This is a genomic window from Vibrio sp. 1562 (assembly GCF_033340155.1).
Classification (GTDB): Bacteria; Pseudomonadota; Gammaproteobacteria; order Enterobacterales; family Vibrionaceae; genus Vibrio; species Vibrio alginolyticus.
In genome coordinates this window covers 106139-163809 of record NZ_JAWOVY010000007.1, presented here as the reverse complement: position 1 = coordinate 163809, position 57671 = coordinate 106139, and the positions used below count along the sequence as shown (strand labels likewise).

The following is a 57671-nucleotide window of genomic DNA, read 5'->3' as shown; positions in this document are numbered from 1 at the left end:
GTACAGCAACGCGAGGAGGACGACCCAAGTGTTCTTCAGCTAATGCACTGCCCATTACAGCAAATTGGAACAAGCTATCAGCATCGCACGATACATTCGCCCCCAGATCCAGCATCCAAGTACGCTTTCCGGTAATCGTCGGTAAAGCGGAAACTAAAGCAGGACGTTCAATGCCAGGAAGTAACTTAAGAATGAAACGCGATAGTGCCATTAATGCACCGGTGTTGCCACCACTAACACAAGCATCCGCTTTCTGCTCAGAAACCAAATCGATAGCCATACGCATAGAACTATTTTGGCTATTACGTAACGCCAATGAAGGTTTTTCTGAGTTCGAGATAACTTTCTCGCTGTGAAGAATAGTCAAGCGGGAACTGGTCGAGGTACCGAGTTGAGATAATTGAGACGTGATCAGAGATTGATCACCAATAAGAATCACTTTTAGCTCTGGGAAATGAGACAGTGCCTGCACGGCGGCAGGCACTGTTACGCGTGGACCGAAATCCCCGCCCATTGCATCAAGTGCAACGGTAATACTTTGCAAAGGTTCAACCTTACTTGTTGATAACCTTTTGACCACGGTAGTAACCTTCAGCAGTTACGTTGTGGCGTAGGTGAGTTTCACCAGAAGTCGCGTCTACAGATAGAGCAGCTGTAGTTAGCGCATCGTGTGAACGACGCATACCGCGCTTAGAACGAGTTTTACGGTTTTTCTGTACGGCCATTGACCCTACTCCTATACTATTGGGTTAAAAACCTGAAGAAGAATCGGCTACCACACCTATTACTTTTTCAGACTTTTCAAAACGTCGAATGGATTCGGTTTTTCTTCCTCAATTTCTTCAGGAATCTCACCAAAAACCATGTTATTTGAATCAACGCTACAATCCGCTTCATCGTGCATCGCAATTTGAGGTAATGCTAAGATGAACTCGTCTTCAACAAGTTGTATGAGGTCTAATTCACCATATTCATTTAGATCTACCAAATCATAAATTTCTGGTGCTTCCTGTTCTGTTTTCTCACCGTAGTAAGGAGTAGAAAGGAATTCAACTTCGCACTCATGTGCGAATACCTCATTACAACGCTGACACTCTAAATCGACTTCGATGTTAGCTTTACCAGAGATAACAACGAGTCGCTGTTCATCCATCCCAAATGACAATGAGACTTCTGCGTCGCGTTTTACGCCTTCAGTTGTTTCCACTAAGCGCTTGAAAAGACTAGCTTGGATGATGCCATCGTAATCCAATCGTTTCTGTGCAGCTTTAGCTGGGTCAACCGTTCGCGGTATTTTTACCTTTTGCATAGGGCGCGAATATTATCTTCCAAATCAAAATTAGTCAAAGAAAAAGGCAAAAAAGTTGTACTTTTTTACGCTTAACATACAGAGCATTAGCCAGAATCATTTTTGATCGATTATCCTATTGGAAATGCTCCCACGAATTGTAATTCAAAATGAAAAATTACCAACTGGTTTTAGCCTCAACTTCCCCTTTTCGTAAACAACTGCTTGAAAAGCTCTCACTACCATTCGTTTGTTTACCACCTGATTGCGATGAAACACCTTTTGACCAAGAAACGCCAACTGAACTTGTGCAGAGACTGGCCCAAGAGAAAGCAATATCTTGCCAGACGGATAAAGCAAGTTTAGTTATCGGCAGTGACCAAGTTTGTGTCATTAATGGTGAAATCGTTGGCAAGCCTTTAAATAGAGATAACGCGATAAATCAACTTTTGGCTCAAAGTGGAAAAGTCATCACTTTCTATACTGGTCTTGCGGTACATAACACCGTGACAAACCATACAGAAGTCGGCTTTGATTCTTTCGAGGTGCACTTTAGAGATTTAACGCTTGAACAAATCGAACGCTACGTCGACAGGGAAGAACCTTTTTACTGCGCAGGCAGCTTTAAAAGCGAAGGCATGGGAATTTGCTTGTTTACGAAATTAGTCGGTAAAGACCCGAACACACTTGTCGGACTACCATTGATTGATTTGATTGATATGTTGAATTTTCAAGGACTCGATGTCCTTTAACCCAAATACGATAAAAGGGAGCCACGGGCTCCCTTTTGCATCCGCGAGGAAAACATGGTTACGCGTTTCTTAAACCCGCCAACACTTTTTCTAGTTTCGGTTCCATCGGTGCGTTGATTTCCATCCACTCATCATTTGATGGGTGTTGGAACTTGATGTTTGCCGCGTGTAGGAACAAACGATCTAAACCAACTTGACCTGTGTAAGCATCAAAGCGACGATCACCGTAGCGATCATCCCAAGCGATTGGGTGACCAGTGTATTGCGTATGAACTCGTATTTGGTGAGTTCGACCAGTAATCGGACTCGCCTGAATCAATGTAGCTTGTTCGAACTTTTCCAAAATCTTAAAACGCGTTTCTGACGGCTTACCATTAGGGTTAACACGAACAATACTGTTCACTTCGTTTTTGAGCAGTGGCGCGTTCACAACCTTACAACTGCTTTTCCATTGCCCCATGACAAGAGCTAAGTAAAACTTCTTTACTGTCTTTTCACGAAACTGGGCTTGCAAGTGACGAAGTGCAGAACGCTTTTTAGCAACCAGCAAAATCCCTGAAGTATCACGGTCAATACGATGCACAAGTTCAAGAAAGCGAGCTTGAGGACGCAGAGCCCTAAGCGCTTCAATCGCACCAAACTTTAAACCACTGCCACCATGCACAGCGGTGCCAGATGGTTTGTTTAGAATCAACATATGGTCATCTTCGAAGATAATCATATTTTCCAACTCAGCGACTTTGTTAAGTTTCGTACTTGGTGCGACATCGTCATCTTTTTTCTCGACGGTCACCGGTGGAATACGAACGAGATCGCCTGCTTTTAACTTGTACTCTGCTTTTATACGCTTTTTATTTACGCGCACTTCGCCCTTACGCACAATTCGGTAAATCATGCTTTTAGGAATGTCTTTTAATTGGTTGCGCAAAAAATTATCAATGCGCTGACCCGCCATATCTTCGTCGATGTCGACGAACTGGACTTTTGTTCTTATTTCGTTCATGGGCGGTATTGTAAACTCAATTTCGTGCGACTTCACATTATTCTTGTCGTAAAAGAAACACTCGGTGGCACATACTGGTCTAAATTTCGCCAAGCTTTTGTTTAAATTATTAAAACTCTCAATCAAGTTCTCAATTTGTTTTCTGTCTTGAACAGTTTGCACATCTCAATTGCTTATGAAACAGCCAGTTATAAAATAGAAATTTTGAGTTTAGCGGCAAATTTTCTATCGTTTGCGTGAAAGCAGATTGCTGATAGCCACGCGCACTGCTATAGTTCACAGCTGCTAAGGAAGGTTTGGTTACATTTTATTCATTACCAATCATTTATCCTCAAGCAATGTGAGTAGATCGTTGAAGGTCGAGTGCAGCATTGGCGTGAGACACATCGAATTCAACACTCTTGCCACCCTACTCCTCGCATATTCACGTTGAGTACCTACCGCCCAAATAGCGGGTCACAAGTCTACGTTTCCAACAGAAACCACAAGAGGCTTGTGATGACTGAAGTGCCCGAGAGCATCCCCTTCCAGCCGGGAGGCTGCAAAATACAAGCCATGGGATCAGGCACCGTGAAAGAGCGAAAAAACAGTGGCAAGTCGACAAGAAAGATATAAAAGAAAAGACAACGAGAATTTTCAATGAAAAGAATGTTAATTAACGCAACTCAAAAAGAAGAGTTGCGTGTCGCTCTGGTTGATGGCCAGCGACTTTTCGATCTTGATATCGAGAGTCCAGGTCATGAATCTAAAAAAGCGAATATCTACAAAGGACGTATCACACGTATCGAACCAAGCTTAGAAGCCGCATTTGTTGATTACGGCGCCGAGCGTCACGGTTTCCTCCCTCTCAAAGAAATTGCCCGCGAATATTTCCCTGAAGGTTACACCTACCAAGGTCGTCCAAGCATCAAAGAAGTGCTAACGGAAGGCCAAGAAGTTATCGTTCAAGTGGAAAAAGAAGAACGTGGAAGCAAGGGCGCAGCTCTTACTACTTTCATTTCTCTTGCTGGTAGTTACCTTGTTCTGATGCCTAACAACCCTCGTGCTGGCGGTATTTCTCGTCGAATCGAAGGTGACGAGCGTACTCAACTAAAAGCCGCATTAAGTACTTTGGAACTGCCTCAGGGCATGGGCCTAATCGTACGTACTGCTGGCGTTGGCAAGAGTGCTGAAGAGCTTGAGTGGGATTTGAATGTACTACTTAACCACTGGGGTGCAATCAAAGGTGCAGCGGACTCTAACCCTGCTCCATTCTTAATCCACCAAGAAAGTAACGTTATCGTTCGTGCAATCCGTGACTATTTGCGTCGTGATATTGGCGAAATCTTAATTGATAGCAACACCATCTACGAACGTGCAAAAGAGCACATTCAATTGGTGCGCCCTGATTTCCTTAACCGCGTTAAGAAATATGAAGGCGAAGTTCCACTATTCAGCCACTACCAAATCGAAAGCCAAATTGAATCGGCTTTCCAACGTGAAGTGCGTCTGCCATCTGGTGGTTCTATTGTTATTGACCCGACTGAAGCACTAACGTCTATCGATATCAACTCTGCTCGTGCAACCAAGGGCGGCGATATTGAAGAAACAGCTCTAAACACGAACCTAGAAGCAGCCGACGAAATTGCTCGCCAATTACGTCTACGTGACTTGGGTGGCTTAGTGGTTATCGACTTTATCGATATGACCCCAGTTCGTCACCAACGAGAAGTAGAAAACCGTCTACGTGAAGCCGTTCGTCTTGATCGCGCTCGTGTACAAATCGGTCGTATTTCTCGCTTTGGTTTGTTGGAGATGTCACGCCAGCGCTTGAGCCCTTCTCTTGCAGAAGCAAGCCATCACATCTGTCCTCGCTGTAGCGGAACTGGTGTCGTTCGCGACAACGAATCTCTAGCACTTTCTGTACTTCGTTTAATTGAAGAGGAAGCGCTAAAAGACAACACAGCACAAGTACTTGCAGTCGTACCTGTGCCAATCGCCTCTTACTTACTGAACGAAAAACGTCGTTCAGTAAACCATATCGAACGCATTCAAGAAGTGAAAATTACGGTTGTTCCTAACTCTGATATGGAAACACCGCACTTTGAAGTTATCCGTGTTCGTGAAGGCGAAGAGTTCGATCTGATTTCTTACTTACTTCCTAAGAAACTGGAAGCAATGAAAGAAGCAGAAGGTAAAGAGCCAGCGGAAGTTGACGTAAAACCAAAACGAATTGAAGAGCCAGTTCTTAAAGGCTTTGCTGCTCCGTCTCAAACCGCACCTGCACCAGCAGCTAAACCAGCTCCTGAGGCGAAGAAGAAAGAACAAAACGTTGAACAAGAAGAGAAACCTGGATTGTTCAGCCGTCTGTTTAAAGCACTTGGTAGCTTCCTATTCGGTGGTTCTGAAGAAACAAAAGAAGAACAGAAACCTCAGGAAGAGAAAAAACCAAATCGCGATAATCGACGTAACAAACGTGATCGCAACGATCGTCGTCGCAATAACAACCAGCGTGATAATCGTGATAACCGCGACAATCGCGATAACCGACGTCGTCGTAAGCCTCGTGATGAGCAGGCTAATGAGCAAAACGAAGCTCAACAACAAACAAATAAACCGCAAAACCGTAACCAAAAGCGTAAACCTAAAGCTCAACAGGCAGATAAAGCCCAAGAGCAGAAAGCAAACGCAAAAGTAGCGGAAAAAGGTCTGCAGCTAGCAGCGGAAGCTCGTACTGAAACAAAACCAGAAGAGAGCAAACCGAAGCAGCAAAATGCGAAAGCAGAAAAAGTGAAAGAGCGCCGCCAACGTCGCAAATTGAACAAGTCTGTACGCGTTAAGGACCAAGAAGCTATTGAGAAGAAAGCCGAAGAAACAGCGGTTAAGACTCAAGAAACGGTTGAAGCTAAAGTTGAAAAGCCAACAGAAGCAGCGGTAGAGGCACAGCAAGACAACAAGCAAGCAGAATCTAAGCAACGTCGTAATCGTCGTTCGCCACGTCACCTGCGTGCAAGCGGCCAGCGTCGTCGCCGTGGCCGTGATCGCCGCCCTAACCCGTTCCGCCTACGTAAGGGAGGTGTCGCTTCTCCTGAAATGGCTATGGGTAAAGTAATGCCACGTTACATTCCGAAACCAGCACCTAAGAAGGAAGAGCGAGTTAAGGAAGAAGCTGTAGCAGCAGTACCTACAATCCAAGGTGGCTTTGCGTGTCCAGAAATGGCAATGGGTAAAGTGATTATTCGTCGCGAGCAACCTGTCGTAACAGATGCGCCAGTTGTTGAACACAAGGTTCAAGAAACCGTTGAAGCGAAAGTGGAAGCTCCAGTAGTAGAAGCACCTGTTGTTGAAACAGTAATCGCAGAAAAAGCTGAATCGGCAGTAGTAGAAACAGCATCGGTAGAGCCTATCGTTGAAACTCCTGTAACTGAACATGCTGAACCGGTTGATGCCATTGTAGAAACGGCACCTACTGAAGAGCCTATCGTTGAAGCAGCAAAAGAGATTGTAGCCGAAGCGCCAGTAGATAAACCAGAGCCTAAAGTCGAAGCCATTAAAGTTGCTGCTAAGCTAAACGCTAGCGCACCGATGACGAAAGCACCTGGCCCTCAAGAGCTACGCGAAATCACGGTTGCAGCAGCGCCGTTCAAAACCGAACGTTACCAAGCTAAAGGTGCAGGTAGCCAAGTGGCTAAAAACCGTGCATCGGCAGAGATGACAAAGCCTAACTTTAACTAGGCTAAATCATTACGTTCAACTGCTTAACGGCATAAATAAATTAAAGGCTACCATCTGGTAGCCTTTTTTATCTTCATATTTGCCCAATAAATTGTTCATATAAATACCAATTCGTGATCACATTTGTACGCCATTATTCGTATCATTCTTGAACTTAATCACACTTTTCGGTAGCATGCGCCGACTCAAGTTTTCGACACCATTCTGATGCTGCTCTTTTAATACTACGGTTTACACTGCAATGTTTGATTAAAAATCAACCTTCCAGTGGCTTGTGCAAATACGAATATGTGTCGGGTTTAACTCATTGCAAAGAGAACTTAAAAACAAACATGTTCGAATTTCCCCAATTTTCTAAGCACTCCGTAAAAAATGATGTGCTATCAGGCTTAACCGTTGCGCTAGCATTGGTTCCTGAAGCTGTCGCATTTGCGTTCGTCGCAGGCGTAGATCCGATGGTCGGTCTTTACGCTGCATTCATCGTTGGTCTTATTACTTCCATTTTCGGTGGTCGTCCTGGCATGATTTCTGGTGCAACAGGTGCCATGGCAGTCGTAATGGTTTCGCTTGTCGCGACTCACGGTGTCCAGTACCTATTCGCAGCCATCATGCTCGCTGGTATTCTTCAAATTGCCGCTGGTATGTTTAAATTGGGTAAGTTCATCCGTATCGTACCTCACCCTGTGATGATCGGTTTTGTGAACGGTCTGGCTATTGTTATCTTCCTAGCTCAGTTGGGTCAGTTTAAAGCGCCAGACATCAACGGCATGCTTACTTGGCTACCACAAGACCAGATGCTGCTAATGCTTGGTTTGGTTGCGCTGACTATGGCAATCATTCACTTTCTACCAAAAATCACAACAGCTGTACCCTCTTCACTTGTTGCGATCGTAACGGTGACGGCTTTAGTGGTTGGCTTGGATCTGGAAACTCGCACTGTTGTTGACTTCCTGCGTACAATGTCTGGTGATGAAGCTGCAACACTCGCAGGTTCACTACCAACCTTCTCTATTCCTGCGGTACCATTTACACTAGAGACACTACAAATCATTCTTCCATACGCGATCATTCTCGCGGCCATTGGTCTAATTGAATCTCTACTAACACTGACAGTTTTAGATGAGATGACGAATACTCGTGGTCAATCTAACCGCGAATGTATCGGTCAAGGTATGGCAAACATGACGTGTTCTGTGTTTGGCGCAATGGGTGGTTGTGCGATGATTGGTCAGTCGATGATCAACGTAAACTCAGGTGGTCGCGGCCGTCTATCTGGTATCGTTGCGGCTATCGCTCTATTGATGTTTATCTTATTCGCTTCTTCGCTAATTGAAATGATCCCACTCGCTGCTCTGGTTGGTGTGATGTTCATGGTTGTCATTGGTACATTCGAATGGGCAACATTTAAGCTAGCACGCCGCGTACCGAAGCAAGACTTCTTCGTTATTGTTCTTGTGACCGTTGTTACTGTTCTTACTGACCTTGCTGTTGCCGTAGCGGTTGGTGTTATCGTTTCTGCATTAATGTTTGCATGGCAACACGCTAAGCACATCTATGCCGACACGTGCTTAAACGAGGAAGGTTCAAAAGAGTACAAGATTCACGGCCCTATTTTCTTTGGCTCTGCGGCTAACTTCCTGGAGTTGTTTAACGCGCCTGAAGATCCAAAAGATGTGATTGTCGATTTTGCAGACTCTCGCGTGACAGATCACTCTGCAATTGAAGCCATTGAAACACTGGCTGAGCGTTACAATGCTCAAGGTAAAACGCTGCACCTTCGTCACCTAAGCCCAGATTGTCGTAAACTTTTGGACAAAGCTGGCAGCTTGGTTGAAATTAACGTGAAGGAAGACCCAAGCTACAAAGTCGCAACCGACATACTAGCGGGTTAACACGAATAAAAAGGGATGAGCTGAGCTCATCCCTTTTTCTATTGTCTTCAAGCACGGCGATTATAGCTTCTTCAAAATTGCGTCTGATGCCTCTTCGATTAAATCAAGCACCAGTTCAAAGCCATCTTCCCCACCATAATATGGGTCCGGGACTTCGTCGTAACCTGACTCAGAATGACTTAAAAATAACGATACTTTGTGTCGATACTTCAACGGACAAATATCCAATAAATCGGCCAAATTTGCTTTATCTGCGGCTAATATAAGGTCAAACTTTTCAAAGTCATCAATGGTGACTTGGCGCGCTTGCATTCCTTTAAAAGAATAACCTCGCTGCTTTCCTGCTGCCATCGCTCTTGAATCCGGTCGGTTTCCTGCGTGGTAGCCAATTGTACCTGCCGAATCAACCTCTACTTCAACGCCTAGCTTTTGAGCTTTCGTTCTTAACACTGCCTCTCCAGTTGGTGACCGACAAATGTTTCCCATACAAACAACAAGTATTTTCTTCATTTTATTCCCTGAATTATCGGTGGTTTTTCTTCACGATATGTTGGTCTATCATAGCGAGATAAATCAATGAACCCAAATTAGCTTGGGCACAGCACGAAAAGGAATTGAGGAAGTATTATGTCTATCGAAGAAAATAAAGAAGCACGCCATAAAGCTCGCCAACAAAAAGTCAAAGAACAGGTAGACGCAAAAATCGCTGCTGCTCAAGAGGAAAAAGGTCTGCTACTGATCATTACCGGAAATGGTAAAGGTAAATCGACATCAGGATTCGGTACGATCGCACGCGCAGTGGGTCATGGTTTGAATTGTGCTGTCGCGCAGTTTATTAAAGGTACTTGGGACAACGGTGAGCGCAACCTACTTGAGAAACTCGGCGTTGAATTCCAAGTAATGGCGACCGGCTTTACATGGGAAACTCAAAACAAAGCCGCTGATACCGAAGCAGCGCAAGGCGTATGGCAAGAATGTAAACGCATGCTGCAAGACGACTCTATCGATGTCATCTTGTTTGACGAGCTAACTTATATGGTGAGCTACGGCTACATCGACTTAGACGAAGTGGTCGAAGCGCTGAGCAACCGACCTAAAATGCAGTCGGTTATTATTACTGGGCGTGGCGCACATCGAACCCTGATTGAAATGGCCGATACCGTTTCTGAAGTGAAAAATGTAAAGCACGCATTTGAATCTGGCGTAAAAGCCCTCAAAGGCGTCGATTGGTAACACTCGCAGAGTAATTTAAAAAGGGTTGGCAAAATGCCAACCCTTTTGGTTTTCACGCACGGTTAGTTGAAAAGATTCTTCAATAAACCATCGACCGCATCTTTGGTTTTCTCGTCTTTGATTTTGTCCGTTAGCTTCTCCACGCCACGATCGATTTCTTTTTGAGCTTTCTGCTTCAGAACATCATCGAATACGAGCTTGAATTTAGGTTCTGCCCACTTACCAGACACATTGATTGGAATCGTGATGTCTTTCAGCTCATCTATATCTTTACCGCCCTGGCCTTCTAGGCTGCCTACAACTGACGTGCTGATAGTAAAGTCGACTGTTTCATTGATGTAGTTTGCGGTACCTTTACCACGAACACGTAACAATGGAGACTGAGCTTGCATATTATCCGTTGATACTACACCTTTGTTGAGTTTCAATGTCGCCGTCATCGCACTGAAGTCTGTTTTCTTAGCTTCATTGGTGCCTTCAACTTTTTGCCCTTTAAATTTCGCATAGTTTTCACGAATCAACTGAGCAACGTTGATGCCATTCACCGCACCGTCAGCAAAATTGATAACAACCGTACCAGATAGATTCTTCTTGATACCGGTAGGCGTTAGACTCTTACCTGTAACATTCACATCAATGTTACCTGTCCCTTCAAGTTTGTCGTTCTCAGCAACGTCTATAAGTAGCGGTTGAACTTTCACGCCTTTGATTGACTTTTTAACGCTGTAAGTCGCTGGTGATTGGCGTGCATCTAACTTCGCTGTCGCTGAGATTGAGCCTTGGTACAACTTCGAACTAAATGATGTAAGCTCAAACACGCCACGATTTACAGTGAAGCTCGTTTTTACCGCTTCCATCTTCGCATTTGCCGCTTTGAATTTGTCGATGGTAATGTCACCCTTTACATCTAACGCTTTCAACGCAGACAAATCAGGCTCAACCTCAGGTCCGGCAGGAGCACTCTCGCCACCAGAAGCAGGCTTATTACCTTCGGCAGCTTGCTTATCTAACCCTAAGAACTCATCAAGATCGATATTGGGGCTATGGAGAGCAAAGCGTACTTTAGGAATATCACCGAGTGTCACATCTGCCTTACCATCTAGGGCGATAGCATTCGCTGTTAACTTCTCTAGAACAAAACTCAGATGGTTTTTCGTTAGGTCGAAAGACAGATCAGACACCATGTCGACTTTCATCGGGGACTGAGGTAAAGCATCACCCTCAAAAGTCGATTTAAGAGTTAACTTATCCAACTGTACTTTGCTGATAGCCTTGTCCACGCTAAGTTGACCAGCACCCTGCATATCTAACTTCATACCACCAGCGTCACCCTTAATGGCATAAGTCAGGTTATTTACTTTATCGAATTCAAACGTGTCTAAACCGATCGTTGCCGATTCAATTTTATTGGCAGGGTCAGAGTATGTCGCATCAAAGTTGATGTTCTTTAGCGCGTAGTTTGCCAAACCTTTTTCTAGCTTAAAGTCTGCCTGACCTTTCGCGGTGAACTTTTGGTCGTTCATTTCGCCCTTCACGCCAAAATCAGCCGTTGTCCAGTTGTCAAAAGCGAATTCGGAAAGGTTTAATGAAATATCATAAAGTTTGGTGTAACTACCGGCTTGCTTATCCTGCATTTCTAATGAACCGTTAGAAACCGTAACGCCAGCAAGATTAATACTCCAATCAGAACCAGAAGTTTTCGTTTCACCATTTTGCGTAGGCGCAGCATTGCTCTCTTGTTCTGCTTGTTGTGTTTGGGCTTTCGTCAATGCATCAATATTCTTGCTGCCATCTTTCTTGGTTTCAATGTAGAACTCAGCACCATCAAGCGTGACGTTTCCAATTTCAAGCTGTTGACTAAAAAGTGGCATAACAGAGATGTCTACACCAACGGTATCAACTTTGAATAAATTGGGTTTACTAAAGCCTTGTGGGTTTCGCAATTCTGTATGTCCCAACTCAAAGCCAATCGATGGGAAAAATTGCCAACTGATATCCCCTTCAATCACCAACTCTAATCCCGTTTGCTTTTGCGCTTGCTCAACAATAAGGGGTTTAAACTGATTCGGATTGACGAAGATGGTTAACGCTAAAATTGCGACCAAAATGACCACAATCGGTATTGCTAGAATTAAGAGCAGTTTCTTCATTTGTTTTTCCTTGCTCGAGTGTTTTTACAATTATAAGCGCAGACTCCATTTACCGCTGACAGTTCCACAAAAGCGTGAAAAGTGTCTGGTTTTAACCTGCAACTGACTAATTTAAAAACAAAAAAAGAAGTGGCACTTAAGGTGCCACTTCTTCTCTTAAAAATAAAGCGATATAGCCGTCTATAGGCTTAAGCTTTCAAAAGTCTTGCAATGTGAGCTTTTAATACATCAATTGCGATACGGTTTTTACCACCGCGAGGAACAATAATGTCCGCATATTGCTTAGAAGGTTCGATAAACTGCATGAACATCGGACGTACTGTTTGTTGGTATTGCTTAAGAACAGACTCCATAGTTCGGCCTCGTTCTTCCACATCACGCTTAACACGGCGAAGCAAGCAAATATCTAACGGTGTGTCCATAAATACTGTCGCATGCATCAAATCACGAAGACGAGGGTCTGTAAGAAGAAGGATACCTTCTAGAATGATCACCTTTTTAGGTGTCATTGTGGTGGTGTTAATTGTTCTTGTGTGCTCAGTGTAGCTGTACTCAGGCACTTCTACTGCTTCACCACGTACCAATTTTTCTAGGTGCTCACACAGTAGGTCGTGGTCCAACGCACTCGGGTGATCGTAGTTCGTCTTTACTCGCTCTTCCATGCTTAGGTGGCTTTGGTCGTTGTAGTAGCAATCTTCCGTGATGACACCGATTTGATGATCGCCTACTTTCGCGCGAAGCTCATTATAAATAGTGCTCGCGATCAGACTTTTTCCAGAAGCAGAAGCGCCAGCAATACCTACGATGACGCATTGATTATTATCAGACATTAGTTTGCACCCGATGATGATTTCTAGTCACATAAAAAGATAAACTGCCTGATTATAGGGAGTTCACCCCATAGTTACTAGTTGGAATTAGGGTTTAGTCATAAGTTTCTGCCTGCTCAGAGGATTAACCTCCGAGCAAACGTTAAAATGTGCAATTATCAACCAACAGGCATAGTAAACTTAGTTCACCATTGTAAAGCTAATCGCATCTGGTTTTGCTTTGCCTTGCCAAAACATCGTGCTACATACGCGATCGGCAAGTTGCTTATAATACCCTGCATGCTCACTTTCTGGGCGTCTTGCTACCGTTGGCACGCCAGCGTCAATATCTTCTCTCATAGAGATATGAAGCGGAATTTGTCCTAACAATGCTAAGCCAAATTCTTGCGACATTTTTTCAGCTCCGCCCATACCAAAAATATGCTCTTTCGCGCCACATTGACTACAAATGTGATAACTCATGTTTTCCACAACACCAATAACCGGGACATGGACTTTGTTAAACATTGCCGCTCCCTTCCTTGCATCGGCAAGGGCTAAATCTTGCGGTGTTGTGACTAACACGCTACCTGTTACCGGAATTTGTTGTGACAGCGTCAATTGAATATCCCCCGTACCTGGCGGCATATCAATCACCAAATAATCCAAATCTGGCCAATCTGTTTCAGTTAATAACTGCGACAACGCTTTTGAAGCCATTGGACCGCGCCATATCGCCGCTTCTGATTTATCCACCAAATAACCGATAGAATGAGTATAGATGCCGTGAGCAAAAATGGGTTCCATCCACTTGCCATCACGAACTTCTGGTTTAGCATCTTCTTGCCCCAACATCATAGGTACAGACGGACCATAGATATCTGCATCCAACAATCCCACTTTCGCCCCAGATTGAGCAATTGCCAACGCTAAGTTAACTGCGGTAGTAGATTTACCAACGCCACCTTTCGCAGAACTGACGGCAATGATGTTCTTAACACCCTTAACCGAGTTAGCCACTTGAGTTTCTAAAGCTTTAACTCCAAGGCGAATATTAAATGGGAATTCAGATACTTTACCCGAGGCTTGCTGCTGTTTGATCCAGTCATGCAGTACGGTTTGAAGCTCATTACTTGCGAATGGCAACGTTATATCAATAGAACCCTGTGTCGTAATCGAAATTGCGCCATGAATATCTGCCCAGTTTTCCACCAACTGTGGATGTTGGAATTGGTTAAACAAGTGACAAAAATCTTGTTTTGAAGTGAACTGATGCATAAGCCCTCCTTTTAGATGTCATGCTACCACCGTCCAGGCTCAACCAGAACCCCAAAAAAACTAAGGCATTCCGCAGTTTGACACCTTGGAGTTAGTCAGTTCATGGGGTAGTATTATCCATCAAAATTTATTTATACCTATCAAGAAAAGCGAATATTAAGTATGGCAAACGATCCAAAAAACTTTCCGTCAAGGAAAATGCTGGTAACTTGTGCCCTTCCGTACGCTAACGGTTCGATCCACCTTGGTCATATGCTTGAGCATATCCAAGCGGACATTTGGGTTCGTTACCAACGCCTACGCGGCAACACTGTAAACTTCATCTGTGCTGACGATGCTCACGGCACGCCAATCATGCTTAAAGCGCAACAGATGGGTATTACTCCTGAAGAAATGATTGCCGCAGTTAGCGAAGAGCACCAAAAAGACTTCGCTGGATTTGATATCAGCTTTGATAACTACCACAGCACACACTCAGATGAGAACCGTGAGCTAGCGTCACACATTTATCTTGAGTTGAAGAAAAATGGCTTTATCTCTAGCCGCACTATCTCTCAGCTGTTCGATCCAGAAAAAGAGATGTTCTTACCGGACCGTTTCGTAAAAGGTACCTGTCCAAAATGTAAGTCTGAAGACCAGTACGGTGACAACTGTGACAACTGTGGTGAGACTTACAGCCCAACAGAACTGATCAATCCTAAATCTGCGGTTTCTGGTGCGACGCCAGTAATGAAAGATTCAGAGCACTTCTTCTTCGACCTGCCTCAGTTTGAAAGCATGCTAAAAGAGTGGACTCGCTCTGGCTCGCTACAAGCTGAAACAGCGAACAAAATGCAAGAATGGTTCGAATCTGGTTTGCAGCAATGGGATATCTCACGTGATGCACCATACTTTGGCTTCGAGATCCCTGGTGAGAAGAACAAATTCTTCTACGTATGGCTAGACGCGCCTATCGGCTACATGGGCTCTTTCAAAAATCTATGTGACAAGCGCGACGACCTAGATTTCGACGAGTATTGGAAAAAAGACAGCTCAGCAGAGCTGTACCACTTCATCGGTAAAGACATCGTTTACTTCCACAGCCTATTTTGGCCAGCAATGCTAGAAGGTTCTGGCTTCCGCAAGCCTAACAACGTATTCGTACACGGTTACGTAACCGTAAACGGCGCGAAAATGTCGAAGTCTAAAGGTACGTTCGTAAAAGCAAGCACTTACCTAGAGCACCTAGACCCTGAGTGTCTACGTTACTACTACGCTGCGAAGCTAAACAGCCGTATCGATGATCTAGATCTTAACCTTGAAGACTTCACTCAGCGCGTAAACGCTGACGTTGTTAACAAGATCGTTAACCTGGCATCTCGTAACGCAGGTTTCATCGCGAAACGTTTTGAAGGCAAACTGTCTGACAACTTTGCAGAGCCTGAACTTTACAACGAATTTGTTGCTGCTGCTGACCGTATCGCTGAGCTTTACGAAACGCGTGAGTTTGGTCGTGCAATCCGTGAAATCACGGCATTGGCAGACAAAGCTAACCAATACGTTGATGAAAAAGCACCGTGGGTTGTAGCAAAAGAAGAAGGCAAAGATCAGGAACTACAAGACATCTGTTCTGTCGGTATCAACCTGTTCCGCGTACTGATGACTTACCTGAAACCAGTAATGCCATCGCTAGCTGCGCGTACTGAAGCGTTTCTAAACCAAGAGCTAACTTGGGAAAACATCGCTGCTCCACTAACAGGCCACGAGATCACTAAGTTCAAAGCACTGTTCAACCGTATCGATCCGAAGAATGTTGAAGCGATGATCGAAGCGTCTAAAGAAGATGCGGCGGCAGAAATGGCGGCGAAAGAGAAAGCTGAAGCGGAAAAGAACAAGGCTAGCCAAACCGAGCTAGACAAAGAACCAATCGCTGAAGAGATTGAGTTCGATGCTTTTGCCGCAGTAGATATGCGTATCGCTCGCATCATCTCTTGTGAAGAAGTACCAAAAGCCAACAAACTGCTTAAGTTCCAATTGGACATCGGTGGTGAAACTCGTCAGGTATTCTCTGGCATCAAGTCAGCTTACAAACCTGAAGAGCTAGAAGGCAAGCTAACAGTAATGGTAGCAAACCTAAAACCTCGTAAGATGAAGTTTGGTATGTCTGAAGGTATGATCCTAGCGGCAGGCCCTGGTGGTAGCGACCTGTGGATCCTTGAGCCACACGAAGGCGCTCAACCAGGGATGCGTGTAATGTAAGTTGTAGCTTTACAATCAAATTTAAAAAGTCCTCGCCAGTTCAGCGGGGACTTTTTTGACTGAATTCACACTTTTGGGGAATTTGTGCACCAAACTTGTACAGCACCTCTCCCATCACAATCCTAAATTACTGTTTTAATAGAATTTAATTAGTGGCATCAAAACTGCAATCTTCCTTGCTAGGTCCAAACACTAACAAGGAGTTGGTTATGTTTGTTTTGATTTCCACATTATTATCTATCGCTATTTTAGCCGGAATATATCACTTATCTTCTAAACGAGAGCAGCAACACGCGCGTAAATATCAGCTGTTAACATTATTGCGAGATGTTGTTCATCTGCTGAGACGCCATCGAGCTGCGACGCACTACTCACTTCAATTTCAACAAAATAACGAACAAGAATTAGAAGTCCTTCATAACGATCTCACCAACAAGCTTCATCTTTTAGTCGAAACCTCACGGTTTGAAAACAAACCCATGTATCGCGTATTACAGATTAAAGTAGGGAAACTACTTGAACAATGGAATGACCATAGTGTTGCAAGAAACCAGATGGAGCATGGTAAGTTAATTCGTCATTGCTTGTTTTTGATGGATGAAGTAACCATCGCATGGCTAGCGGTTGAACAAAGAGATGACTTGCATAATGAGTATCACATGAACTGGCAAAACATTATGGATAGCTTGGAGACCCTGACTCAGTTACGAATCAGCATTCAAGATTTAGGAGAGCAAGGCGGAAATGAACGTTTCAAAAATTATGCATCGGTCATGATGCGTAAGCTAAACCAACTAGCGGTTATCGCTCCACTTAGCATTACCTCTCCTGTTTCCACGCGCTCAATACAGACGCTAAATGAATACGTGACAGAGAGTCATGTCGACTTAACAGAAGCAGAGCTTTATGGCGTCACATCGGACTTGTCATTGACCATCTTCAATACTTACGACCATGTCCTTTCAGATGTCGTAGAGTCATTATATCTACCGTTACCCAGACTCTCGCTAGCAGGATAAACGTTCCATGCCTTATTATTGGTGCTTGGTCCGTCGCCGACTTATAAATAAAAACAAAAAAACCGCAGGCCTAAGGCACTGCGGTTTTCGCTTATCCAACTTGTCAGCGCTTAACTGTCGTCTTCCGTGAAGTTCGTTGGTAATTGCTTTTTCATTTCGTTCCAGATCAACGCACTTTCCATACCATAATGACGAATCACTACTGGTAGTTGTTCACGCTGGCCACTTTCACAAGTTTCGAGCAATTGATGGTAAAACTTCAGAGCTAGCTCACGAGAAGCTGGATTTGAGAAGTAGTAGCTACCGACACGATCGTAAAGCTTCTTCAAACCATTAAAGATCAAACCGTAAATTTGATTTCCTGAATGGAATGCTAGGCGCTGGAAAAGCATATAATCGTAAAAGTTGAACGTTTTAGCAATCAAGATTTCTTGACGCTTCGCTTCATCTTTCTCGTTATCTTCTTTCACATTCTGCAGAACTTTTTCAGCATACGGCGAAGAAGCGATGAATTCGTCCCAGGAAGCCGCATTCATTAAAGCTTCACAAGATTCGATTACGTTCTTAATTGTACGCTCAGAGCTCTCTTTGTTCGCTTTAAATGCATAGCGCATAAAGATAGGACTGATGTTAGTACGTGCCGCAAGCAGATCTTCTACAATGTTTGTCGCATTATCAACGTCTAGCGTCATTAAAGTATCCAAAATATGCAGGCCAGAGGTCTCCATAAATTGGTTAACTTTCGTAGGTTTGCCGTGCTGGATAGTCAACCATCCGTCACGGGCTAGTCGTTGAAGAACCTCTCTTAAAGTCGTTCGAGTAACACCAATCAGTTCGGACAGCTCGCGCTCAGCAGGTAAAATTGAGCCTGGAGGAAAACGGCCGTTCCAAATGCTCTCGATAATATATTTTTCTGCGAATCCCGCAGGGCTTTTCGCCTTTATGACCATTCTACTTTTTATCCAATATTGATTTCTGAGGGTCGATACTACTCATCATACCACTACTTAGCGGTTTGAGAAAATTTACGATCAATAGTGGAAATGACTCCATAACATAGAGTTAATACTCTATATTTTGTGTCAATTTAAGAGGCTCTAACATGCGAGCGAAAGCAGTAAAATATGAATTTTCATTTAATTAAACAGCTCACAAATCTCGGAGAAATAAAGACAACCGTGTCACATTTTTATATTCAAAATATGAAAAATTACTTTGTATATCACAGTTAATATTCTTTCTTAATTTGCCTTTTCTCGTCACTGACCGTCATTTAAAATCCAAGAGGATTTTTTTAAGACTTTCATGGTATAGTAACGCCGTTTTGATCGCGTTATTACATTTAAAAAGTCATTTTAGTCGGTAGCATCACGTTTTGTTATTGACTAATAAATGCCTGAGTGTAGAGTTTGCGGTCGAAAGTGAGCGGTGCTTGAGTTCAGGGGAAGTAACTTGGCAAGACTACAATAAACAAAGGATTGTTGTTTTACTAAGTTATTGTTTTTAAAGACTAGTTAATAAGTCTAACAAACAGATACTTAAGCACTATTGTAGTGTCTATTCATAATTTTGTTATAAAGAGAATTATCATGCCGATATCGCTCGGAAACGCTTTTATCAAGAACTTCCTTGGTAAAGCGCCTGATTGGTACAAAGTTGCCATTATAGCCTTCTTAATAATTAACCCGATTGTATTCTTCCTAATAAACCCATTTGTAGCTGGATGGTTGTTGGTCGCTGAATTTATTTTCACGCTAGCAATGGCATTAAAATGCTACCCATTACAACCTGGCGGTTTACTTGCTATTGAAGCCATTGCTATCGGCATGACTAGCCCTGCGCAAGTTAAGCACGAATTAGTAGCAAATATCGAAGTACTGCTACTTCTGGTATTTATGGTTGCGGGCATCTACTTCATGAAGCAGCTATTGCTGTTCATTTTTACCAAAATTTTACTTGGCATTCGCTCTAAAACCCTACTATCACTCGCGTTCTGCTTTGCTGCGGCATTTTTGTCTGCATTTTTGGATGCCTTGACGGTTATCGCCGTTGTTATCAGCGTGGCGATCGGCTTTTACTCTATCTATCACAAAGTAGCGTCTGGTAACCCTATCGGTGACCATGACCATACACAAGATGACACGATCACTGAACTAACGCGTGATGACTTAGAAAACTATCGTGCCTTTTTGCGCTCTTTGTTGATGCATGCTGGTGTAGGTACTGCCTTAGGTGGCGTAACCACGATGGTTGGTGAACCTCAAAACTTAATTATTGCAGACCAAGCGGGTTGGTTATTTGGTGAATTCCTAATCCGTATGTCTCCAGTGACACTACCTGTATTTTTCTGTGGTCTCGTCACTTGTGCTTTAGTTGAAAAGCTTAAAGTGTTTGGCTACGGCGCAAAGCTTCCTAACAACGTTCGTCAGATCCTCGTCGATTTTGACCGTGAAGAGCGTAAAACGCGAACAAATCAAGATGTCGCAAAACTCTGGGTTCAAGGTCTTATTGCGGTTTGGTTGATCGTTGCACTCGCTTTGCACTTAGCGGCTGTCGGCTTAATTGGCCTTTCTGTGATCATTTTAGCGACCGCATTTACTGGTGTCATTGAAGAGCACTCCATGGGGAAAGCGTTTGAAGAGGCCCTGCCCTTCACTGCACTGCTTGCAGTATTTTTCTCGATCGTTGCCGTAATCATTGACCAAGAGCTGTTTAAACCAGTCATCGATGCGGTGCTTGCCGTTGAAGATAAAGGTACTCAGCTAGCTCTGTTCTATGTGGCGAATGGCTTATTATCTATGGTGTCGGATAACGTGTTCGTTGGTACGGTTTACATCAATGAAGTAAAAACTGCACTCATTGAGGGTCTCATTACTCGTGATCAGTTCGACTTACTGGCGGTGGCAATCAATACTGGTACTAACCTGCCTTCTGTTGCAACGCCAAACGGTCAAGCGGCATTCCTATTCTTACTCACATCGGCTCTCGCTCCATTAATTCGTCTGTCTTACGGTCGAATGGTTATCATGGCGCTGCCTTACACCGTCGTTCTTGCGATTGTCGGTCTGATGGGAATCATGTTCTTCCTAGAGCCTGCAACAGCTTCTTTCTACGAAGCTGGTTGGATTTTACCTCATAGTGGTGATCTGACTCCCGTAGTATCCGGTGGTCACTAAAATTTGAGTTGATTAGGAAACTTATCCACGATAAAAAGCTCTGAGTATTCAGAGCTTTTTCTATTTCAGACAGGAACAAAAACGTGACTATTTTAAATTCACTTAACCAGTTTTCAAAGGGACGTTTATCGTGGCTACTGCTTCTGCTATTTGTCGTTTTCTTTGAAGCATGTGCCCTCTATTTTCAGCACGTCATGATGCTTGCACCATGTGTCATGTGTATTTATGAAAGAGTCGCGATGATGGGAGTGGGCGTCGCTGCAATGGTTGGTATATTGGCACCCAAGAACCCAATTTTCCGCTGGCTAGGTTTGATAGGCTGGGGATTAAGTGCTTACAAGGGTTTGTTACTTGCGATGCAGCACGTTGACTACCAGTTTAATCCATCACCATTCGCGACTTGCGATTTATTCGTCACATTCCCTAGCTGGGCTCCGCTCAATCAGTGGGTTCCTTGGATGTTTGAAGCATATGGTGATTGCTCTAAGGTTGTGTGGCAGCTCCTTGATTTATCAATGCCACAATGGTTAGTAGTAATTTTTGCAGGCAATTTAATCGCTTTGGCATTAATTGTAATTGCACAATTCTTCCCTGCAAAACGCGTTAATCCAATTCGTTAATCCTACTAACGCGTAAAAATTAACAAAAAGCCGACCATCTGGTCGGCTTTTTGTTAAGTGGATAGCGCGGCGATTCGCTTTAGCCGCGTGATTGACCACAGCACTGCTTGAATTTTTTTCCGCTCTCACAAGGACAGGGATCATTGCGCCCGATACCTTTGAATGGGTTTAGGCTTTGAGCTTTATTTCCTACCATCAACTCATCCGCGCCCAGCGCGACTTCACCGACCATTAAATCAAGCTGGTCGACTAAATCTGTCAGGGCCGGTGGCGTTTCAATACCTGCGTCGCGCATCTGTTGCTGCGTTGCTGGCTCATCAATAGCCAGCATCAAAGTGGTCAGTAATGCTTGCAGCATACGCTGTAATCCATCATTGAGCTCAACGTCCTGCCACTGTTCTTCAATCATTGGCCAAACAGACATAAAGCCTTCGGCAAAATCAGCAAGTTGTTCAGGTTCTTTGCCTGTTAGCTCTAGCACGGAATATTCGTTTCGTTGAATTCGGTTATGCTGCTTGTGAATTTGCTCTTCCACAGCTGGTTGAATCGCTTTGAATCCCTCACCTAATAGCGGCTCTAACCACTTTTCAGGAGCGAGTGGTTTTGTCGTCAGATTCGCAGCTAACACTGCGCCTTCGATAAATAGGCAAGATTCATCGACGTGAACTTCACCTTTTTCAATCAATGTGTATTGCATGACATCTGGTTTCCCATAAATTTGGCGGCATTATACCTCAGAGCTCAAAAGCACGTAACCTAACGTTGTGTGTTTGACAGCACTGGGCGCTTCGACTCTTTTAATGACAAACTTAACTTACATCGCTACAATCGCCCTCTTTTTTACCACCAAACTGTATTAGGCAAGCTATGCGAGTTGTACTAGGCCCAATGGAAGGCGTTTTAGATCATTTGATGCGCCAAATCCTGACCGAGATAAACGACTATGACCTGTGTGTTACGGAGTTTGTTCGCGTAATCGACCAGCTATTACCCGATCATGTATTTCACCGTTTATGCCCGGAGCTGTTGCAAGGTTCTCAGACTGCATCTGGTGTGCCAGTACATGTGCAATTGTTGGGACAAGAACCAAACTGGATGGCTGAGAACGCAATTAAAGCGGCAAATCTTGGCGCCAGAGGTATTGATATAAACTTTGGTTGCCCAGCCAAAATGGTCAACAAAAGTAAAGGTGGAGCAGCGCTACTCCAACATCCAGAGCTCATTCACCGTGTTGTTAAAGCTTGTCGAGAAGCCGTTCCAGAAGCCATTCCCGTAACTGCAAAAATTCGTCTTGGCTGGGAGAACCCTGAAGATTGCTTTGAAATTGTCGATGCCATTCAGTCTGCTGGCGCAAATGAATTGACCGTACACGCACGTACTAAACAAGGTGGTTATAAAGCTTCTGAGATAAAATGGGATTACATCAACCGAATTCGCGAACGTTTCGATATCCCACTGATAGCGAATGGTGAAATTTGGAATTATGAAGACGGTCAACGTTGCATTGAAACGACTGGCGTTAACTCTTTGATGGTGTGCCGAGGCGCTTTCAATATCCCTAACTTAGGCAATATGGTAAAACATAACCACCAGCCAATGTCATGGCCCGAGGTGGTTGAGTTGCTTATCTATTATTCCAAGTTTGAGATGAAAGGCGATAAAGGCTTGTATTACCCAAACCGCGTAAAACAATGGTTCTCTTACTTACGTCAGGCTTATCCTGAAGCAAAAGACCTATTTAGAGAAATCAGAACGTTCAACAAAGCCGCACCAATTGTTGAGCATATTCAACGCTACCGCGATGACTTAAACTCTCAGGTTGCATAACTCCCGAACACAAAAAAGGACGAATATCTCGTCCTTTTTTGTATCTAAATCCTAGTAACAGATCTTATTTTTGCCGGTACTTTTGGCTTGATATAACTTTTCATCCGCCGCTTTAAACAATTCATCAAAGTTTTCTACTCGGCTCTCTTTACTAAACACCACACCGCCAGAGATCGTAAAGCCTTCTTTCGTTACGCGTGTCGAGCGCTCATCTATGGCCTTTTTTACTCTGTCTAAAATGAGTTTAATGCCCTCTGAATCTTCGTCATAAATCGCTAAAACGAACTCTTCGCCACCAAACCTTGAGGCAACATCGGTATGGCGAATATTTTCACGTATACATTTTGCAACAAGCTGAATTGCAGAGTCACCGACATCATGACCATAGGTGTCGTTGATCTTCTTGAAGTTATCAATATCGAACACTGCTAAAGCAACCTGTTTTTTTGTCATCTTATTACGCCACACGGTTTGCATACCTCGACGATTCAATAAACTGGTCATTGGGTCTCTTGCTGCCAGTTCTTTAAAGTAACGTCGCTCGCTATGCATATTCACATAGAACAAGACGACGGTACTCAGCACGTAAATAAATAGTGCGACAATAAGGCTGTATTTTTCAAAAACCGCTAGGTTCTTAGCTTCATCCCAAAGGTTGTACTCGTAGTACATGCTGTGATTCGCACTCAATCGCTCTAATTCGACTGGTTTGATTCGTGTACTGTTTGAAGGAATGGATTGTAAATTGGAAACCAAATGAAACTGACCAACAAGACCTAGCGACGAAGCCATGAGCGTATTGATGTCAAAATCAATAGACAAAACACCTTGGTGTTCTCCTTTCTCATAGACGGGTACCGTCATACTAATGACTTGACCTTCCATCGAGTCCAACACTGGCCCTGGTCCAGCCAAGGTAATGTTCACTTTATCTTGCGCGGTTTTTTGCCAAAAAGGTCGGGCTTTTAGCGTTGACAAAAGTTCTCTCGTGAAATTTTTTGCGTAGGTATCGGGTGAGGAGATAACGTAACCGCGTTTGTCAATGTAATGGATTCCAACAATGTGCGATTCAATATCGTGCAGAAATGACAAGGACGGCGCAAAACCCACCTTTTGTTCAGCTAACTGGTTAATCGTTGAACCTTGCTGGCATAAGCTTTCGTCCCCTACGATCATATAATCAAGGTCAACCGCAGGTAACCCTTCACTATAAACACTTTCGAGTAATAACACATCTATAGGCCAAAGATAACAAAGCCCTTCTTTGACTAAAGAATTATGTTCTTCAAACAGTGGGTTAGCGTAATTGGTATAGTTGGTGAAGCTGTAATCTAAAGCCGTGAGTACTTTAATACCGCGAGACATTGCACGCTCGATACGCGAATACTCAGAATCGATATAGCGGTTAACCGCATCATAGTAATTTTTCGTTGTCACGAGTAAAACCACTACAAATAACGCCAGAGGAAAAAAGATGACAAATGAGAGGCTAAATCGCCTTTGGTTTACCATTGAGTACCATACATATGAAAGGTCAATAGTCTCTTATGACTGCTATTAAATTGATACTCGTTATCTGGTGACGCATGCAATGCAGCACCAGATAACAAGAGACCAAACAAATGTGTGCGCGCTGTTTGAGACCGTTTATATATTAAAGGAGTTTAATCAATATAGAGTGTGGTGTCACTTTAGTCGCCATAATTTGCAGCTCTGTGCAGACATATTGACAGAGATATGACCTTTATAATCAACCTGTTCTGTGTCATCTAACAACGATACAACTTGGCTAACCTCCAAGCCCAGTTGCCACATAGGTAAATCGATTGAACATTCATTACCACTGAGATTAATCATTACAACGACTGCTTCACGACCCAGTACACGTGCGTACGCCAACAGGTTGTTAGTGCAATGAAGCCATTGAATACAGCCCGACTGTAAAGGCTTACATTGTTTACGTATCTTGATCCATTGTTGGTAAAGCGATAGCCATTGTGAACTTTCAATTTCATTCCAAGGAAAACAGCGACGATTATCTGGGTCTAGACCTCCTTCTAGACCGACTTCACTCCCGTAGTAAATACAAGGCGTGCCAACGTAAGTCATAAGCATTGCTAGCGCGATGTTCATTTTACGCTTATCACCATCAACCAGTGTGATAAACCGAGCAGTATCGTGACTATCGAGTTGATTTAGCTGCGATAGCTGATTCGAAAATGGGATTTTTGCTCTGGCTTCGTCCAACCATGCTTTAAACTCCAAACCATCAATGTTGATTGGATCGTACATAATGTCTTGTCGTGCGATAAAAGCTCGAACTGGATGAGCAAAACCGTAGTAGTTCATCGCCCCATCCTCTTGATCACCTTGCAACCACTGCGTTGCTTCAAAAAAGTGCTCACCTAACACATAAGCATTCGGGTTTACTGACTTAGTCGCATTACGAAACGCTGCCACATAATGAGCATTGTTTTTCGCGCCGTCTCCTTCGCCAAGCATATGGATTACATCAAACCGCCAGCCATCAACCAAGTACGGTGGCTTCAGCCAATACTTGATGACAGAATCTTCACTTTGGTAGATGTAGTCGCGCACCTGTTCATTTTCGAAGTTCAGAACCGGTAAGTTACCAATGCCTTTCCAACCAATGTAGTGATTGGTTTCGCCTTCGAAAAAGTAGTAATCACGGAGCTTTGACTGCGGATTGCCATATGCTCCTTCTCCTTTTTGTTGGATATCAAACCAAGGATGATGCACTGACGTGTGGTTAAACACCGCGTCTAAGACAATCTTCATATTCTTACCACGGATTTTCTCACACAGTTCAGCAAACTGATCGTTGGTGCCGAACATAGGGTCAACAGTGAAGTAATCAGTGGTGTCGTATTTATGATTACTTGGTGAAGAAAAGATCGGATTAAAATAAAGCGCAGTAACGCCGAGCTGTTCAAGATAGTCCAACTTTTGCTCCACACCTTTGAGGTCGCCGCCAAAGAATTCACGTGCCCCGGTATTTTGGTGAGAGCCTACCGCGTCTCCCCACGCCTTGACGACCGATGCAGAATCATACTGAACATAAGCGTGGCGAATATCAGACTCACTTTTACTAGCAGAAAAACGGTCAGGAAAGATTTGATAGAAAACTTGCTCTTGGACCCAGCTTGGTGGTTGATGCTCTACATTCAACTTAAAGTGGAACTCTTTGGGTGGAATACGCTTTTGTACGCCTCGTGCATCGAGCCAGTATTGCTGTCCGTCTTTGAGGAGCTTAAACACATAATGTGTGACATCTCGATCTTGATTTGGTCGAAACGATGCCTCCCATAGTAATAATTCACCAGCTGTTCCTACTTGAGCCATATCGACCAGATATTCTTCATTGTCCGGCTCAATACGCACATAGACGGAATCAAAATCCAATGTCTCGGTTTTCAGTCTGACTGTAACTTGCTCGTCATTAAAAGCTAAACCATCAATAGTTTGACTATGAAAAATAAATGGCAGGTTCATTATGGGCACTCCTCGTCATCGGATATGCCACTATGTTATTGAAGAATTAGAGACAAGAAATCCTCCCTGCGAGTTGACATATCAGCCAATTTTCGCAAGGAGGATCACACTTAGTAGGCGTAGTGACTTGTCGGATACCGCTTAGTTCAACAAAAGACTGTCATCTGCCAGCTCTTCACCACGCACTTTGGAGAACATATCCAACAAGTCTGGTACTTGCATGTTAGCGCGCTGCTCTCCAGCCACATCAAGCACAATTTCACCTTGGTGAAGCATTACGGTCCTATCGCCACATGCTAATGCGTCTTTCATCGAATGCGTCACCATCATCACGGTTAAATCGAACTCATCGACAATACGTTTAGTTAAGTCGATAACAAACGCCGCCATACGAGGATCAAGCGCTGCCGTGTGTTCATCAAGCAACAACAACTTACTCTCCGATAACGTCGCCATCACAAGGCTAACGGCTTGTCGTTGTCCACCAGACAGCAACCCAATGCTATCGCCCAAGCGGTCTTCTAAACCAAGACCGAGGATGCTAATTCGCTCTTGGAACAGCTTGCGACGTTTGGTAGAGAGCGCCAACCCCCAGCTGCGTTTTTTACCACGCATGTGCGCGAGAGCCATGTTCTCTTCTATCGTCAGTTCACCACAAGTCCCGGCCAATGGATCTTGAAACACTCGGGCGCATTGCGTTGCACGTTGGGCAACCGTCTGCTTGGTGACGTCTTTGCCATCAATGATCACCTGACCACCTATCATCGGCGTCTCACCTGTCACCGCACCAAGCAACGTCGATTTTCCTGCGCCATTAGAACCAATCACGGTAAGAAATTGATGCTCTGGAACCTCTAAAGAGACGCCTTTCAATGCACGATTTTCCAAAATCGTCCCAGGGTTGAACGTGACCTGAATATTATTTAGTTCGATCATAATGCCTCCCCAGAACCATTTTTTGATGCCGCTTGTTTAGCATCAGTAACGCGTTGTTTCGCTCTCATGCTCTGTTTTAGCTTTGGAGCAATAAGCGCCACAGCCACCAATACTGCGGTAACCAGGTTGAGGTCTGAAGCTTGTAAACCAAACATGCCAGAGCTCAAAGCGAAAGCCACTGCAAGGCGATAAAGTACCGAACCGATGATGACAGCAAATACCGCAACCCAAATTTTTCGCCCCGGAATGAGGGTCTGGCCCAAAATCACAGCAGCCAAACCAACCACAATGGTGCCCACGCCAGAGGTCACATCTGCAAAGCTGTTCGTTTGTGCAAACAACGCGCCTGCGAATCCGACAAAACCGTTAGATAAAGCCAAGCCAAAGTAGGTATAAAAGCCAGTGCTCGCCCCTTGCGCAGAAACCATACGCGCATTCACACCCGTGGCTCGTAAACCAAGACCAAAGTCGCTGTTCAGCAGGCGAATGACAAAGAAAGCGGAAAGAAGAACTAAGACCCCAACAACCAGAGGGCGAATAAACATCGCATCGCCCAATGCTTCAAACGGAGTGAGAATCGTATCCTCTCCAAGCAACGCCATATTAGGTTTGCCCATAATACGAATATTAATTGAAAATGCAGCGATCATGGTAAGAATGGAAGCTAACAGGTGTAAAATACCACACCGAACAGCCAGAAAAGCGGTTACCCACCCCGTCATACTACCAGCTATCATCGCCATTATTGTCGCAAGCCAAGGATTAATACCTGCGACAATCGCCGTTGCAGCCACCGCCGCTCCCATTGGAAAGCTGCCATCCACACTCAAATCGGGGAAGTCGAGAACACGGAACGTAAGATACACACCCAGAGCGACTAGGCCATAAATCAAGCCAATTTCGAGTGCACCAAAAAAAGCAAATGCAGACATAACTGCTCCTTTCTGCATGCTCAGGCTGGCTAATACCAACCTGAACGTAAGACTTCTAACGTATACTCCCCTTCTTCTCTAGCAGAATGCTCTACACGAGAAGTCTGGCGAGTATCAATTTTGGGGCAAGCCTCTACCAACCAGCGTGACGGTCTTTACCCCAAAAGAACGTTACTTATTGCATGCTTGTCGCACGTTCAACCACAGAACTTGGCAGCTTGATACCGAGCTTAGATGCTGCGCTTTCATTAATTACAAGGTCAGAACCCGTCGCGACTTTTACATCCAGCTTGCCTGGTTCTTGACCATCAAGAATCGCCGCCACATAATCCGCGGTTTGTACACCAACCTGGTAGTAGTCAAAACCTAAGCCTGCAATTGCACCCTTTTCGACATACGACGTCGCGCCACCAAATACAGGTTTCTTCGCTTGATTCGCTGCCACAATCATCCCTTCAATCGCACTTGCAACTGTATTGTCTGTTGGGGCGTAAAGAATGTCTGATTTCGCTGCAATCGCTTGAGTCGCAGACTGAACATCAGCACTTTTTAGTGCGGTCGCTTCAACCACTTGTATGCCTTTTGCTTTTGCGCTTTCTTTTAGTAATTCAACTAAAGTCACGGCATTAGCTTCACCGGGATTAAATACAACCCCGATGCTTTTCACCTGAGGAAGAATTTCTTGGATGAGATCGACATGCTGAGCAACGGGTGAAAGATCAGACAGGCCAGTTACGTTTTTACCTGGTTGTTCCATCGACTTAACCAATTTCGCACCAACCGGATCTGTTACCGCAGTAAAGACAACAGGAATAGAGCGAGTAGCCGACACCAAAGCTTGTGCCGAAGGTGTCGCGATGCCAACTAACACATCAGGATTTTCGCCGACGTACTGACGGGCAATTTGCACCGCAATCGCTGGATTACCCTGTGCGGTCTTATAATCAAATTCTAGATTTTTGCCTTCTTCGTAGCCTTTCGCTTTCAAACCATCAAGTAACCCTTGGCGCGTCGCGTCTAACGCCGGGTGTTCGACAATCTGTGAAACTGCGACAGTTGCAGTGGCGGCCAGTACATTGGTAGAAGAGAAAATAGCAGTAGCTGATAGAACGGCAGTGGCTAATAAACGTTTCGTTTTCATCATAACTCCTTGATGTGACTTCGTCCTTGTTTCACGAGCTTTCAATATGTGTATCGACTCGTGAATTCAAATGTTTGAAGGCGGTATTGTTGTGTTCATATAACTGTGCACTTCTTGCGCATCTTGTTTTTATTATTACTACTAAGTCTTAGTAAAGAAAAGAAAGATTTAACACTAAAGCAACATTTGTGATCGGGGGGACTTCTTCATCCGGAAAGAATCTTTGGTAAACAAAGCTTCGCTCGCTTCATCAACGACCGTCAAAGTAGGTAATAGAGGCAGGATCAAAAATGGAGCGGCCAGTGCACACTCCATTTCAAACAATTTAAATTAGAACCAACGCTCTAATGACGATTTATCGAGCTGGCGAAACGCTCGGTTCAATATTATCGCAAGCTCTTTGTAACGAGGGCGAGCTTTGACAGGCTCTAATGCAAAACCTGTTTCCACAATTTTTTGATGCAACTCCCGATACCAAGAGGCCAAAGAAGGCGGCAATTTCGTGTTGGATCGAGCACCAAGCCACCAAATGCCTTGAAGTGGCAAGCTAATCGCAAACAAGGCGACAACAATGGATTGAGGTAACGCGTGGTAATTGTTGAATGCCATTTGAGTGAGTACGCTGATCGCAGCAACGGCCGGCATGACTTTAATGCCAAAGCGAGTCGCCTTAATGATACGCTGTTCCGGAAATATGGCGCTTAGCTCTTTACGAACCGGCCAGATCTCCATGTAATTCTGGCCATCTTTCAGGCTATGGATCAATCCGACTTTATTACTCATACCGTTCTCTCACTAAAAAATAGTTGAACATTTCAACTGAAGGTACAAAAAATTGATGAAAGTTAATATTCTTTCAAATTTTTTTTGTTATCATTGCTTATTATCGCTATCCTTTGCAGACCCTCAATCTCATTGTTGCTGTTATTTACAATTTAAGCAACTCCGAGATATCTATCTGCACGGATCGCATCATAGTGATGGAAGGGTTCATCACTATTTCTTTATATGGAATTAGAACAATTTTTGACCAGGATTAGTACGCAGCCTTCTGGGTATCGGCTATTCTTGTGATTAATTTTTCATTCTTTAACTGATTTTTTTATCAGACGAATAACAGGTAGTCATACATGTCTAAGCTAGTTTTAGTTTTAAACTGCGGTAGTTCTTCTCTTAAATTTGCCGTTGTTGATGCCGAGAACGGCGACGAGCACTTGTCAGGTCTTGCTGAGTGTCTTCACCTTCCTGAAGCTCGCATCAAGTGGAAACTTGATGGCAAGCACGAAGCTCAACTAGGCAATGGTGCAGCTCACGAAGAAGCACTAGCGTTTATGGTAGAAACTATTCTTGCTTCTAAGCCAGAGCTTAAAGCTAACCTAGGCGCAATCGGTCACCGTATCGTTCACGGCGGCGAGCAGTTCACTCAATCTGCACTAATTACTGATGAAGTTCTAAAAGGTATTCAAGACGCTGCAACATTTGCACCTCTTCATAACCCTGCTCACATCATCGGTATCGAAGCGGCTAAGAAAAACTTCCCAGAGCTGAAAAACGTTGCTGTATTTGACACTGCGTTCCACCAAACTATGCCTGAAGAGTCTTACCTATACGCTCTTCCATACAACCTATACAAAGAACACGGTATCCGTCGTTACGGCATGCACGGTACTTCTCACTTGTTCATCACTCGTGAAGTTGCAGGCCTACTAAACAAACCAGTTGAAGAAGTAAACATCATCAACTGTCACCTAGGTAACGGCGCATCTGTATGTGCGATCAAGAACGGTCAATCTGTAGACACTTCTATGGGTCTTACTCCACTTGAAGGTCTGGTAATGGGTACTCGCTGTGGCGACATCGACCCTGCTATCGTCTTCCACCTACACGACGCTCTAGGTTACTCTGTTGATCAAATCAACACGATGCTAACTAAAGAGTCTGGTCTTCAAGGTCTAACTGAAGTGACTTCTGACTGTCGTTTCGTTGAAGACAACTACGGTCAAAAAGAAGAAGCAACACGCGCAATGGACGTGTTCTGCCACCGTCTAGCTAAATACGTTGCTGGCTACACTGCTTCAATGGAAGGCCGTCTAGACGCAATCACTTTCACTGGCGGTATCGGCGAGAACTCTGGCCCTATCCGTGAAATGGTTCTAAACCGTCTTGGCATCTTCGGTATCGAAGTAGATAGCGAAGCTAACCTTAAAGCTCGCTTCGGCGGCGAAGGCGTTATCACGACTGAAAACAGCCGTATCCCTGCAATGGTTATCTCTACTAACGAAGAGCTAGTCATCGCTGAAGACACTGCTCGCCTGACAGGTCTTTAATTGAATTCCTGGCTAGCCACTCGGCTAGCCAGATTTTCATTCAAACGAATTTCTTAGGGGCTCAACTCCTATTCTTCGAGCTTCATGGAATAAGAGTTGAGCTTTTATCCCCCAAATAGCTAAAGGTACTCTACGAATGTCTCGTACTATTATGCTTATCCCTACTAGCGCAGGCGTTGGCCTAACAAGCGTTAGCATGGGTGTTCTTCGCGCTATGGAGCGTAAAGGCGTTAAAGTTTCTTTCTACAAGCCAATCTGTCAGCCACGTTCAGGTGGTGATCAGCCAGATCTGACTTCAACTATCGTTGGTCGTAACAGCGATATGAAGATCGGTGAACCAATGGCGATGTCTGTTGCTGAAAGCCTAATCGGTAACGACAACATGGACGAGCTGCTAGAAACCGTTGTTGAACGTTACAACCAAATCAACAAAGACGCAGACGTTACGCTAATCGAAGGTCTTGTACCTACTCGTAAGCACCCATTTGCAAACCAAGTAAACGCGGAAATCGCGGCAACACTTGGTGCAGAAATCGTGCTAGTTGCGACTCCAGGTACTGATAACCCTGCGCAACTGAAAGAGCGTATCGAAGTAGCATGTTCTAACTTCGGCGGCACTAAAAACAAAAACATCTCTGGTGTTATCATCAACAAGCTAAACGCTCCTGTTGACGAAGCTGGCCGTACTCGCCCTGACCTATCTGAAATCTTTGACGATGCAGACAGCGCAAAACAAAACGAATTGAAAGTGATGGAAATTTTCAACACTTCTCCAATTCGTGTACTAGGTTGTGTGCCATGGAGTATTGATCTGATTGCGACTCGCGCAATCGACATGGCTAAGCACCTGAAAGCAGATATCATCAACGAAGGTGACATCAACACTCGTCGCATCAAGAGCATCACTTTCTGTGCACGTTCTCTGCCAAACATGATTGAGCACTTCAAACCGGGTTCTCTACTTGTTACTTCTGCAGACCGTCCTGATGTTATCGTTGCTGCTTCTCTTGCTGCAATGAACGGTGTGGATATTGGTGCAGTACTGCTAACTGGCGGTTACGATATCCCTAGCGAAATCGAAGGCCTATGTAAACCAGCATTCGACACTGGTCTACCTATCTTCAAAGCACAAGGTAACACTTGGCAAACGTCTCTAAACCTGCAGAGCTTCAGCATCGAAGTACCTGCAGACGATAAAGAGCGTATCGAGTTCATCAACGAACACGTTGCTGGCCACATCGACGGTAACTGGATCGAGTCTATGACTGAAGGCACTCAGAAGTCTCGTCGTCTAAGCCCACCAGCGTTCCGTTACCAGCTAACTGAACTTGCTCGTAAAGCAGGTAAGCGTATCGTTCTTCCAGAAGGTGACGAACCACGCACAGTTAAAGCAGCAGCGATCTGTGCTGAACGCGGCATTGCAGACTGTGTACTTCTAGGTAACCCAGATGAAATCCGTCGCGTAGCGGCTCAACAAGGCGTTGAGCTAGGTACTGGTGTAACCATCATTGATGCAGATGCTGTTCGTGAAAACTACGTTGCTCGCCTAGTTGAGTTGCGCGGTGCGAAAGGCATGACTGAAGTTGTGGCTCGTGAGAAGCTACAAGATTCAGTATTCCTAGGCACAATGATGCTTGAGAACGACGAAGTTGACGGCCTAGTTTCTGGTGCTGTTCACACTACGGCGAACACTATCGTTCCTCCGTTCCAAATCATCAAGACGGCACCAAATGCGTCTATCGTATCTTCAGTATTCTTCATGCTTCTGCCTGATCAAGTACTGGTTTACGGTGACTGTGCAATCAACCCAGATCCAACTGCTGAACAGCTTGCTGAAATCGCTATCCAATCTGCTGACTCTGCAGCAGCATTCGGTATCGAACCACGCGTTGCAATGATCTCTTACTCTACTGGTGAATCTGGTAAGGGTGCAGACGTTGATAAAGTACGTGAAGCAACAAAACTGGCTCAAGAGAAACGTCCTGATCTTATCATTGACGGTCCTCTACAGTACGACGCTGCTATTATGGAAAACGTTGCTGCTTCTAAAGCACCAAACTCTCCAGTTGCAGGTAAAGCGACAGTATTTGTATTCCCAGACCTAAACACGGGTAACACGACTTACAAAGCGGTACAACGTTCAGCTGACCTAGTATCTATCGGTCCAATGCTGCAAGGTATGCGTAAACCTGTAAACGACTTGTCTCGTGGCGCGCTAGTAGACGACATCGTGTACACCATCGCTCTAACAGCTATCCAAGCAGACCAAGAAGCTAAATAATCGCTTCTGACATCTAGTTGGATATAGATACAAAGCCCTCGATTCGTCGAGGGCTTTTTCTATTGCTGGCCAGAACACTTATTTGTTTTTTATACCAATCACTGCACAACCTATAATTACTGGTGCACAAAGCTTTTCTCCCTATCGCCCCCATACCTAATCGACATTGCTCGTGCTTGTTCTTACACCGATTGACCCACTCCCCAAAATGCATTGGCTCCAAAGCAGCACGGTCCCTGTTCAATTTATCGGCATTATTTACGTTTTAGCTAAACTTTTTTGCTAGGAAATACGTAAAAGCTACTGCAATGCACAAACTCATTGACTGCTAAGGAATATATATGAAGGATTTCATCAATACATCACTGATAAAGTTTGGTTTAGCTGCGTTTCTGATTAGTTTTTCTTCATTCAGCTTTTCCGCCCCGAGTATTAAAGGCGTCGATCAAGATATGTCCGGAGGAACGGTGACCGCTGAAATGGCTCATGCTGATGACAATGGGTGGATGGTTGTCCACCGAACAGACGAATCAATGAAGCCTGGTCCTGTTATCGGCTACGCTCCGTTAAAAATGGGAAAGAATGAAAACGTAAATGCAATTTTGATGGAACCAGTAGAATCAGGCGATATGCTGATGTTAATGGTCCACGGAGAGAAAGGTGGCATGAAGACTGGTGTGTTTGAGTATACGCTCGGCGCTAAAGAGGACGGTCCTGTAAAAGTGGACGGAAAGCTAGTGATGGACATCGTACGCGCTAAGTAAGGTGACGATGAATGAAAAAGTAAACTCCTACTCCCGGTATTTAGATGACACAAAAGTACTTAACGGCATTGCTAACCGTTAAGTACTTTTTCATTTGCGATGGAAGCAGCAAACTAGCCAATCCTTTCTCTTCCATGAGGAGTATTTAGGTCTAAATCAGGCCCTTTTGGTACAACTTGCGTCGGATTAATCCCAGTGTGGCTGAAGTAGTAGTGGCGTTTAATGTGATAGAAATCCGTCGTGTCTTCGACGCCTTCAACTTGATACAACTCTTTTAAGTAGCCTTGTATATTTTCGTAGTCTGCGATGCGCTGCTTGTTACACTTGAAATGCCCCACATACACCGCATCAAAACGAATAAGAGTCGTAAACAAACGCCAATCCGCCTCAGTAATTGTGTTCCCTGCTAAGTAACGATGCGTCGCTAGGTGAGCATCGATTTTATCTAACGCATTAAACAAAGAATCAAACGCTTCTTCATACGCCTCTTGTGTAGTCGCGAAGCCACAACGATACACTCCGTTGTTGACATTCGGATAAACAAAATCGTTCCACTCATCAATAACGTGTTTTAGATGTTCTGGATAGTAGTCGTCGTGATTCCCTGTTAACGCATTGAATTCCGAATTGAACATGCGAATGATCTCTGACGACTCGTTTGACACAATAGTATTGGTCTTTTTATCCCAAAGTACAGGCACGGTTACGCGGCCCGTGTAATCGGGTTTGGCCTGCGTGTAAATTTGATACATGCGCGTGTGACCAAACAATGGCTCAGGAAGCCCCATTTGCCAACCTTGGCTGAGCATATCAGGGCAAACGACCGTGACATCAATATGTGGTTCTAAACCTTTCAGCTTGCGGAAAATGAGGGTTCGATGTGCCCACGGACAAGCAAGAGAGACATACAAATGGTATCGACCGGACTCTGGTGTAAACTCCGCATCAGGGTCGTTTTTAACCCAGTTACGGAATCCGGCATCTTCGCGCACAAATTTGCCACCATTTGATTTTGTGTCATACCAGACATCTTGCCAAACACCTTCAACCAACTTACCCATGATTGCTCTCCTCTCGTTCTGTTTGTGTCTATATTAGCGTTTCCTATCAAACAGAGAATCATCGAACTTAGGACATCATGTTCAAGAAATTCGAATGTATAAATCAGACACATAAAAAAAGCGCGACCCGATGAAGGTGTCGCGCTTAAGCCCGTCACAGGCTGAATTTATACACTAACGTGTAAACAAGATACCGCGTGAACGTCATTACCTAAAATGGTTGGCTTTGTCTTCGCACACTCTTCGGTTGCTTGTGGGCAACGAGTGCGGAATACACAACCCGACGGTGGGTTGATAGGTGAAGGAAGATCACCCTCTAGCATTTGGATTTTCTTATTGCGCTCAATATCCGGGTCCGGGATCGGAACCGCAGACATTAGCGCACGCGTATATGGGTGCTTAGGATCAGCAAACAGAGCCTCGGCCTCGCCAAGTTCCACGGCATTACCTAAATACATAACTAAAACGCGATCTGAAATGTGTTTAACGACAGACAAGTCATGCGCAATGAATACCAGAGAAAGCCCTAACTCTTTTTGAATCTCTTTAAGTAGGTTAACCACCTGAGCTTGAATAGATACATCAAGCGCCGATACTGGCTCGTCACAAATGATCATCTTAGGCTTAAGGATAAGCGCACGCGCTATCCCGATACGCTGACACTGACCACCCGAGAACTCGTGTGGGTAACGGTTAATCACGTTAGGTAATAGGCCAACTTTCGCCATCATCTCTTTAACGCGATCTTTCACTTCCTGCTTAGACAGTTCTGGATAGAATGTCTCAAGAGGTTCAGCAATGATATCACCAACAGTCATACGCGGATTCAGCGATGCCAATGGGTCTTGGAAAATCATCTGAATTTCTTTACGCGTCTCACGGCGCTGAACGCTTTTCATTTTAGTAAGGTCTTGACCCAACCAAACTACTTGGCCGTCAGTAGCTTCAACCAGACCAATGATGGCACGAGCAAACGTCGATTTGCCACAACCTGATTCACCTACTACACCAAGCGTTTCCCCTTCGTATAGTCGAACGTTCACGCCATCTACCGCTTTCAGGCTCGAAGGCTTTGACCACGGCCATGCCGACTTTGAGGCAATGCTGAAGTGAACTTTCAGCTCAGAAATGTCCAGAATTAGTTTTTTGTCTACTGCGTTCATTTGTTCCAAGCCTCCCATTCAGAAAAACATGCACGCTGACGACCATCACCAAATGGTGTCAGAATTGGCGCCTCGCGCTTACAACGATCCATCACACGGTGACAGCGCTCTTGATAAGGGCAGCCCGGCGGTAGACGAAGCAAGTTTGGTGGATTACCAGGAATGGTCGGCAGAATTTCACCCTCAGTATCGAGGCGAGGAATCGCCTTCAGCAGCCCCTCCGCATAAGGATGGCTTGGATTGTAGAAAATTTCGTTTACGTTGCCGTACTCCATGGTACGGCCTGCATACATCACCAGCACCTTGTCACACGAACCTGCAACCACACCAAGGTCGTGAGTGATCATGATGATCGCTGTGTTGAACTCAGATTTCAGCTCATTCAACAAGTCCATGATCTGTGCTTGTACCGTCACATCAAGTGCTGTTGTTGGCTCATCGGCTATAAGCAGTTTAGGACGACATAACAACGCCATCGCGATCATTACACGCTGACGCATACCGCCTGAAAACTCATGCGGGTACATCGTGATACGCTTACGCGCTTCAGGGATTTTTACCGCTTCCAGCATGCGTACTGATTCTTCAAATGCTTCCGCTTTGCCCATGCCTTTGTGCAGCATAAGCACTTCCATCAACTGATCACTGACTTTCATGTAAGGGTTCAGTGATGTCATTGGGTCTTGGAAGATCATTGCGATCTGTTCCGCACGCACTTTGTTCAGTTCTTTTTCTGGTAAGTTTAGGATTTCTTTGCCTTCAAACTTTGCGCTACCAGAAATAATACCATTCTTAGCCAAAAGGCCCATGATTGCGAATACGGTTTGAGATTTACCTGATCCCGACTCTCCAACGATACCTAAGGTTTCGCCTTGGTTGAGAGAGAAGTTCAAATCGTTTACTGCGGTTACGATACCATCTTGCGTGGTGAATTCGACGCGCAGATCTTTGACATCTAATAAGCTCATCATTGCTTCCTTAATCTTATCTTTTAATTATCTGTCTTTTGGATCCAGCGCATCGCGCAGGCCGTCACCAACGTAGTTGAAGCAGAATAGCGTCACAACCATGAACACTGCTGGGAATGCCAGCTGCCAGATTGCTACTTCCATTGTCTGTGCACCTTCTTGTAGAAGAGCGCCCCAACTTGTCATTGGTTCCTGAACACCAAGACCAAGGAATGATAGGAATGATTCCGTTAGAATCATACTTGGGATAAGCAGCGTAGAGTATACCGCTACAATACCCAGTACGTTCGGTACGATATGACGAGTAATGATTTTCCAGTTGCTTACACCACACACATGTGCCGCTTCGATAAACTCCTTGCTACGTAGACTAAGAGTCTGACCACGTACGATACGCGCCATATCTAGCCATGCGATAGCACCAATCGCAACGAAGATCAGCATGATGTTACGACCGAAGAATGTTACCAGTACAATCACCAGGAACATAAACGGTACCGCGTATAAAATTTCTAGAATACGCATCATTACGCGGTCAACTTTACCGCCGATGAAACCAGATGCTGCGCCGTAGAGCGTACCAATCAGTACCGCTACAAATGCACCCATAACACCTACCATCAACGAAATACGACCTCCAATTAGCGTACGCACGTATAAATCACGGCCTAAGCTGTCAGTACCAAACCAATGGTCAGCATTCGGTGCAACGTGCATCGCGTACCAGTCAGTATCATCAAATGTGTACGGTGCGATCATTGGCAGGATAATAACCGCCAACGTCATTAGAATAAGAAGGAATAAGCTCACCATCGCCGCTTTGTTGCGCATGAAACGGATACGAGCATCTTGCCAAAGACTGCGACCTTCAATCTCCAAGTTTTCGGAGAATTTCTCAATCGCTTCTAGGTTTTCTTTTTTCGTTAACATAACCAAACGTCCCTGTTAGTAGCGAATTTTCGGGTCAATCATTGCAAGTAAAATATCTACAATCGCGTTGAATAGAATAAATAGGAAACCAATCAGAATGGTTACCCCCATTACTAGCGAGTAGTCACGGTTAAATGCAGCGTTAACGAATAGTTTACCAATACCAGGCAGACCAAAAATGGTTTCGATAACAACGGAACCGGTGATGATACCTACGAAAGCTGGGCCCATGTAAGAAACAACAGGGAGAAGTGCCGGCTTAAGAGCGTGTTTGATAATGATGTAACGATAACTTAAACCTTTAGCACGTGCCGTACGAATAAAGTTACTGTTTAGGGTTTCGATCATCGAACCACGCGTGATACGAGCAAAGGTAGCAACATACAGTAGCGACATACCAATAACAGGAAGCACTAAATACTGCCAGCTACCATCTTGCCAACCGCCCGCAGGGAAGATATTCCAATGAAGCGAGAATATGTAGATAAGCGCAGGCGCTAATACAAAGGATGGCATAACGACACCAAGCATCGCAGTCGACATAATGGTGTAATCAATCCAAGTATTTTGCTTGAGCGCAGCAATGGTACCGACGGTAACCCCCATTATCAAAGTAAAGATAAAGGCGATGAAGCCCACTTTAGCCGAAACAGGTAAGGCAACCGCGATCAGCTCGTTTACTGAGTAATCAAGGTATTTAAATGACGGTCCGAAATCACCTTGGATAACATTGGTCAAATACGTGGTGTATTGTTCAAATACAGGTTTATCCAAGCCATATTTAGCTTCGATATTTGCCATTACTTCGGGTGGCAATGGACGCTCTGTAGAGAAAGGGTTTCCCGGTGCAAAGCGCATAAGAAAGAAAGATACGGTGATCAAAACCAACATTGTTGGGATCGCCTCAAATATCCTTTTTGCGATGAATTTAAGCATAAACTCACTCTTTCAGTCTGTGACAGTTAAATTAAAGAAGTCGTCCAATTCTTTTGGACTAAAGATAGGCGCTACATGCAATTTCTCACATGTAGAGCCTCATTTTTATAGTTCTATCGAGTTACGAATTACTCTGTGATGTAGAGATCTTTAGAGTAAATCTTGTCTTCCGCGTTATTTACTGGGAAGCCACCAACTTTCGGTGATAGTAGACGTGATTTCACGTACTGGTAGATAGGTGCGATTGGCATATCTTTTGCCATCAACTTCTCTGCTTCTAGGTAAAGTGCTTGGCGCTCTTCGTCAGAAGTTGAAGCAAATGCTTTGTTCATGATCGCATCGTACTCTTTGCTGTCGTAGTGAATACCACCAGTAGTGTTATTACTCATCATCAGCGTTAGGAAAGATGAAGCTTCGTTGTAGTCGCCACACCAACCTGCACGAGCAACCTCAAAGTTGCCAGAATCTTTGGTAGATAGGTAAGTTTTCCACTCTTGGTTTTCTAGCGTAACATCTAGACCAAGTGTCTTCTTCCACATTGAACCCAGTGCAACCGCAAGTTTCTTGTGGTTCTCTGATGTATTGTATAGAAGGTTAAATTCAAGAGGGTTGTCTGCGCCGTAACCCGCTTCTTCCAATAGACGCGCAGCTTCTGCGTTACGCTCTTCTTGCGTCATTTTGCCGTATGCAGGAATTTCTGGGTTGAAACCTGCCGTAATTTCAGGTGTTAGGAAGTAAGCTGGCTTTTGACCTTGACCTAAAATCGCATCGGTCACAATGTTACGGTCAATCGCATAAGAAATCGCTTTACGCACACGAACATCATCAAACGGCTTTTTCTTCGTATTGAAGATGTAGTAGTAAGTACATAAGTTACCGGTTACAGACACTTCTTGTGGGTGCTCTTTCTTCAGACGCTTGAAGTGCTCTGTAGGCAGCTCATTCGTGAAGTCGATTTCACCCGCTAGGAAGCGGTTCATTTCCGCTACTTGGTTCTCGATTGGTAGGAAAGTAACTTGGTCAAGCGTCGTGTTTTCGTTGTCCCAGTACTGTTCGTTACGTTTTAGAACCAAACGCTCGTTTACAACCCAGTTGTCAACAACATAAGCACCGTTACCTACAAAGTTCTCTGGCTTCGTCCATTGATCGCCGAACTTTTCAACAGTTGCTTGATGAACAGGTTTCACTGTCGTGTGGCCCATCATCATTACAAAATATGGTACTGCAGTATCTAACTCAACCACTAACGTGTGGTCGTCAACCGCTTTAACACCTAACTCGCTCTTATCTTTTTTACCCGCAACAATGTCTTTTGCGTTCTTCATCTTGGTGTATTCCATGTACCAAGCATATGGAGAGGCGGTTGCTGGATCGACTGCACGTTGGAAGCTGTAAACGAAATCACCTGCAGTGACAGGATCACCGTTTGACCATTTTGCGTCTTCACGTAAGTGGAAAGTGTATGTTTTGTTGTCTTCAGTTTCCCAAGATTCTGCAACACCAGGGATAGTGTTACCGTCCGCATCTTGGTTTACAAGGCCTTCAAGAAGATCGCGAATCACGTGGGATTCTGGAACACCTTGAGATTTATGAGGGTCTATTGTCGCAACTTCTGTACCGTTACCACGCACCAATTCTTGAACAGCAGCAAGTTTTGGCTCTTTAGAATCAGATTTAGCTTCAGGGGCTGGAGCCGGAGCAGGCTCAGCAGCTTGTTTCTCCGCAGGCTTTTCACCACAACCAGCTAGAGCGAGAGAAAGACCAGCACCAATAAATAAAGCGCGCGTGATTTTATTCTTATACATGCGTAAAACTCCAAATTTTTTCGTTAGCATCCATGACTTCTTTGTAAGGGCCTGGAACGGTCAGAGTTTTAGATTTTTTTAGTGCACTTTCTGAGCACAAAAGTCTAAAACCTTACAAAGACTGCGGCACACATTAGCAATCATTGAAGTAATTTGCCATAAAAATGTAGCAAAAAAACCAATAATGCTGACTAAACCACACATATCTAGCAGTAAACTCTAACCCCAAAGCATTCACCAGCCAAATAAAGACCAGAAGCGACATTTAACAGGCGAAACTTTCGATTAATCTGAGTTTAAACCATTTACTAGCATCTTATGCTAGATATTTACACATCATTTAACATTTATGACAAATCAAGTCTAACAAATAATTGTTTATATATTGGGCAAAAAACTTTTATTGTGAAGAATATCACCAGACAAAAGATAGGAAATATTGAAACAAAGTGAGCAATACAATGAAGATAAATACAAAAAAAGCTAAGTACCATTAGCACTTAGCTTTTTTCACTAGAATGCGGGTTAGTTCTATTTTTCCCAACGCTGTGCAGCTTGATGATCGGTGTCGCGCGACTCAACCCAACGATCTTCATTCGTCGTACGCTCTTTTTTCCAAAATGGTGCTTGGGTTTTCAGATAATCCATGATGAACTCGCACGCATCAAATGCCGCGCCGCGGTGCGCACTGGAAACGCCCACAAATACAATTTGATCACCGCTATCCATGTCTCCGACGCGATGAATCACGCGTACACCTAATAGTGGCCAGCGAGACTCAGCTTGATCACAAATGTCGCTCAAGCTCTTCTCTGTCATCCCCGGATAGTGCTCTAGATGTAAACCAATCACATTATCCCCAAGGTTCATATCTCGAACTTTACCAACGAATGTAACGACAGCGCCAGCAGCCGTCCCTTCAGATAGACGTTGATATTCTTGCTCAACCGAAAAGTCTTCAATTTGTACAGAAACACGAGAATCCATCTTAACCCCCAGTTACCGGCGGGAAAAACGCAACTTCATCACCTGCTTTTACTTGTGTATCCAGAGGGACGATAGATTGGTTCACTGCAGCAAGTAGCTTTCCTGGCTCGAGCGCTAAATCCCACTTGCCATCTTTCTCAGTGCCTTCTTCCACTAGATGTGCACGAATTGATTCAACCGTTTCAAACGGCCCGTCTAACTCAACACTGTCGATGCCAATCAGCTCGCGAGTTTGAGCAAAGAAAAGTACTTTAATCATGATTCCACCTTAAAGTGACCAGATTTACCACCCGTTTTCTCTAATAGACGAACTTGACCAATGACCATGTCTTTTTGTACTGCTTTACACATATCGTAAATCGTTAGAGCAGCAACGGAAGCTGCCGTGAGCGCTTCCATTTCCACACCAGTTTTACCCGCAAGTTTACATACTGATTCGATGCGAACTTTGTTCTCTGCTTCGATAGCTTCCAGTTGAACTTCAACTTTAGAGAGTAGTAGCGGATGACAAAGTGGAATCAAATCCCAGGTTTTCTTCGCAGCTTGAATACCAGCAATACGAGCCGTCGCAAATACATCACCTTTATGGTGCTGGCCAGAGACAATCAGTTGAAGTGTTTCTGGGGCCATGTGAACAAATGCTTCAGCACGAGCTTCACGAACCGTCTCCGTTTTTGCTGACACGTCAACCATGTTTGCTTCGCCAGAAGCATTGATATGTGTAAATTGGGTCATTGTTTTTCCTTCGCTTTTAGGAAAGGTTATACAGATAGGTGTGGCATGAAGTTACAAGGGCGATGACTTGCATCCAACTGCTGTTTAATAATTTTTGTCCAGCCTGTGCGGCACGCACCAGTTGAACCTGGCATTGCGAAGATCACGGTGTGGTTAGCAAAACCAGCAATCGCACGAGACTGAATCGTAGACGTACCGATCTCTTCGTACGACACCATACGGAACAACTCACCAAAACCTTCAACTTCTTTATCAAATAGAGGCTTAAGTGCTTCTGGCGTGCTATCACGTGAGGTGAAACCTGTACCGCCAGTAATCATGATCGCTTGTACGCTTTCATCAGCAATCCATTGAGAAACAATCGCGCGGATCTTGTACATGTCATCAATAACAATTTGCTTGTCTACTACGTTGTGACCCGCTTCTTGAGCATGCTCAGCTAGGTAACGACCAGAGGTATCGTTTTCTTCAGTACGAGTGTCAGATACCGTTAGAACGGCAATATTTGCAGGTTGGAATTTGCTTTCAGCGTGACCCATTTGTTCACCTATTCTCTTAATTAGCTTTGATACGCTTGGTATCGATTCGGAAAAAGTTAGAGCCAGCTTATCACTAAGCTCGCTCTAAAAGTTGAATGAAGTTAGCCGCCGATAGACGCGAGGTGTGGCGTCATACCAGTATTGCCATCATGCAAGAAATGGCTTACCGACTTGGTTTGTAACTGCGCCTGGATACGTTCAATAAGCTCACTCTCTTGCTCATCACGTTCCAAAAGATCACGCAATTCTACACCGTAGTCTCCAAACAGACATAGGTGCAGCTTACCCATCGCAGAAACGCGCAGTCGGTTGCAGCTTTCACAAAAGTCTTTTTCATAAGGCATGATAAGACCTATTTCACCCTTGTAATCAGGATGAACAAATACTTGCGCAGGACCATCATTATGCGAGCGTACTTTCAGCAACCAACCATTTGCAATTAGCTGGTTACGAATTGCCACTCCGGATACATGGTGCTTATTAAATAGCTCATCCATCTCACCCGTTTGCATCAACTCAATGAAACGCAGTTGGATTGGACGATCTTTTATCCAGTTAAGAAACGCTGGCAGCTCGTGATGGTTCAGATCTTTCATCAACACCACATTAACTTTTACTTGCTCATAACCGACCTCGAACGCACGTTCGATACCATTCATGACTTCAGTAAACTTATTTTCACCTGTGATTTGATGAAACATACGCGGGTCAAGGCTATCCACACTGACATTAATGTGGGTTAAACCCGCTTCACGCCAATCTGCGACTTGTTTTGCCATGCGATAGCCATTGGTTGTCGTTGCAACTTTTTGAATGCCAGGCGTCGCCGCTACTGAATGGATAATGTCGGTAAAATCTTTGCGTAAGCTAGGCTCACCACCAGTGATGCGCACTTTTGACGTGCCACAATCAGCGAATGCTTTTACGACCCGTTTGATTTCAGGGAGAGATAAAAAAGACGAGTTTTTATTGCCCGAAGGCTTATAGCCATCAGGAAGGCAATAGGTACATTTGAAATTACATACGTCGGTCACAGACAGACGCAAGTAATAAAACTTACGATGAAATTTGTCTTCGAATTGTTGCGCCACGGAACACCTTTCCAAACACGGGAGGCATGGCCATTTCCAATCATGCCCTTGTGACAGTATGCCACTGGCTCAAAACGCTTATCCAAGGACTTAGCAATAGTGAGCTCGGAGTTATGGCAACCAGAGATATGAAATCTCTGATAGCTTTGCGGTGTAAAATACTTAATATTTGTAATGGAATCCAGACTTGAGTGATAAAAAACTCTCTAGAGACACAATTTACCGCTAAGTGAGTACCTTTAAGACACTCCTTAAGATAAATTGTAGCCGTTTTTTATTAGATTATTAGAAGAACATAATGAATATCTACACAGATAAAAAAGTGGTCGCTGTTGGCGGTGGTCATGGCTTAGGTCGAATGCTGGCCGCATTACGAGATTTTGGCAGCAATGCAACTGGGATTGTTGCCACGACTGACAATGGTGGTTCAACAGGAAGAATTCGTCACTGCCAAGGAGGAATCGCTTGGGGAGACACACGTAACTGTATTAATCAGCTCATTACAGAGCCTTCGATCAGTTCTATGATGTTTGAATATCGCTTCAAAGGCACTGGCGAACTTGATGGTCATAATCTTGGTAATTTGATGCTTACTGCACTCGATAACTTATCGGTCAGACCTTTAGATGCCATTAATCTGATTCGCAATATGTTAAAAGTCGACGTTAACATCCTTCCTATGTCCGAACACCCTTCGGATCTTTCCGCGTTATCCGTAGATGGGAAGTGGGTTACGGGAGAAACAAATGTCGACGAAATGAAAGCAGACTTGCGACGTTTGGATCTTTCACCAGAAGTACCTGCTACCAAAGAAGCCATCACAGCTTTGGCGGAAGCGGACGCGATTATTCTTGGCCCTGGCAGTTTTTTAACTAGTATCATGCCTCCTTTATTGCTGCCTGAACTCGGCAAAGCGATTGCAGCAAACACAAAAGCAAAAGTCATTTTTGTTGCTAACCTGAGTCCAGAATACGGCCCAGCAGGAAGAATGACGATGGCTCAAAAATTAGAATGGTGTGAACGTGCCTGCCAAGGAAGAAAAATAGACGTGGTTCTAACAGAGAAAACCGAGCAAGACGTCTTAAGTCAATGGAATGTAGTGACGGAGTCACTCGCCTCCTCTAACCGAGACTGGCGTCACGATAGAAACAAGCTCAAACTAGCGATTGAAAATCAGCTACAACTTTCTATCTAGGAGCACGTTACCTGACTAGCGCCCTCTTTTAAGTTGTTTATTGATAATGAAAACCCTTCTGTCATCGAAGGGTTTTAGTTCAGGCATCCAGTAAGAACAGATGTTTACTAAGAAAAATGGTTAATAGGAATAAATAGCTACTGTCGCCAAGAGCGATAAGCATCTCGAGTTTCGTGCAAAAGATCGAACATAACCTCTAACACCTCAGACTCCGCAGTTAACTCACCGGCTTTCGCTTTTTTGTCTATGGACATCGCCAGTTCACAAAGGCGATCTGCCCCAAAGCTCGCAGCACTACTTTTCAACGCGTGGCTGATTTCTTTTGAGTAAGCTAATCGCTCTGCCCCCTGTAGTTGGGATAAGTTCTCGATATAGGTATCCATTTCTCCTAGGAAGATATCGAACAGTACAGGTACGTTGTCACTGCCAATTTCCATCGACAGTTCATCTATTTTTTGCTGATTTAATACATTTACACTCATACTTTTTGCCGCTCTTCCTTGCCGTTCCATGCCTGTAACTTGCGGTAAATCGTCGACGGACTGACATCAAGGTATCCCGCCGCTCGAGGAATATTGCCATCACATGCTTCAATCGCTTGCTCGATTGCCATTTTTTCCGTCATCCATAATGGCATAATCTCAGATGCGGTCATCGCTTTCGGCTCAATTAATTTAGCCACAGACGACGGACGGTCAAGCGGTTGATTCAACGGTGGCGGTAACATGTCCAACGTAATCTCTTTACCGTTGTTTAGAACAACGATATTGCGTAGCACGTTTTGTAACTGACGAACGTTACCCGGCCACTCATAGCTGTTGAATCGCTCGATGACATCAGGCGCAAAACGTATGAAGCTTTTTCCTTCTTCGTGTGACATGTAACCTAACAGTGAGTATGCAATTTCAATAACATCTTCGCCTCGTTCGCGTAAAGGCGGTAAATGCAAAGGAATGACATACAAACGATAGTACAAATCTTCACGGAATCGACCTTCTTGCACCTCTTTCCATGGGTCACGGTTAGTGGCACACACAAAGCGCACATCCACGCTCTTCATTTTTGAGGAACCCACTTTTTGGAATGTGCCCGTTTGAATAAATCGTAGCAACTTGGTTTGTAAATCCAAGTCCATCTCACAAAGCTCATCTAGAAAAAGTGTGCCGCCATCCGCTAACTCAGCTGCCCCTTGACGATCATTCGCAGCGCCAGTAAAGGCCCCTTTTACGTGACCAAACAGTTCACTCTCAATCAAATCTTTTGGAATTGCAGCACAGTTAATTGCAATAAAAGGTTTGTCACCTCGTTTACTTGCTGCGTGAATAGCCTCGGCACATACCTCTTTACCAGTACCACTTTCACCAGTGATAAAAATACTCGCTTTACTGCTCGCAGCTGAATCTATCGTACGGTAAACCTGCTGCATGGTTTGGCTACTGCCGATAAACCCCTGATAGCTCTGATTACCTGGATTATCGGCTTCATTTTTTAGTTTGGTCGCTTTACGAATGGCATTGTTAACCGTGACACGTAAACGGTCTGCTTCACACGGTTTGATTAAAAAGTCTTGTGAGCCATGACGCATGGCCTCGACAGCGGTATCGATAGAACCGTGAGCGGTCATAAAGATTATAGGTACGTCGGGATGACTCTTTTTAACGGCATGTAAAACGTCCATCCCCGTCATATCTGGCAGACGGAGATCGAGTAAAATAAGATCTGGAATTCGATGATTTAGGCTCTCAATGGCATCCCTACCTGTGCCGACAATATTGATATCTATGCCAAGCGGTGTCAGGTATGAGCGGTACAGAGCCGCAACAGATGCGGTGTCCTCGACCATTAAAAGGTAACGAGACTTTGGGCCTTCGGGTTTTTGTTGCATAACCTAGCTATTATTTTGTTGTGTTTTAAACAATAATCGCATTACGCTTTGCATTTTGCAAATAACATTAGCTAAATTATGAGCAAAGGAAAAAATTCAAAAATAATATCAATTATTTAAAAAGTGGCACAAACCATGCTGTAACGATAGTGACCCCTCGGGTCACCTAGCCAACTGACGTTGTTAGTGAACGATATGTTCACAAAACAAGCCAATAGACCCGACTGCCTATTGGCTTCTTTTTTTTTACAAGCGACCTAAAATGCTTAGATAGCTAAATCGGTAAGTTTGTTCAACTATTTGCGATGAACTGCGCTCGTAGTTTTTCAATCTCGTCACGCTTTTGTGCCGCTAACTCAAATTCTAAATCTTGCGCATGCTGATACATCGCCGCCTCCAGTCGACTGATTTCTTTTTCTAGCTGCTGAGGGGACAGTGCCTCGTAAGTTTGCGAAGGCTCCGCCACTTTCGATAATGGTACCTGTTTAGTGTTACGCTGGCGTTTAGACTTAGTGATATCGCCAAGTTCCATGATGTCTTTGATATTTCGTTTGAGCGCTTGTGGCGAAATACCCATTTCTTCGTTGTACGCTTCCTGCTTCTCGCGACGACGGTTAGTTTCATCCATCGCCTTTTTCATTGAGTTGGTGATTCGGTCAGCGTATAAAATCGCCTTACCTTCGATGTTTCGTGCAGCACGACCAATGGTCTGAATGAGTGAGCGTTCAGACCGCAAGAAGCCCTCTTTATCCGCATCCAAAATTGCAACTAACGAGACCTCTGGCATATCCAGGCCCTCTCTCAATAAGTTGATTCCCACCAGCACGTCAAATTCTCCAAGGCGAAGGTCACGGATAATTTCCACACGCTCAACAGTATCAATGTCTGAGTGTAAATAACGTACCTTAACATCATGTTCGTGAAGGTATTCGGTGAGATCTTCAGCCATTCGTTTGGTCAGTGTTGTAACCAGAACTCGCTCATCTTTAGCAGCGCGAATACGGATCTCAGACAATAGGTCGTCGACTTGGGTCGCTACTGGGCGAACTTCCAACTCAGGGTCAAGCAAGCCTGTAGGACGAACGACTTGATCCGCTACATCACCCGCCGATTTTTCTAGTTCGTAATTTCCAGGAGTAGCAGAGACGAAAATCGTTTGTGGCGCTAGTGCTTCAAACTCCTCAAACTTCAGTGGACGATTATCCAAAGCTGAAGGTAACCGGAAACCAAACTCCACCAGCGTTTCTTTACGCGAACGGTCGCCTTTATACATGGCACCTATCTGCGGTACTGTCACGTGAGATTCATCGATGATCAACAAGCCATCATGAGGTAAGTAGTCAAACAGGGTTGGTGGCGGCTCACCTTCCGAGCGTCCACTGAGATAACGAGAATAGTTTTCGATACCGGAGCAAAAGCCCAACTCATTCATCATTTCGATATCGAATTGAGTGCGCTGGCTAATTCGCTGCTCTTCCAGTAGCTTGTTGTTATCTAGAAGCTGCTTTTTGCGCACTTCTAGTTCGACTTTAATATTTTCAATCGCTTCAAGAATGCGATCTCTTGGCGTCACATAGTGCGTCTTGGGATAGATGGTATAGCGCGGCAAGTCTCGTTGTTTGACCACGCCTGTCAATGGGTCGAACACACTGATGCAATCCACCTCATCGTCAAACATCTCAACGCGCACAGCGTCTTGGTCTGATTCAGCAGGGAATATATCAATCACCTCGCCACGGACACGGAACTGCCCTCGCTCAAAAGCAACATCATTGCGCGAGTATTGGAGCTCCGCTAGGCGACGAAGCATATCACGCTGATCAATCACATCTCCACGTCGCAAATGAAGCATCATTTGTAAGTAGGATTCCGGATCACCCAAACCATAGATAGCTGAAACCGAAGCAACGATAATAGCGTCTTTCCGTTCCAATAAAGCTTTAGTGGCAGACAGTCGCATTTGCTCAATGTGGGCGTTAACCGAAGCGTCCTTTTCAATGAAAGTATCTGTTGTGGGAACGTATGCTTCAGGTTGGTAGTAATCGTAGTAAGAAACAAAATACTCAACCGCATTATTAGGAAAGAATGACTTCATCTCACCATATAACTGAGCAGCAAGCGTTTTGTTTGGCGCAAGTAATATTGCAGGTCGTTGGGCTTGAGCAATCACATTCGCTAGTGTGAAGGTTTTACCTGAGCCTGTGACCCCCAACAAGGTTTGATGTGCTAGCCCAGCATCGAGCCCCTCAAGCAACTGATTGATCGCTCCTGGTTGATCGCCCGATGGCTGATAATCGGAGACCAATTCATAGACTTTACTCATACCCTTCCTCAATTTTACTGCGCTTTGGCTGTATATATATACACCTTAGCTAATGAAATCTACGTCTATCGAGAATTTAACCATCATTGTTAATAAATTTTCTTGTTTGTCTAGAATGCTATAGCCATACAAAAGTGACTCTGATATAGTACTTCGCCCTAGTTGAAGAGCTACACACATTCTTTACATTATAGTTTCCACAACTTTTCCCCAAAAATTAGCTTAAAACTTTCTTATCCCCAAAAGATTGATTTTTATCCACTTTGAATACCTTTTGATTAACATCGATAAATCTCTGTTTTATTTGCTTATTTTACGCATAACTCCGACTAAAAACTCATTAAATAAAAACTTAGTTGCATATTAATTTTCTTTACCCAGATCTCATCAACATACTTATCCACAAATTTAGTGGATAACTAACCTCGAGCCTTTACTGGCAAGCCATACAGAAAAGTAAAGCCCTTAAATCAATATTTTTTGCTAAAAATGTATTTTTTTACTGTTGACAGTAGTTTGAGTGCTCGGTAAGATTCTTCCCGCTTTCAAGCAAAGCAATTCCTCCTTAGCTCAGTTGGTAGAGCGACGGACTGTTAATCCGCAGGTCGCTGGTTCGAGCCCAGCAGGAGGAGCCAGATTATAGAAAAGCCGTGTCGCAAGACACGGCTTTTTTGTATCTTAATCGCCATGAAATCTAAGCCAATCTAGGCGCCATAAAATCACACCGAAATAAGTTCAAATTACAGAACTCATAACATTGTCATAGATAGTGTTCTCACAGCACCACACATTTAATTCTGTCTCTTTTCTAGCAAAACACAATCGTAAATAGTTGAATCTATTATTAATGCAATTTAATCATTAAAAAAATGAAAAGCATTCATTTTACTCATAATAAATAAATCCATACGATTAAAAGGGTTAAGAATGGTTCCGTCCTACTCGTCGCCTCCATTCTAATTATCAATAACTTAGGGATTTACTTATGACTATTCCGACAACTGACATGCTAGATGCATGGGCTGGATTTACTGCTGGTGAATGGCAAAACTCTGTCAACACTCGTGACTTCATCCAAAAAAACTATACACCCTATGAGGGAGACGAGACTTTCTTAGCTGAAGTTAGCGAATCCACTTCAGCGTTATGGAACCAAGTGCTTGAAGGCATAAAACAAGAAAGCCGCACACACGCCCCTATTGATTTTGACACAGACTTGCCCTCAACAATCACTTCCCACGATGCAGGCTACATCAACAAAGATCTGGAAAAGATCGTTGGCTTACAAACTGATCAACCGCTAAAACGTGCAATCATCGCCAATGGCGGGATTCGCATGGTAAAAAACTCGTGCGAAGTTTATGGCCGCGAGCTAGATCCAACGGTTGAAAAAATCTTCACTGAATACCGTAAAACTCACAACAAAGCGTGTTTCGACCTTTACACCCAAGAAATTCTAGCCTGTCGTAAATCAGGCATCATCACGGGCCTTCCTGATGCCTATGGCCGTGGTCGTATCATTGGTGACTATCGTCGTCTCGCCCTATACGGTATCGACTTCTTAAAAGCAGACAAAAAAGAGCAATACAACTCAACACAAACGTTCTTAGAACAAGGCAACGATCTTGAGAAAACACTTCGTCTTCGCGAAGAAATAGCTGATCAAGTTCAAGCGCTTGAAGACATTCGTCAAATGGGTCTGAAATACGGCATTGATATGTCGCTACCTGCAAAAACTGCACAAGAAGCGATCCAATTTACCTACTTTGGCTACCTAGCGGCGGTTAAATCGCAAAACGGCGCAGCAATGTCACTGGGCCGTACTTCGACTTTCCTAGACGTCTATCTAGAACGCGATATAGCAAACGGTTTGATTGATGAATCACAAGCGCAAGAAATGATTGACCACTTCATCATGAAGCTACGCATGGTTCGCTTCCTACGCACACCAGAATACGATTCATTGTTCTCTGGCGACCCAATCTGGGCAACCGAAGCCATGGCTGGTATGGGCGTTGATGGCCGTACGCTAGTATCTAAAACGACATTCCGGTACTTACATACACTACATACTATGGGCCCTGCTCCTGAGCCAAACATGACGATTCTTTGGTCAGAGCAATTACCTGAAGCGTTCAAACAATATGCTGCAAAAGTGTCGATTGATACCTCTTCGGTTCAATACGAAAACGACGATCTAATGCGTCCTGATTTCGACAATGACGACTACGCGATTGCCTGTTGTGTGAGCCCGCAGGTTGTTGGTCAGCACATGCAATTCTTTGGTGCACGTGCCAACCTTGCAAAAGCACTGCTTTACACCATCAATGGTGGTATCGATGAAAAATCGAAAGCGCAAGTGGGTCCGGTAGTGGACAAAGTTCAAGATGAAATTCTCGACTTTGACGCTTTGATGCCTCGTTTCGACAATATGTTGGAGTGGCTAGCAACGCAATACGTCACAGCGTTGAACATCATCCATTACTCACATGACCGTTACAGCTACGAAGCATCACTGATGGCATTGATGGATCGCGACGTGCACCGCACCATGGCGTGTGGTATTGCAGGTCTGTCTGTTGTCGCTGACTCTTTGGCGGCAATTAAATACGCGACCGTGAAGCCTGTTCGTGATGAAGATGGCATCGCCGTTGATTTTGAAATCGAAGGTGATTATCCAAAATTTGGTAACAACGATGCCCGTGTTGATGACATCGCTTGTGATCTAGTTGAGCGCTTCATGAAGAAAATTCAGAAGATGCACACCTACCGCGAAGCAGTGCCAACTCAATCGATTTTAACAATCACATCTAACGTGGTTTACGGTAAAAAAACGGGTAATACACCTGATGGCCGTCGCGCAGGTATGCCTTTTGGACCGGGTGCAAACCCAATGCACGGTCGTGATGAAAAAGGGGCGGTTGCGTCTCTGGCATCGGTTTCTAAATTACCGTTTGCTTACGCTAAAGATGGTATTTCTTACACTTTCTCAATTGTGCCGAGCGCATTGGGTAAAGATGACTTGAGTCAGAAGAAGAACCTAGCTGCGCTAATGGATGGTTACTTCCATCACGAAGCAAGCAACGAGGGCATTGCGATTGAAGGTGGTCAACACCTTAACGTCAACGTTCTGGACCGAGAGATGTTATTGGATGCGGTTGAACATCCAGAGAAATACCCTCAGTTGACGATTCGAGTGTCTGGTTATGCGGTACGTTTTAACTCTCTAACGACAGAGCAACAGCAAGACGTCATCACTCGTACCTTCACAAGTAAGATATAAACACAGTCCATCAAGCACTCAGAAAGTTTAAATAATTAGCTTGTAAATATGCGTTGCCCGCCTCTCTTTTCTACCTGGGAGAGGCGGGCTTTTTTTAAAATCACACATTAGATGAAAATTAATAGGTAGTATCCTCTCGCTAACAATACATTCAGCAAACGATTCAATTTCTTATTGATTCATCAAAATACATCAATTAGACGACTATTTTTCCATCGTGTATGTAAAACCACATCGTTCACTGGTTGTTATTGGTGTCACAAAACACGATAATATCAAGATCGGATTTTAAGAACGTAATAACTATGACCGAATATGTTTTGTTGTTGGTCGGCACTGTGCTGGTGAACAACTTTGTACTGGTGAAGTTTTTGGGCCTATGTCCTTTCATGGGCGTGTCCAAAAAACTGGAAACAGCAATAGGTATGGGCTTAGCGACAACTTTTGTGCTAACGCTCGCGTCAGTGTGTGCGTATTTAGTGGAAAGCTACATCCTTCGTCCACTGGGTATTGAGTACCTTCGAACCATGAGTTTTATTTTGGTGATAGCCGTTGTGGTGCAGTTCACCGAAATGGTTGTGCACAAAACCAGCCCGACGCTTTATCGCTTGCTTGGCATTTTCTTACCGCTGATCACAACAAACTGCGCAGTATTGGGCGTGGCACTTCTTAACATTAATGAAAACCATAACTTTATTGAATCGATCATCTACGGCTTCGGCGCCGCTGTTGGTTTCTCATTGGTGTTGATACTTTTTGCATCCATGCGAGAGCGCATAGCCGCCGCCGACGTTCCTGTACCTTTTAAAGGTGCATCAATAGCAATGATTACAGCAGGTTTAATGTCACTCGCCTTTATGGGCTTTACAGGTTTGGTGAAGTAAGCGATGAGTACGATTTTAATTGCGATTATCGCGTTAGCGGTTCTGGCTGCGATTTTCGGCGCGATACTTGGTTTTGCTTCTATTCGCTTTAAAGTTGAAGCGGACCCTATTGTGGATCAAATCGACGCCATTTTACCGCAAACTCAATGCGGTCAATGTGGCTACCCTGGTTGCCGCCCTTATGCTGAAGCAATTGCAAATGGCGACCACATCAACAAATGTCCACCTGGTGGTCAGGCAACAATCGAAAAGCTCGCCGACTTAATGGGTGTTGAGCCAGAAGAATCTGCGCACGATCTCGACAGCAAAATTCCAACCGTTGCGTTTATTCATGAAGACATGTGTATTGGCTGCACTAAGTGTATTCAGGCGTGTCCGGTGGATGCAATTGTAGGCGGAACAAAGGCGGTCCATACCGTAATCAAAGACGAATGTACGGGCTGTGACTTGTGTGTTGCCCCATGTCCGACTGATTGTATTGAAATGATTCCTGTGGCAACGACCACAGAAAGCTGGAAGTGGCAACTTCACTCCATTCCGGTACTTAACATTACGGATGCTGCCGACAATGCAGCGAACGTGAAAGATTCAATTAAGTAAGGTTTCACATGTTGTCTTTGATTGAACAAATTCGTACAGGCGCGCTTTGGGATTTCCCAGGTGGTGTGCATCCGGCAGAAAATAAAAAGCAGTCCAACAAAACTGAACTCGCTCATGCGGCTATCCCGTCAGAAATTGTATTGCCGCTAAAACAGCACATTGGTAAAGCGGGTAACCTACTGGTTGCCGAAGGTGACTACGTATTAAAAGGTCAGCCATTAACGCAATCGGAGACCGGCTTTACGGTTCCAGTGCATGCTCCAACATCAGGTACGCTCACCGCGATTGAGCCACGAACTGTCGCGCACCCTTCTGGGTTAAGTGAGTTGTGCGCAGTCATCACGCCTGATGGGAAAGATGCATGGTGTGAAAGAAACCCCGTCGCAGATTACCAACAAGAAACCCCTGACGCACTGATTGATATTATTCGTCTCGCTGGTATTTCTGGTATGGGTGGCGCAGGTTTCCCTACTGCAAAAAAAATCCAATCAGGTTTTGCTCGTACCGAGATTCTTATCGTTAATGCAGCAGAGTGCGAGCCATACATCACGTCTGATGACAAGCTCATGCAAGAACATGCCGAAGAGCTTATTCAAGGTATCGAAATTGTCGAACATATCCTGACACCAAAGCTCACGATTATTGGCATTGAAGACAACAAACCAGAAGCAATCAAAGCGCTAGAAGCTGCGGCTATAAACAAAGATATCGTTATTCGCGTTATCCCAACTAAATACCCTTCTGGCGGTGAAAAACAGCTGATCAAAATTTTAACCAATAAAGAAGTGCCAAGTGGCGCGATTCCAGCCGATATTGGTATTTTGGTTCAGAATGTTGGTTCTCTTTACGCTATAAAACGCGCAGTCATCGACGGTGAGCCGATGATAAAACGCATCGTGACTCTCACTGGTAAAACCTTCAAACAACCACGCAACGTTTGGGCATTATTAGGGACACCAGTACAAGCACTGTTGGATGAGTTTGGCTATAAAGCAGATAAGAAGTTACAGCGTTTAATTATGGGTGGGCCAATGATGGGCTTTACCCTTCCTCACTCCCAAGTGCCGATTACCAAGACAGCAAACTGTATCCTTGCTCCGACTCGTCGTGAGATCTCTCCGCACCAGTATGAGATGGAATGTATTCGCTGTAGCCAATGTGCAGAAGCGTGCCCTGCTTCGCTGCTGCCTCAACAACTGCAATGGCATGCAAAAGCTGAAGAGTATGACAAACTCGAAGAATTAAACTTAAAGGATTGTATCGAGTGCGGCGCTTGTGCGTTTGTATGTCCAAGTGAAATTCCGCTCGTACAGTACTACCGCCAAGCGAAAGCAGAAATTAGAACTAGAACACAAGAAGCGGAAGCTGCAGAGCGAGCAAAACTGCGTTTTGAAGAGAAAAAAGCGCGTATGGAACGCGAAAAAGCAGAACGTGAAAATCGCTTCAAGAAAGCTGCCGATCAGCGCCGTAAAGAGATGAAGTCTTCTGGCGGCGATGATGCGATAGCAGCAGCAATCGCACGAGTGAAAGCTCAAAAGACAGAAACCACAGAAAAAACAGAGCCAGCAGTAAAACCAGCCGTAGCGGCAGCCATTGCCAAAGCGAAGGCGAAACAAGCGGCAGCAGCTAAAGCAGGCTCTAGTGAACCTGATAACTCAGAAATGGCAAAACTGCGCGAAGAGCGCAAACGTCTTGCTCGCGAACGGAAAGCGCAAAAAGAACAAGGCGAAACGCCAGACAATAACGCTGATGATAAAAAGTCGGCAGTTGCGGCCGCCATCGCCCGAGCTAAAGCGAAAAAAGCACAACAAGAAGATTCAACTGAATCTGTAGAATCGGAAACGTCTGCACAGCAAGACAGCGATCCGAAGAAAGCCGCGGTTGCTGCTGCCATTGCACGTGCCAAAGCACGTAAAGCGAAGCAAGCAGACTCAACTGAAGCGGAAGAAGCTGACGCACCTGCTGAGCAAACCGACGATCCGAAAAAAGCCGCAGTTGCCGCTGCAATTGCTCGAGCCAAAGCGCGCAAAGCTAAGCAAGCAGACTCAACCGAAGCGGAAGAAGCTGACGCACCTGCCGAGCAAACCGAAGATCCGAAAAAAGCCGCCGTGGCTGCTGCGATTGCACGTGCCAAAGCACGTAAAGCGAAGCAAGCAGACTCAACTGAAGCGGAAGAAGCTGAAGCACCTACTGAGCAAACCAACGATCCGAAAAAAGCCGCCGTGGCTGCTGCGATTGCACGTGCCAAAGCGCGAAAAGCGAAGCAAGCAGACTCAACTGAAGCGGAAGAAGCTGAAGCACCTACTGAGCAAACCGACGATCCGAAAAAAGCCGCCGTGGCTGCTGCGATTGCACGTGCCAAAGCGCGAAAAGCGAAGCAAGCAGACTCAACT

Annotated in this window: 47 protein-coding genes, 1 tRNA gene and 1 riboswitch (1 of these 49 cut by a window edge); of the genes, 18 read left to right on the top strand and 30 right to left on the bottom strand. The window is 44.5% G+C overall.

Features of this window, described 5'->3' with window-relative positions; genetic code table 11:
- The 3 genes in view from plsX to yceD are tightly spaced (at most 59 nt apart) and all read right to left on the bottom strand, a layout consistent with a single transcriptional unit that may run on beyond the window.
- Positions 1–544, bottom strand: partial view of a phosphate acyltransferase PlsX gene (gene plsX / locus R7Z49_RS10060; protein WP_017633846.1) — the 5' portion only. The gene continues 482 nt to the left of window position 1, outside the view; only the first 544 of its 1026 coding nucleotides appear in the window; its start codon is at positions 542–544; its stop codon lies beyond the left edge, outside the window.
- Positions 545–554: 10 nt separating this feature from the next.
- Positions 555–725, bottom strand: coding sequence for a 50S ribosomal protein L32 (gene rpmF / locus R7Z49_RS10055; RefSeq protein WP_005396978.1), 171 nt, complete (start codon positions 723–725; stop codon positions 555–557).
- Between the two features lie 59 nt (positions 726–784).
- Positions 785–1309: a 23S rRNA accumulation protein YceD gene (gene yceD, locus R7Z49_RS10050; protein WP_005387307.1), complete on the bottom strand. Its 525-nt coding sequence runs from the start codon at positions 1307–1309 to the stop codon at positions 785–787.
- Positions 1310–1458: 149 nt separating this feature from the next.
- On the opposite strand from yceD, the gene R7Z49_RS10045 reads away from it, so the two are divergent.
- Positions 1459–2040, top strand: coding sequence for a nucleoside triphosphate pyrophosphatase (locus tag R7Z49_RS10045; RefSeq protein WP_318111600.1), 582 nt, complete (start codon positions 1459–1461; stop codon positions 2038–2040).
- Between the two features lie 58 nt (positions 2041–2098).
- Here the strand turns inward: R7Z49_RS10045 and rluC are convergent, their stop codons facing one another.
- Positions 2099–3043, bottom strand: a complete 945-nt coding sequence (gene rluC, locus R7Z49_RS10040; RefSeq protein ID WP_021033985.1) for a 23S rRNA pseudouridine(955/2504/2580) synthase RluC — start codon at positions 3041–3043, stop codon at positions 2099–2101.
- Between the two features lie 639 nt (positions 3044–3682).
- Between rluC and rne the strand changes: the two genes are divergently transcribed.
- Both rne and R7Z49_RS10030 read left to right on the top strand, forming a co-directional pair.
- On the top strand, positions 3683–6757 hold the full coding sequence (gene rne, locus R7Z49_RS10035; RefSeq protein WP_042523100.1) for a ribonuclease E: 3075 nt from the start codon (positions 3683–3685) through the stop codon (positions 6755–6757).
- 332 nt (positions 6758–7089) lie between these two features.
- Positions 7090–8649, top strand: coding sequence for a SulP family inorganic anion transporter (locus tag R7Z49_RS10030; protein ID WP_005380840.1), 1560 nt, complete (start codon positions 7090–7092; stop codon positions 8647–8649).
- A gap of 60 nt (positions 8650–8709) precedes the next feature.
- On the opposite strand, the gene R7Z49_RS10025 is transcribed toward R7Z49_RS10030, so the two are convergent.
- A complete protein-coding gene (locus R7Z49_RS10025; protein WP_318111599.1) occupies positions 8710–9159 on the bottom strand; it encodes a low molecular weight protein-tyrosine-phosphatase in 450 nt (149 codons plus the stop codon).
- Positions 9160–9276: 117 nt separating this feature from the next.
- Here R7Z49_RS10025 and cobO point away from each other — a divergent pair, with 117 nt between their 5' ends.
- Complete coding sequence (gene cobO / locus R7Z49_RS10020; RefSeq protein ID WP_005380837.1) at positions 9277–9882, top strand: cob(I)yrinic acid a,c-diamide adenosyltransferase; 606 nt, start codon at positions 9277–9279, stop codon at positions 9880–9882.
- A gap of 62 nt (positions 9883–9944) precedes the next feature.
- Here cobO and R7Z49_RS10015 read toward each other — a convergent pair whose 3' ends face one another.
- From R7Z49_RS10015 to apbC, 3 genes are all read right to left on the bottom strand, one after another.
- Positions 9945–12032 carry an AsmA family protein gene (locus R7Z49_RS10015; protein WP_085569760.1) on the bottom strand — a complete coding sequence of 696 codons (2088 nt, stop codon included), beginning with the start codon at positions 12030–12032 and terminating at the stop codon, positions 9945–9947.
- Between the two features lie 188 nt (positions 12033–12220).
- Positions 12221–12862: a uridine kinase gene (udk, locus tag R7Z49_RS10010; RefSeq protein ID WP_005380833.1), complete on the bottom strand. Its 642-nt coding sequence runs from the start codon at positions 12860–12862 to the stop codon at positions 12221–12223.
- 180 nt (positions 12863–13042) lie between these two features.
- Positions 13043–14119, bottom strand: coding sequence for an iron-sulfur cluster carrier protein ApbC (gene apbC, locus R7Z49_RS10005; RefSeq protein ID WP_054729788.1), 1077 nt, complete (start codon positions 14117–14119; stop codon positions 13043–13045).
- A 162-nt stretch (positions 14120–14281) separates the two neighbouring features.
- Between apbC and metG the strand changes: the two genes are divergently transcribed.
- Both metG and R7Z49_RS09995 read left to right on the top strand, forming a co-directional pair.
- Positions 14282–16357: a methionine--tRNA ligase gene (gene metG / locus R7Z49_RS10000; protein WP_005387290.1), complete on the top strand. Its 2076-nt coding sequence runs from the start codon at positions 14282–14284 to the stop codon at positions 16355–16357.
- A 209-nt stretch (positions 16358–16566) separates the two neighbouring features.
- Positions 16567–17376 (top strand): hypothetical protein, encoded by an 810-nt coding sequence (locus tag R7Z49_RS09995; RefSeq protein ID WP_318111598.1) that lies wholly within the window; start codon positions 16567–16569, stop codon positions 17374–17376.
- Positions 17377–17486: 110 nt separating this feature from the next.
- Here R7Z49_RS09995 and fadR read toward each other — a convergent pair whose 3' ends face one another.
- A complete protein-coding gene (gene fadR / locus R7Z49_RS09990) occupies positions 17487–18326 on the bottom strand; it encodes a fatty acid metabolism transcriptional regulator FadR (RefSeq protein ID WP_005380824.1) in 840 nt (279 codons plus the stop codon).
- Between the two features lie 639 nt (positions 18327–18965).
- On the opposite strand from fadR, the gene nhaB reads away from it, so the two are divergent.
- Positions 18966–20552: a Na(+)/H(+) antiporter NhaB gene (gene nhaB, locus R7Z49_RS09985; protein WP_154205151.1), complete on the top strand. Its 1587-nt coding sequence runs from the start codon at positions 18966–18968 to the stop codon at positions 20550–20552.
- An 83-nt stretch (positions 20553–20635) separates the two neighbouring features.
- Positions 20636–21172 carry a disulfide bond formation protein DsbB gene (gene dsbB, locus R7Z49_RS09980; protein WP_031779052.1) on the top strand — a complete coding sequence of 179 codons (537 nt, stop codon included), beginning with the start codon at positions 20636–20638 and terminating at the stop codon, positions 21170–21172.
- 79 nt (positions 21173–21251) lie between these two features.
- Here the strand turns inward: dsbB and R7Z49_RS09975 are convergent, their stop codons facing one another.
- Positions 21252–21869 (bottom strand): YecA family protein, encoded by a 618-nt coding sequence (locus tag R7Z49_RS09975; protein WP_005380818.1) that lies wholly within the window; start codon positions 21867–21869, stop codon positions 21252–21254.
- Between the two features lie 170 nt (positions 21870–22039).
- Here R7Z49_RS09975 and dusC point away from each other — a divergent pair, with 170 nt between their 5' ends.
- Positions 22040–22999 carry a tRNA dihydrouridine(16) synthase DusC gene (dusC, locus tag R7Z49_RS09970; RefSeq protein ID WP_213905683.1) on the top strand — a complete coding sequence of 320 codons (960 nt, stop codon included), beginning with the start codon at positions 22040–22042 and terminating at the stop codon, positions 22997–22999.
- 51 nt (positions 23000–23050) lie between these two features.
- On the opposite strand, the gene R7Z49_RS09965 is transcribed toward dusC, so the two are convergent.
- From R7Z49_RS09965 to yfbV, 6 genes are all read right to left on the bottom strand, one after another.
- The gene (locus R7Z49_RS09965) at positions 23051–24511 is read right to left on the bottom strand and encodes a sensor domain-containing diguanylate cyclase (protein ID WP_213967581.1); all 1461 of its coding nucleotides are present in this window, start codon (positions 24509–24511) and stop codon (positions 23051–23053) included.
- A 174-nt stretch (positions 24512–24685) separates the two neighbouring features.
- Positions 24686–26512, bottom strand: a complete 1827-nt coding sequence (malZ, locus tag R7Z49_RS09960; RefSeq protein ID WP_318111596.1) for a maltodextrin glucosidase — start codon at positions 26510–26512, stop codon at positions 24686–24688.
- Positions 26513–26653: 141 nt separating this feature from the next.
- A complete protein-coding gene (locus R7Z49_RS09955) occupies positions 26654–27448 on the bottom strand; it encodes an ABC transporter ATP-binding protein (protein ID WP_005387275.1) in 795 nt (264 codons plus the stop codon).
- Positions 27445–28380 carry an ABC transporter permease gene (locus R7Z49_RS09950; protein WP_012841584.1) on the bottom strand — a complete coding sequence of 312 codons (936 nt, stop codon included), beginning with the start codon at positions 28378–28380 and terminating at the stop codon, positions 27445–27447. The genes R7Z49_RS09955 and R7Z49_RS09950 overlap by 4 nt, the downstream gene beginning before the upstream one ends.
- A 175-nt stretch (positions 28381–28555) precedes the next feature.
- Positions 28556–29521, bottom strand: coding sequence for an ABC transporter substrate-binding protein (locus R7Z49_RS09945; protein WP_017633858.1), 966 nt, complete (start codon positions 29519–29521; stop codon positions 28556–28558).
- Positions 29522–29851: 330 nt separating this feature from the next.
- Positions 29852–30304: a terminus macrodomain insulation protein YfbV gene (gene yfbV / locus R7Z49_RS09940; RefSeq protein ID WP_005380809.1), complete on the bottom strand. Its 453-nt coding sequence runs from the start codon at positions 30302–30304 to the stop codon at positions 29852–29854.
- Between the two features lie 347 nt (positions 30305–30651).
- Between yfbV and R7Z49_RS09935 the strand changes: the two genes are divergently transcribed.
- The 3 genes from R7Z49_RS09935 (at position 30652) to R7Z49_RS09925 (ending at position 34893) form a co-directional block, all read left to right on the top strand.
- Complete coding sequence (locus R7Z49_RS09935) at positions 30652–31848, top strand: acetate kinase (RefSeq protein ID WP_005380807.1); 1197 nt, start codon at positions 30652–30654, stop codon at positions 31846–31848.
- A 136-nt stretch (positions 31849–31984) separates the two neighbouring features.
- Positions 31985–34129: a phosphate acetyltransferase gene (pta, locus tag R7Z49_RS09930; RefSeq protein ID WP_005380805.1), complete on the top strand. Its 2145-nt coding sequence runs from the start codon at positions 31985–31987 to the stop codon at positions 34127–34129.
- A 341-nt stretch (positions 34130–34470) separates the two neighbouring features.
- The gene (locus R7Z49_RS09925; protein ID WP_005380804.1) at positions 34471–34893 is read left to right on the top strand and encodes a hypothetical protein; all 423 of its coding nucleotides are present in this window, start codon (positions 34471–34473) and stop codon (positions 34891–34893) included.
- A 113-nt stretch (positions 34894–35006) separates the two neighbouring features.
- Here the strand turns inward: R7Z49_RS09925 and R7Z49_RS09920 are convergent, their stop codons facing one another.
- The 11 genes from R7Z49_RS09920 to moaA form a co-directional block, all read right to left on the bottom strand.
- On the bottom strand, positions 35007–35954 hold the full coding sequence (locus tag R7Z49_RS09920) for a glutathione S-transferase family protein (RefSeq protein WP_042523110.1): 948 nt from the start codon (positions 35952–35954) through the stop codon (positions 35007–35009).
- A 167-nt stretch (positions 35955–36121) separates the two neighbouring features.
- Positions 36122–37135 carry a murein tripeptide/oligopeptide ABC transporter ATP binding protein OppF gene (gene oppF / locus R7Z49_RS09915; RefSeq protein ID WP_005387265.1) on the bottom strand — a complete coding sequence of 338 codons (1014 nt, stop codon included), beginning with the start codon at positions 37133–37135 and terminating at the stop codon, positions 36122–36124.
- Positions 37114–38085 carry an ABC transporter ATP-binding protein gene (locus R7Z49_RS09910; protein ID WP_005380792.1) on the bottom strand — a complete coding sequence of 324 codons (972 nt, stop codon included), beginning with the start codon at positions 38083–38085 and terminating at the stop codon, positions 37114–37116. Before R7Z49_RS09910 ends, oppF begins: the two co-directional genes overlap by 22 nt.
- 27 nt (positions 38086–38112) lie before the next feature.
- A complete protein-coding gene (gene oppC / locus R7Z49_RS09905; protein ID WP_005380790.1) occupies positions 38113–39015 on the bottom strand; it encodes an oligopeptide ABC transporter permease OppC in 903 nt (300 codons plus the stop codon).
- A 15-nt stretch (positions 39016–39030) separates the two neighbouring features.
- A complete protein-coding gene (gene oppB / locus R7Z49_RS09900; RefSeq protein ID WP_005380786.1) occupies positions 39031–39951 on the bottom strand; it encodes an oligopeptide ABC transporter permease OppB in 921 nt (306 codons plus the stop codon).
- Between the two features lie 128 nt (positions 39952–40079).
- A complete protein-coding gene (locus R7Z49_RS09895) occupies positions 40080–41756 on the bottom strand; it encodes an ABC transporter substrate-binding protein (protein WP_017633862.1) in 1677 nt (558 codons plus the stop codon).
- 531 nt (positions 41757–42287) lie between these two features.
- Positions 42288–42743 carry a molybdopterin synthase catalytic subunit MoaE gene (gene moaE / locus R7Z49_RS09890; protein WP_017821374.1) on the bottom strand — a complete coding sequence of 152 codons (456 nt, stop codon included), beginning with the start codon at positions 42741–42743 and terminating at the stop codon, positions 42288–42290.
- 1 nt (position 42744) lies between these two features.
- Complete coding sequence (gene moaD, locus R7Z49_RS09885) at positions 42745–43002, bottom strand: molybdopterin synthase sulfur carrier subunit (protein WP_017636051.1); 258 nt, start codon at positions 43000–43002, stop codon at positions 42745–42747.
- Positions 42999–43478 (bottom strand): cyclic pyranopterin monophosphate synthase MoaC, encoded by a 480-nt coding sequence (gene moaC / locus R7Z49_RS09880; RefSeq protein ID WP_005380779.1) that lies wholly within the window; start codon positions 43476–43478, stop codon positions 42999–43001. Before moaC ends, moaD begins: the two co-directional genes overlap by 4 nt.
- Before the next feature lie 26 nt (positions 43479–43504).
- A complete protein-coding gene (gene moaB, locus R7Z49_RS09875) occupies positions 43505–44017 on the bottom strand; it encodes a molybdenum cofactor biosynthesis protein B (RefSeq protein ID WP_005388935.1) in 513 nt (170 codons plus the stop codon).
- A 101-nt stretch (positions 44018–44118) separates the two neighbouring features.
- The gene (gene moaA, locus R7Z49_RS09870; RefSeq protein ID WP_005380776.1) at positions 44119–45108 is read right to left on the bottom strand and encodes a GTP 3',8-cyclase MoaA; all 990 of its coding nucleotides are present in this window, start codon (positions 45106–45108) and stop codon (positions 44119–44121) included.
- Positions 45097–45231: riboswitch (molybdenum cofactor riboswitch) on the bottom strand. Its footprint overlaps the gene before it by 12 nt.
- A 175-nt stretch (positions 45232–45406) precedes the next feature.
- Here moaA and R7Z49_RS09865 point away from each other — a divergent pair.
- Positions 45407–46303: a YvcK family protein gene (locus R7Z49_RS09865; RefSeq protein WP_017821373.1), complete on the top strand. Its 897-nt coding sequence runs from the start codon at positions 45407–45409 to the stop codon at positions 46301–46303.
- 137 nt (positions 46304–46440) lie between these two features.
- Here R7Z49_RS09865 and luxU read toward each other — a convergent pair whose 3' ends face one another.
- From luxU to uvrB, 3 genes are all read right to left on the bottom strand, one after another.
- The gene (luxU, locus tag R7Z49_RS09860) at positions 46441–46785 is read right to left on the bottom strand and encodes a quorum-sensing phosphorelay protein LuxU (RefSeq protein WP_005380770.1); all 345 of its coding nucleotides are present in this window, start codon (positions 46783–46785) and stop codon (positions 46441–46443) included.
- Entirely contained in the window at positions 46782–48188 is a 1407-nt protein-coding gene (gene luxO, locus R7Z49_RS09855) for a quorum-sensing sigma-54 dependent transcriptional regulator LuxO (RefSeq protein WP_005380768.1), read from the bottom strand. Before luxO ends, luxU begins: the two co-directional genes overlap by 4 nt.
- 292 nt (positions 48189–48480) lie before the next feature.
- The gene (gene uvrB / locus R7Z49_RS09850; protein ID WP_017636056.1) at positions 48481–50511 is read right to left on the bottom strand and encodes an excinuclease ABC subunit UvrB; all 2031 of its coding nucleotides are present in this window, start codon (positions 50509–50511) and stop codon (positions 48481–48483) included.
- Positions 50512–51070: 559 nt separating this feature from the next.
- On the opposite strand from uvrB, the gene R7Z49_RS09845 reads away from it, so the two are divergent.
- The 5 genes from R7Z49_RS09845 to rsxC form a co-directional block, all read left to right on the top strand.
- A tRNA-Asn gene (locus tag R7Z49_RS09845) sits at positions 51071–51146 on the top strand.
- A gap of 350 nt (positions 51147–51496) precedes the next feature.
- The gene (gene pflB, locus R7Z49_RS09840) at positions 51497–53794 is read left to right on the top strand and encodes a formate C-acetyltransferase (RefSeq protein ID WP_053349610.1); all 2298 of its coding nucleotides are present in this window, start codon (positions 51497–51499) and stop codon (positions 53792–53794) included.
- Positions 53795–54099: 305 nt separating this feature from the next.
- Positions 54100–54678, top strand: a complete 579-nt coding sequence (rsxA, locus tag R7Z49_RS09835; protein ID WP_005380762.1) for an electron transport complex subunit RsxA — start codon at positions 54100–54102, stop codon at positions 54676–54678.
- Between the two features lie 3 nt (positions 54679–54681).
- Positions 54682–55278, top strand: a complete 597-nt coding sequence (gene rsxB, locus R7Z49_RS09830; protein ID WP_005380760.1) for an electron transport complex subunit RsxB — start codon at positions 54682–54684, stop codon at positions 55276–55278.
- Positions 55279–55286: 8 nt separating this feature from the next.
- The coding region (rsxC, locus tag R7Z49_RS09825; RefSeq protein ID WP_318111594.1) for an electron transport complex subunit RsxC at positions 55287–57671 on the top strand (2385 nt) is incomplete at its 3' end.

What these genes read in the sequence shown, in the direction of transcription:
- rpmF (WP_005396978.1), bottom strand. Translation starts at nt 725, where the DNA reads ATGGCCGTACAGAAAAACCGTAAAACTCGTTCTAAGCGCGGTATGCGT.
- yceD (WP_005387307.1), bottom strand. Translation starts at nt 1,309, where the DNA reads ATGCAAAAGGTAAAAATACCGCGAACGGTTGACCCAGCTAAAGCTGCA.
- R7Z49_RS10045 (WP_318111600.1), top strand. Translation starts at nt 1,459, where the DNA reads ATGAAAAATTACCAACTGGTTTTAGCCTCAACTTCCCCTTTTCGTAAA.
- rluC (WP_021033985.1), bottom strand. Translation starts at nt 3,043, where the DNA reads ATGAACGAAATAAGAACAAAAGTCCAGTTCGTCGACATCGACGAAGAT.
- rne (WP_042523100.1), top strand. Translation starts at nt 3,683, where the DNA reads ATGAAAAGAATGTTAATTAACGCAACTCAAAAAGAAGAGTTGCGTGTC.
- R7Z49_RS10030 (WP_005380840.1), top strand. Translation starts at nt 7,090, where the DNA reads ATGTTCGAATTTCCCCAATTTTCTAAGCACTCCGTAAAAAATGATGTG.
- R7Z49_RS10025 (WP_318111599.1), bottom strand. Translation starts at nt 9,159, where the DNA reads ATGAAGAAAATACTTGTTGTTTGTATGGGAAACATTTGTCGGTCACCA.
- cobO (WP_005380837.1), top strand. Translation starts at nt 9,277, where the DNA reads ATGTCTATCGAAGAAAATAAAGAAGCACGCCATAAAGCTCGCCAACAA.
- R7Z49_RS10015 (WP_085569760.1), bottom strand. Translation starts at nt 12,032, where the DNA reads ATGAAGAAACTGCTCTTAATTCTAGCAATACCGATTGTGGTCATTTTG.
- udk (WP_005380833.1), bottom strand. Translation starts at nt 12,862, where the DNA reads ATGTCTGATAATAATCAATGCGTCATCGTAGGTATTGCTGGCGCTTCT.
- apbC (WP_054729788.1), bottom strand. Translation starts at nt 14,119, where the DNA reads ATGCATCAGTTCACTTCAAAACAAGATTTTTGTCACTTGTTTAACCAA.
- metG (WP_005387290.1), top strand. Translation starts at nt 14,282, where the DNA reads ATGGCAAACGATCCAAAAAACTTTCCGTCAAGGAAAATGCTGGTAACT.
- R7Z49_RS09995 (WP_318111598.1), top strand. Translation starts at nt 16,567, where the DNA reads ATGTTTGTTTTGATTTCCACATTATTATCTATCGCTATTTTAGCCGGA.
- fadR (WP_005380824.1), bottom strand. Translation starts at nt 18,326, where the DNA reads ATGGTCATAAAGGCGAAAAGCCCTGCGGGATTCGCAGAAAAATATATT.
- nhaB (WP_154205151.1), top strand. Translation starts at nt 18,966, where the DNA reads ATGCCGATATCGCTCGGAAACGCTTTTATCAAGAACTTCCTTGGTAAA.
- R7Z49_RS09975 (WP_005380818.1), bottom strand. Translation starts at nt 21,869, where the DNA reads ATGCAATACACATTGATTGAAAAAGGTGAAGTTCACGTCGATGAATCT.
- dusC (WP_213905683.1), top strand. Translation starts at nt 22,040, where the DNA reads ATGCGAGTTGTACTAGGCCCAATGGAAGGCGTTTTAGATCATTTGATG.
- R7Z49_RS09965 (WP_213967581.1), bottom strand. Translation starts at nt 24,511, where the DNA reads ATGGTAAACCAAAGGCGATTTAGCCTCTCATTTGTCATCTTTTTTCCT.
- malZ (WP_318111596.1), bottom strand. Translation starts at nt 26,512, where the DNA reads ATGAACCTGCCATTTATTTTTCATAGTCAAACTATTGATGGTTTAGCT.
- R7Z49_RS09955 (WP_005387275.1), bottom strand. Translation starts at nt 27,448, where the DNA reads ATGATCGAACTAAATAATATTCAGGTCACGTTCAACCCTGGGACGATT.
- R7Z49_RS09950 (WP_012841584.1), bottom strand. Translation starts at nt 28,380, where the DNA reads ATGTCTGCATTTGCTTTTTTTGGTGCACTCGAAATTGGCTTGATTTAT.
- R7Z49_RS09945 (WP_017633858.1), bottom strand. Translation starts at nt 29,521, where the DNA reads ATGAAAACGAAACGTTTATTAGCCACTGCCGTTCTATCAGCTACTGCT.
- yfbV (WP_005380809.1), bottom strand. Translation starts at nt 30,304, where the DNA reads ATGAGTAATAAAGTCGGATTGATCCATAGCCTGAAAGATGGCCAGAAT.
- R7Z49_RS09935 (WP_005380807.1), top strand. Translation starts at nt 30,652, where the DNA reads ATGTCTAAGCTAGTTTTAGTTTTAAACTGCGGTAGTTCTTCTCTTAAA.
- pta (WP_005380805.1), top strand. Translation starts at nt 31,985, where the DNA reads ATGTCTCGTACTATTATGCTTATCCCTACTAGCGCAGGCGTTGGCCTA.
- R7Z49_RS09925 (WP_005380804.1), top strand. Translation starts at nt 34,471, where the DNA reads ATGAAGGATTTCATCAATACATCACTGATAAAGTTTGGTTTAGCTGCG.
- R7Z49_RS09920 (WP_042523110.1), bottom strand. Translation starts at nt 35,954, where the DNA reads ATGGGTAAGTTGGTTGAAGGTGTTTGGCAAGATGTCTGGTATGACACA.
- oppF (WP_005387265.1), bottom strand. Translation starts at nt 37,135, where the DNA reads ATGGGAGGCTTGGAACAAATGAACGCAGTAGACAAAAAACTAATTCTG.
- R7Z49_RS09910 (WP_005380792.1), bottom strand. Translation starts at nt 38,085, where the DNA reads ATGAGCTTATTAGATGTCAAAGATCTGCGCGTCGAATTCACCACGCAA.
- oppC (WP_005380790.1), bottom strand. Translation starts at nt 39,015, where the DNA reads ATGTTAACGAAAAAAGAAAACCTAGAAGCGATTGAGAAATTCTCCGAA.
- oppB (WP_005380786.1), bottom strand. Translation starts at nt 39,951, where the DNA reads ATGCTTAAATTCATCGCAAAAAGGATATTTGAGGCGATCCCAACAATG.
- R7Z49_RS09895 (WP_017633862.1), bottom strand. Translation starts at nt 41,756, where the DNA reads ATGTATAAGAATAAAATCACGCGCGCTTTATTTATTGGTGCTGGTCTT.
- moaE (WP_017821374.1), bottom strand. Translation starts at nt 42,743, where the DNA reads ATGGATTCTCGTGTTTCTGTACAAATTGAAGACTTTTCGGTTGAGCAA.
- moaD (WP_017636051.1), bottom strand. Translation starts at nt 43,002, where the DNA reads ATGATTAAAGTACTTTTCTTTGCTCAAACTCGCGAGCTGATTGGCATC.
- moaC (WP_005380779.1), bottom strand. Translation starts at nt 43,478, where the DNA reads ATGACCCAATTTACACATATCAATGCTTCTGGCGAAGCAAACATGGTT.
- moaB (WP_005388935.1), bottom strand. Translation starts at nt 44,017, where the DNA reads ATGGGTCACGCTGAAAGCAAATTCCAACCTGCAAATATTGCCGTTCTA.
- R7Z49_RS09865 (WP_017821373.1), top strand. Translation starts at nt 45,407, where the DNA reads ATGAATATCTACACAGATAAAAAAGTGGTCGCTGTTGGCGGTGGTCAT.
- luxU (WP_005380770.1), bottom strand. Translation starts at nt 46,785, where the DNA reads ATGAGTGTAAATGTATTAAATCAGCAAAAAATAGATGAACTGTCGATG.
- luxO (WP_005380768.1), bottom strand. Translation starts at nt 48,188, where the DNA reads ATGCAACAAAAACCCGAAGGCCCAAAGTCTCGTTACCTTTTAATGGTC.
- uvrB (WP_017636056.1), bottom strand. Translation starts at nt 50,511, where the DNA reads ATGAGTAAAGTCTATGAATTGGTCTCCGATTATCAGCCATCGGGCGAT.
- pflB (WP_053349610.1), top strand. Translation starts at nt 51,497, where the DNA reads ATGACTATTCCGACAACTGACATGCTAGATGCATGGGCTGGATTTACT.
- rsxA (WP_005380762.1), top strand. Translation starts at nt 54,100, where the DNA reads ATGACCGAATATGTTTTGTTGTTGGTCGGCACTGTGCTGGTGAACAAC.
- rsxB (WP_005380760.1), top strand. Translation starts at nt 54,682, where the DNA reads ATGAGTACGATTTTAATTGCGATTATCGCGTTAGCGGTTCTGGCTGCG.